The sequence below is a fragment of the Novipirellula herctigrandis genome, from assembly GCA_007859835.1.
GTDB classification, from domain to species: domain Bacteria; phylum Planctomycetota; class Planctomycetia; order Pirellulales; family Pirellulaceae; genus Novipirellula_A; species Novipirellula_A herctigrandis.
Genome location: SJPJ01000001.1, coordinates 3,798,780 through 3,856,450, shown reverse-complemented (window position 1 = coordinate 3,856,450; position 57,671 = coordinate 3,798,780). Strand labels below are relative to the sequence as shown.

The following is a 57,671-nucleotide window of genomic DNA, read 5'->3' as shown; positions in this document are numbered from 1 at the left end:
GCTGTGGATCTCTGTAATCGATTCGCGGCTGCTTCGGGAAAGCAACGTGTGATGAATCGGTAAGATGACTTCACCGCAAATTTGCATCCGTTGCCGAACGAACAACCCAAGAGTATCGACGATCCGTCCATCAGTGCTGTTTTCAATCGGTACTAAACCAGCGGTCACATCCCCGCGAGTGACCGCTTCAAAGACGGCCGCGATAGAGCCGACGGGCGAGTAATCCGCACCATCTCCGAAATACTTTAGCGAAGCCAAGTGGCTGTAGCTGTACTTTGGTCCTAGGAAGGCGACTCGCAATTCGTTGACTGACGCCAAGCAGACGCTCGCGATGTGCTTAAGTATTTTCAATCGCGACGCATCGTTGATCGTCGAGCATCGATGGGGGGCGTGTGCAATCGTTTGTTCAATCTCAGTGGTTGCCGCTGCGATTCGGCCGACTTTCACATGGTCCGGGTCCTGTTTGATCTGCTCACGAACCTTCGCAGCCCGCTGGTCGATAAGGGCGATGATTTGCGAGTCGATCGATTCAATTGCGTTGAATTCGATGGAAGATGATTTCGTCATGGAGTGTGAGTTTGGTTTTCGAGAGACGAAAGGCCGTGGGACTGTCATTTTGACACGCGAGCGTGGGGGCGCGTAGGGTCGACTTTTGGCAGCTGCCAGAAAGTCCGGTGGCAAAGCAAATGTCTTAGGCTGATTATTCGCTTTTAGCGTTAAATACGGGGCGATTTGCGACTGCCAAGAAAAAAACGGTGATCATGCAAGCCGTTCGGCACGGTCTTTGCCAAAGTCAGTATCGTCCCTTGGAAAACTGACGAATCGACAATGTGTTTTTTCGGAGGCATTTTCAACTTTCACCACGAAACCCCAACCCGCGCAAGCGTAAACCAAATTCGTTGTTCGTTCTAGCCGACAATGGATTCACCGACGCCAAGCGGAACAATGATTGAATCGAAACTTAGGAGACTCCTACTATGGCGCAAGGCGAAAAGATTATCGGGATTGACCTCGGCACGACAAACAGCGTGGTGGCGATTATGGAAGGCAGTGAGCCTAAGGTAATCCCCAACCCCGAAGGTAACCGGTTGACCCCAAGCGTGGTTGCATTCACTGATAAAGAAGACACGATCGTTGGCGAACCCGCTCGCCGCCAAGCCGTCACGAACCCCAAGCGGACTGTTTACTCGGTCAAGCGGTTTATGGGGCGTCGGCACAGCGAAGTGGAATCCGAAGAAAAGATGGTCCCGTACGGTGTGACGGGCGGAGCCGGTGAATACGTCAAAATCAAAGTAGGGGATAAGGAATACACTCCCCAAGAGATTTCGGCAAAGGTTCTGCGGAAGCTAAAGGAATCCGCCGAGTCGTACCTTGGTCACAAAGTCAACAAGGCGGTGATCACGGTTCCGGCATACTTTAACGACGCTCAACGCCAAGCAACCAAAGACGCGGGTCAAATTGCGGGTTTGGAGGTTGCTCGAATTATCAACGAACCGACCGCAGCCGCACTTGCATATGGTCTCGACAAAAAGAAGGATGAGAAGATCATCGTCTTCGACCTCGGAGGTGGTACGTTTGACGTTTCTGTCTTGGAAGTTGCCGATAGTGGCGATGAGGAGCAAGAGAGTCGCGTATTCCAAGTAATCAGTACTTCTGGGAACACTCACCTCGGTGGTGATGATTTTGACGAAGCTCTGATTCATTATGTGGCAGATGAGTTCAAGAAGGAGAGCGGCATTGATCTACGAAACGATCCGATGGCGTTGCAGCGGTTGCAGGAAGCTTGCGAAAAAGCCAAAAAGGAACTGAGCACGCTGCCAGAAACCGACATCAATTTGCCCTTCATCACCATGGACCAATCAGGTCCGAAGCACTTGACGATGAAGATCACGCGAGGCAAGTTCGAAGAGTTGATCGACTCGTTGGTGGAAAAGGTGAAGGGGCCTGTTCTGCAAGCACTTAAAGACGCGAATATGTCACCGAGCGAAATCGACGAAGTCGTCTTGGTCGGCGGTAGCACGCGAGTGCCTAAGGTTCGCGCGGTCGTCAAAGAAATCTTCGGAAAAGATCCTCACCAAGGTGTGAATCCAGACGAAGTCGTCGCCGTCGGGGCTGCGATTCAAGGTAGCGTTTTGTCTGGCGATCGTACGGATGTGTTGCTGCTGGACGTTGCACCGCTGACGCTTGGGATTGAAACCGAAGGTGGTGTGATGACCGCTTTGGTCGAACGCAATACGACGATCCCAGTCGAAAAGAAGAACGTCTTTAGTACCGCTGCGGACAATCAGTCGGCTGTGACCGTGCGAGTGTTCCAAGGGGAACGAAAGATGGCTTCGCACAACCGATTGCTCGGCGAGTTCAACCTCGAAGGCATTCCGCCACAACCTCGTGGTGTGCCTCAGATTGAAGTGAAGTTCGACATTGACCAAAACGGTATTTTGAGCGTTTCGGCCAAGGAACTAAAGACGGGCAAAGAAGCATCGGTCCAAATCAAGGAAGCAGGCGGATTGAGTGAGGACGAAATCGACCAAATGCGAAAGGACGCCGAAGTCAATGCCGATGAGGATCGTCGACAATTCGAATTGGTCGAGGCACGCAACAAGGCGAGTCAGCAAGTTTATCAACTTGAAAAGCTGATGAACGAGAATAAGGACAAGTTGACGGAGTCGGACACCGAGCCGATGAACAAAGCAATCGAGAAGGTCAAAAAGGCTGCGGAAGGCGAAGACACCGCCACGATCAAGCAAGCCACCGACGAACTCGACGCAGCGTCGCAAGCGTTCAGCAAGGTCCTTTATGAAAAGACCGAAGCGGCGCCATCCGAAGGCGGTGACGCTGCAGCCGCAGCCGGTGCAGGAGCCGGTGCTGCAAGCGAAGATGACGACGCGATTGACGCTGATTTCGAAGTCAAGGATTAGGTCATGGAAGAGTAGCGGTGGCTGTTAGCCGTCGTTCAGTTTCAATGCAGTTGCGGAGGCGAGATGTCACCGCTACGGAATGAGGGCACCGTAGTCCCGCGGCAATCGTCGTGGGACTACTTTTTTGGAGTGAACAAAAAATGGCATTTCGATTTGAAAAACTAACGACCAAAGCACAATCGCTCGTCGCGGAGGCTCAGGCACGTGCCGCATCTGCTGGCAATCCGGAAATCACACCGCTGCAATTGTTGTCAGCGATGTTGGACGAGACAGATGGGATTACACGTCCGCTGCTCGATAAGATCAACGCGGATACGGCCAAACTGAAAGGAATGGTCAGTAGCGAAGTTTCGAAACTGCCGTCGGTTTCGGGCGGTCGGCAGCCTCAGATTGCGCCGTCGCTGCAAAAAACCTTTGACGCTGCTGCCGATGCCGCGGAGTCCTTGAAAGACGAATTTGTTAGCACCGAGCATTTACTGCTAGGGCTCACTCGTGCGGATAGCAAAGCGAAAAATTTGCTGAAGTTGATCGGCGTCACCGACAACGATGTGCTCAAAGCGATGAGTGAAGTTCGTGGCTCGGCTCGCGTGACCGACCAAAACGCCGAAGACACTTACCAAGCTCTTGAAAAATACGGTATCGATCTGACTCAGCTTGCATCGCAGGGCAAACTCGATCCTGTGATCGGGCGCGACAATGAAATACGCCGTGTCATCCAAGTCCTTTCGCGACGGACGAAAAATAACCCGGTCCTGATTGGACAACCCGGTGTCGGTAAAACCGCCATCGCCGAAGGGTTGGCGCTGCGTATTTTCGAAGGAGACGTGCCGCAGAGTCTCAAGAATAAACGCGTGATCTCACTCGATATGGGGGCCTTGGTCGCAGGAGCCAAATTCCGGGGCGATTTTGAAGAGCGCTTGAAGGCCGTTTTGCGGGAGGTGAAAGATTCAGGTGGTCAAGTGGTTCTGTTTATCGATGAACTTCACTTGGTCGTCGGTGCTGGGAAAGCGGAGGGGAGTGCTGATGCGGCGAATCTGCTGAAGCCCGAACTGGCACGTGGGACGCTGCGATGTATCGGAGCGACGACGCTTGACGAGTATCGTCAAAACATCGAGAAAGATGCTGCACTCGAGCGGCGGTTCCAACCGGTGTACGTCGGTGAGCCGACCGTGGAAGACACGGTTGCAATTTTGCGAGGCTTAAAGTCACGCTATGAATCCCATCACGGTGTGCGGATCACTGACAGCGCGATCGTTGCGGCGGCGACGTTGTCCAACCGGTATATCGCCGATCGTTTCTTGCCAGACAAGGCAATCGATTTGATCGACGAAGCGGCGAGTCGTTTGGCAATGGAAAAGGAAAGTGTTCCCGAGCCAATCGATCGGTTGCAGCGGAGGTTGCGTCAATTGGAATTGGCTCATCGTCAACTTGTCGACGAGCAAGAAGAATCGGCGATCGAAAAACGCGAAGAAATCGAAGCTGAAATGGATTCGATTAATCGCGAATTGGCGAGTCTCCGCGAACAGTGGGACGCCGAGAAAATGGGACTCGATGATGTGCAATCGGTTCGCCAAGAGATCGAGCAATTGCAGCATCGGTTTGCAACGCTTGATACCGAAGCGAAACAAAAGCAACTGCGCGGCGAAAGTCCTGAAGATGTTTATCGCGAGATGCTCGATGTGCGCACCCAATTGACGAAGTTGCAAGAACGCCTTGACGATGTCGAAGAACGCGAGGCGACGGTGCAGCAGGAAGAATCGACGCGTGAAGAGAAGCGACGATTGCTTCGCCATGATGTGACCGAGGACGAAATCGCGGAAGTTGTCAGTGCCTGGACGGGCGTGCCGCTGAGTCGAATGCTTGAAACCGAGCGAGCGAAATTGTTGGTCATGGAAGAGCGGTTGCACCAACGCGTGATCGGCCAAGAGGAAGCCGTTGAGGCCGTTTCCGATGCGGTTCGTCGAAGTCGCAGTGGGCTGCAGGATCCGAATCGACCCATCGGTTCGTTCCTGTTCCTTGGGCCAACGGGTGTTGGGAAAACCGAACTCTGTAAAGCCCTGGCCGAAGTGATGTTCGACGACGAACAAGCGATGGTGCGGATCGATATGAGTGAATTCATGGAACGACATAGCGTCGCTCGGTTGATCGGTGCGCCTCCCGGATATGTTGGCTACGAAGAAGGGGGTAAGTTGACCGAAGCGGTTCGCCGGCGTCCCTATTCGGTGCTTTTGCTCGACGAAATGGAGAAGGCTCACCCGGACGTTTTTAATGTTTTGCTGCAGGTTCTCGATGATGGTCGGTTGACCGACGGTCATGGCCGAACGGTCGACTTTGCCAACACCGTGATCGTGATGACCAGTAATGCGGGCAGCCAAGCCATCCAACGGGTAACCGAGGATGGAGGCACCGAAGAGGAAATGCGAGAGGCGGTTCAAGAGTCGCTCAAGGCAAGGTTCTTGCCAGAGTTCTTGAACCGAATCGATGACATTGTGATCTTCCATCCGCTGGCTCGCAGCGAGATCCGGCAAATCGTTACGCTGCAATTAAAGTCGTTGTCACATCGGTTGGAGCAAAATGGTTTGCACTTGGAAGTTACTGAGATGGCGATTGATGAGATTGCTTCGACCGGATACGACCCGGCGTATGGCGCCAGGCCGTTGAAGCGAGTGATTCAAAACGAGATCCAAAATCGGCTGGCCACGGCGTTGTTGAAAAGTGCGTATCCGGAAGGGACGACGGTCGTGGTCGACTTCGTTGATGGCGAGTACCGCTTTGCTGCGAAGGGGTAAACGGCAGGTTCTGCGTCAACTAGGTTGTTGTTGATCCTGAATCGTTAAGGCCGCGCATTGAGCGGCCGGGGCGTGGCCTTTGTGGTATTCACAAGGCCATGTCTCCGATCGCCCTCGGTTGATGGCGCGGCGACGACGATTCCTCTATTCGTCTTCCTGTAATTTCGCAAGCACGCTTAAATCTTCGAGCGTTGATGTGTCTCCTGCGATTTCTTTTCCTGATGCAATGTCTCGCAACAGCCTGCGCATGATCTTGCCACTGCGAGTTTTCGGTAGCGTGGCAGTGAAACGCAAATCATCAGGCTGGGCGAGCGCGCCGATCTGTTTTCGGACATGCAGCAACAATTCCTTGCGAAGCTCTTCGTTGGGTTCGCGGTCACGAACCGAGACAAATGCGGCGATCGCTTGACCCTTTAATGCATCGGGACGACCGACCACGGCCGCTTCGCAAACCGCTTCGTGACTGACGAGTGCACTTTCGACTTCGATTGTGCTTAGGCGGTGCCCTGAGACGTTGATCACGTCGTCGATCCGGCCCATGATCCAGTAGTATCCGTCGCTGTCCTTTCTTGCATTGTCACCCGTCAGGTACTTACCAGGCACGGTGGACCAGTATTGCTGGACGAATCGATCGTCATCGCCCCAGATGCCTCGGAGCATTCCCGGCCAAGGTTTGGCGATGCAAAGCATTCCGCCATGTTGATCGTCCACTTCCTTGCCCGTTTCATCAACGATCGCAGGGATAACCCCGGGAAGTGGGCGAGTGCAAGAGCCGGGTTTGGTGGCCGTGATTCCAGGAAGCGGGCTCATCATGATGCCTCCCGTTTCGGTTTGCCACCAAGTGTCGACAATTGGGCATCGTTCAGCCCCGATTTTTTTGTGGTACCACATCCATGCTTCTGGGTTGATCCCTTCGCCTACAGTGCCCAGTAGTCGAAGGCTCGAAAGATCATGCTTTTCGACATGCTCGTCTCCCCATTTGATGAAGGCGCGAATGGCCGTTGGAGCGGTATAGAGAATGGTAACTTTGTGCTTTTCGACCAGCTCCCAAAACCGATCTTCGGCAGGGAAATTCGGAGCACCTTCGTACATCAAGCAAGTCGCTCCGGCCGACAATGGGCCATAGACAATGTAGCTATGTCCGGTGATCCATCCGCAATCGGCAGTACACCAATAAATGTCATCCTCGCGATGATCGAAGACCCATTGAAAGGTGCGTTTGGCCCAAAGGTTATAGCCAGCGGTCGTGTGGCGAATGCCCTTCGGCTTTCCGGTGCTGCCGGACGTGTACAGGATGAACAGCGATGCTTCGCTGTCCATCGGTTTGGCCGGTAACTCACCTGGTTGAGGGTCGACCACATCGTGCCACCAAACGTCGCGTGGTTCGACCATCGATACGTCTTCATTGCCGACGCGACGAAGGACCAAACAGTGATTCACCGTTGGGGATTTTTCGAGTGCTTCGTCGACGGTTGCTTTTAGCGGAAGTACCCTTCCACGACGATACAAACCATCCGCCGTGATGACCAATTTGGCGCCTGCATCATTGTTGCGATCAGCGATCGATTCGGCACTGAAGCCCGCGAAGATGACCGAATGGACCGCACCGATACGGGCACATGCCAACATGGCAATCGCAAGCTCGGGGGTCATCGGCATGTAAATACTGACGACATCGCCAGCGCCGATGCCAAGTTGTTTCATTCCTTCGGCGCACTTGCAGACTTCCGTGCGAAGGTCGCTATAGGTCAATGTTCGTTGGTCCCCGGGTTCGCCTTCCCAGAGAATCGCTATTCGGTCACCGAGCCCGGCTTCGATGTTTCGGTCCAAGCAGTTATAGCTGGCGTTCGTTTTGCCACCCACGAACCACTCGGCATGAGGTGGATTCCACTTGCAGACTTCCTTAAATGGCTCGAACCAATGCAAATGCTCGTTGGCTTCACCTCGCCAGAAGTTGTCGGAGTCTTCGGCCGCTTGGTTGCACATCGTTTCGTATTGTTCTTGTGTCGAGAACACTGCGGTTTTTGTGAATTCCGCAGGTGGCGGAAACAAACGATCTTCGATGAGTACGTGGTCAATTTGGCCAGAATTGGAATCAGTCATAGAAAACGTTTCCAGAGTTGAAAAGCTAGTAAGGGAATCGATCCCGGCATTGTAACGGAATTGGGGGCGTGAAACACAGTGCCGTTAATCGTTCGGAAATCAAAAAAACAAGCCGACCTCGAAAGGCCGGCTTGTTCGATACTGGATTGTTCAATCGACGGTTTGATGCTAGTTCAGCATGCCTTCTACGTCGCTCATAATGCCTGCGACATCGATGTCTTCGGCGGCGAAGGTCTTCGTCGATACGATCTTGCTGTCGTTGGCAACCACAATGGTGATCACAGCGTCTTCACGGATCTTGTAGTTGAGAGGTCCGGTCTTGGAATCTTTCGCGACGACCAAAGGAACGTTCTTTGCCGAACTTGCCTCAGCCAATTTTTCAGCATGGGCTTTCAACGAACCCGCGTCTTCACCAAGTAAGGTGACCAAGCCTTTTAGTTTTGAATCTTCGTGAGTGGCGACGGCGGAATCAATTTTGCGAAGCAATTCGGGAACTTTTCCACCGGTATCGCGAGCGAATACCATGACCATTGGTCGCGAGCCATATCGGCATCGATAGCATAGTTCTTGACCTTGATCGACTCCGTCTTCTTCTGCGCCGGCGATTTTGGTCACATAGAATGCGCCAATGGAATCGCCTTCTTTCAATCCATCGCTGCAGCAACTTTCGGTGCAAGTGCTTGGGCAGGTTCCCACTTTTTCCTCTGCGGTGGCCTCGTCGGCAATAGCAGGTGAAGCGATTAATGCGAGCGCAAAAATTGAACCATAGAATAAGCGTGACATACTGAAGTTTCTCCGATTTACTGAAAAGTAGAGTTAGGGCTTTTACAGACAAGTTTTTAGCTAAATGATCAATGGCCGATGTCGATTTCGATCCGCCGAAGATCGTGTCGCCGCTGAGCGATATTATTGCGAACCGAGTCTCTAAACAACTGGACAAAAGGGTAGGGTCTCTCTCTCGAATCCAAGTTTATTGGGTTTGTCCCTAGGCGTTGGGGTGGATTGTGGTTACACTCCCCCTGAACGCTGGCGGTCCCCTGGGGGCTGATTCCAGCAGAGGAGGTCGGAAAGAAGCGAGTAACATTTCACGAAATTCCACACGATTGGTGCGAACGAAGTGTAAATGTTTTCCGGCGAAATTGGGGGTTTCTAACAGAGTTACCTGGATCCTCTTAATCCCTAATTCAAATCGCAGTGAGTTAATTCGCTGCACCAGTTGCTGCCTACTATCGGTTGTGTTGACCGCTCTAGAAAGCCGCCACGCGTCGTCAAGGACGCAATAAGGTTCTGAGACTTTCTTGTTTGTCCAGAATCGCTGTGACGGTTCCATTGCTTGTAGTTCCGGATTTTTCGGTTTCGATGCGCTTGGGTCGTTTCAGCCTACTGAAATCAAATGCAGTCATTGAATTTACGAAGCAATCGCCGATTCCTTATGCATTGATTCTCAGTTTGGATCCAGTAAATAAATACACATACTGCCCCAGAGCATTCCCACGCTTGAACGTCGTTACGACGACACTATTGGTTTGCGACCAGGGGCGAACTATATCACAACGACAGTAGGAAACACCCTTTGAAGACTTTTGAAGAGATGGATCTGATCGAACCGATCAAACGATCCTTGAAAGAACAGAATTACACGACACCAACACCCATCCAAGCTCAAACAATTCCAGCGGCGCTCGACGAGCGAGACATTCTCGGTGTCGCACAAACCGGCACTGGCAAAACCGCTGCATTCGCATTGCCGATCCTAAACCAATTGGGCGAACGTCATCGCAAAGCATCGCCCAATCGCCCGCTTGCACTTGTCCTTGCCCCGACGCGCGAATTAGCAATCCAGATCGGTGAAAGCTTTTCGACATACGGCAAGCATTTAAGGCTTCGCCACGTTTTGGTTTATGGTGGAGTGAGCCAAGGGAATCAAGTACGAGCACTCAAACGCGGTGCGCACGTTTTGGTGGCTACACCTGGCCGGTTGCTTGACTTGATGAATCAAGGGCATATCGATTTAGATCGATTAGAGGTCTTCGTTCTCGATGAAGCCGACCGCATGCTCGACATGGGTTTTCTTCCTGATTTGAAGCGGATTATCGAGTGTTTGCCCGATGATCGGCAGTCTTTGTTTTTCTCGGCAACGATGCCTCCAAAGATCCGAGAGTTGTCCGAGCGTTTGCTAGAAGACCCTGTGGCAGTGAACGTCACGCCGAAAACGACAAGCGTGAAGCGAATCGAACAGCGAGTGGCATTCTTGGATCGGAACTCGAAAATGCCGACGCTGCAAAAATTGCTTTCTGGCAAAAATACCGATCGGGTGATCGTCTTCACACGGACCAAGCGAGGCGCAAATGTGTTAGCCGAAAAACTCTCGCGTCATTCCTTTAAAGCGGTTGCTATTCACGGAAACAAATCCCAGAACGCTCGTCAAAGAGCACTTGATGCGTTCAAACGCAACCACGTGCAAGTATTGGTCGCGACCGATGTCGCCGCACGTGGAATTGACATCGACGGAGTGACTCATGTGGTCAACTATGATATGCCCGTTGAACCGGAAAGCTACGTGCATCGAATCGGCCGAACCGGACGAGCGGGGGCCGAAGGGATTGCGATTTCGTACTGCACGCATGACGAACGAAGTGAATTGCAGGCGATTGAAAAACTGATCGGGCAAAAAATTCCGCTCGATCCGAATCATCCAAAACCTGATGCCCGCGACATGGCTAGTCCGCCACGCGATGCAAAGCCGAAGAGCGGTCGCCGACGGTTTGGATCTCAGAAATCCGGCTATAAGCCAGCTCGCAAGAACCGGTCCACCGGGACCGGTTCGACGGACCCACAAGGCCAACGCAACGGAAAGAGACCGTCGCGAAGCCGGAAGTCGAAACGCCCTCAGCGGGCTGCTCAGGCGTAAACGAATCATGCTCGGTGGGGGAAGTCGCAGTGGATTTCGCCTGCTTCGGATGGCAGAATTGAACAAGTTTTCCACAGAATTCACCGCGAGTTCTGCGGGCTGGAACTACTTTTTACTAGGCTCAAGGAGAGACGCTATCGCAAAGAATCAAAATACTTTCGCCAAACGACAACGCGAAATGGAAAAAAAATACAAAGCGGATGAAAAGCGAAAACGGCGTTTAGAGCGAAAGCTGAATGCGGAAGCAGTGCCGGAATCCGAGCAGGCAATGGGCGATGACCAGCCCGGTGCCGCAGATGACCTCGAAGTATAAATGAACCATTTGGCTACCCAATCGGTGCACCAGTTCGTATTGGGGCTCGTTTTGATAGCCTTTCGGAGCCATAGCCAGCGTTGGTTGTGGTATAGTTAGCCCATCAATGTTTCTTGTCGCTTTCACGGCAGCATGTAATATTGAGGGATATTTAGTAACGGGATTGTTTCCAGCAATCCCAAATGTCGCCAATTGTTGGGTGAACGTTTCACATGACAACGGCGCCATTCCTGTTTAGAGAGTATTGGATAGAAGAGATGGCAGAAGGCAAGATTAAGCGGATTACTGACAAGGGTTTCGGTTTTATTGAAACTGACACCGGCACCGACATGTTCTTTCATAGCTCGGCGCTTGAGGGCGTTAACTATGATGATCTACGTGAAGGTCAACTTGTTTCGTACAATGTAGGCAAAGGTCCTAAGGGACCACGCGCTGAAAACGTTCAAGTTGTCGGAGAGTAGTCAAGCGAATCGGCCCTCAAGCTGATTGATTTGATTCCTTTAAGATAAGATCGCTAAGATGATCGTAACACCGGGCCCCACTTGTGGGACTCGGTGTTTTTTATTTGCTCTAATCGGACCGCGCATGGTCGGTGCGGACGCGATTCGCATCGGCATTTTTTTACATCATTCAATGAATGACAAACGGTGCCGACCGCAACTGTCACGCAGAAGACCAAACTTGAGTTTTTCTTGGAGCCGTAGCTTGCACTTTCTTCGCATCACTGTTTCATGCGTTTTGTCAATTGTGTCCAAACACGCCAATGGTTTTCGGGTACTTACCCTTTTTCAAAGCCATCTCGTCCACAGAATGGTGATCTGGAAATGATTGTCCACCTAGGAGCTGTAACGAATGCTTTTCGATTCCTTCCTGTTGCATGCCAATAAATGTCTCTTGGTGATCGTCGCCTTCTGTGTGCCAGCGATATTTGTAGGCTCGCTGAGTGCGAACGGTCAGCCGACCGGTTTGAGGGCTGAGGGACACGATTGTCGTATCGATCTAGTTTGGGATCGTGCAAGTGATTCCGATCAAGATCGCTTCAATGTCTACCGTGCCGATCATGCCAACGGCCCTTGGATTAAGCTCAACTCGCGTCCACACGCGATTCATGTTTACAGTGACTTCATCGGAGAAAACAACAGAACGTACTATTACCGAGTTACCCAGTTAGCGGCCGAAACAAGGGCCAAGTCGAGAGGCGTGGCAAAGGACCGTTCAATCGAGTCAGCAGCATCGGAAGTGGCCATCGCGAAATCTCGCGAAATGAATGATGAAGAGTTTCTTGACTCGATGCAAAAAGCTTGCTTTCGATACTTCTGGGAATTTGGGCATCCGATCAGCGGATTGGCTCGCGAAGGGTTCACGCATCCGCGGTCGACCACAACGACCGGAGGAACGGGTTTCGGTATGATCACGATCATGGTTGGAGCCGACCGTGGTTTTGTCACCCGAGAACGGGCTGCCAAACGCCTTCTGAAAATGGTCACGTTCCTTGAAGAAAAGGCCGAGCGTTATCACGGACTATGGCCGCACCATTTGCGTGGCGACACCGGTGAGACGATTCCCTTTGCAGGACGGGAAGACAACGGTGGTGATATCGTCGAATCCGCTTTTCTTTTTGAGGGGATGCTTACGATACGAGAGTACTTTGATCGCGAGTCCCCACTTGAGAACGAACTTCGTAAACGTATTACGCGGCTATGGGAGCAGGCCGAGTGGAGTTGGTATCTTCAGCCGGGCGACAAAATGCTCACTTGGCATTGGTCCAAAGAATATGGCTTCATCAAAAATCACAAGGTCAGCGGTTTCAACGAGTGCATGATTGCATATTTGTTGGCGATGGCGTCGCCTACTTATCCAATCCCCGCGGACTGCTACTATTTAGGTTGGGTTGGCAATGCAAAGCGGTACGTCAACGGCAATACTTACTATGGCATCATGCAACCGGTGGGCAAACCGTATGGTGGGCCGTTATTCTTCACGCATTACTCCTATATTGGTCTCGATCCTCATCAACTAACGGATGCCTTCACCAATTACTACGAAAACAACCGAGCAATCTCGTTGATCCATCAACGTTATGCGATGACCCATCCAAATCAGCGTCGAGGCTACAGCAAGCTTGTTTGGGGGCTTACAGCAAGTCAGAATCCACGGGGTTACAAGGCCCACGCACCGGGATTCAAATCCGATCGGGACGACGGTACAATCGCACCGACGGCGGCGATTAGTGCTTTCCCTTACACGCCTGACGAATCGATGGCCACTTTGAAGTATTATTACTACGAGATGGCGCCACAGATTTGGGGGCCGTTCGGTTTTCATGATGCGTTCAATCGTGGCGACGATTGGGTGTCGTCAAACTATCTGGCCATCGATCAAGGACCGATGGCTCCGATGATTGAAAACCACCGCACGGGTTTACCGTGGAAGATGTTTATGAAGTCCGACGTCGCCAAAACAATCCTTGAAAAAATCGAGGAAGCCCATTTGCCGTAGTGGGTGTTAAGCGAAGCAGTTCCTTCGCGTTTCTGATCGATGGCCGAGATTGAAACGCTAGACGATGGAGTCAAGCTCGCTAGAGGGATCAGGTGTTGAGGATAAACTAGTGGTTGGAGAGTCGTCACGCGAACGGCCCACAAGCGGATTGATTTGGAAGAGAGATGGACCCACCAAAGCAAATTTTGTTGCTCGTCGAAACGTCACGCGTGTTTGGTCGTGGCATCATTCAAGGGATTTCTCGTTATGCGAAAGAACGCGCAAATTGGCTCTTTTCGTTCGAAGACCGTGGTCTACTCGAAGAACTGCCACCGTGGCTTAAGAATTGGCAAGGTGATGGCGTTATCGTGCGAAGCCCGACGCGAAACTATGCAACGGCGATCAGCCAAATGAAGTGTCCCGTCGTTGAATTGCTTGGCGACGGAAAACAGCGATCGGCCGAAGTCAGAGTTGACGAGCGGATGACGGCTGAGATGGCGGTGAACCATTTGGTGCAGCAGGGATTTGAGCATCTGGCGTTTTATTCGTTTGCCGGTTCTTGGTGGTCCGATGCTCGTCGTGATGCCTTTGAATCAATCACCAAGTCGCGAGGCCTTTCCAGTTGTATTTTTCCTGGCGCTTTCGAGGGAGATGATTCGGCCTATCCCCCGTGGAAACAAGCCTATGAAGAATCGCTGGTTCGTTGGCTTGATCATTTGCCAAAGCCGGTCGGTATTTGGGCTGTTGCCGATTCCCAAGCGATCCGAGTCCTTGAAGCGTGCCGTAAACTGAAACTCCATGTGCCGGCCGACGTTGGGATCTTGGGGACGTCCAATGAAGATATTGTTTGCAGTATGCTTTCGCCGTCTCTCTCTAGTGTGGGGTTGAATGCTCAAGAGGTTGGCTACAAGGCGGCATCGCTTTTGAATGCGAAGATGAAGCGAAGTGGTAAACCAAAAGCGAGTCGAAAACAAATTGATGAACCGGTGATGATCACGCCATCGGGAGTCGTGATTCGAAAGTCTACCGATCGTATCGCGGTCATCGACCCCGAACTCGACCAAGCGGTGAAGTTGATTGAGCAGCAAGCATTGAATGGTTTGACGGTCGAAGCATTGGCAAACGAACTAATGGTGTCACGCAGCACTTTAGAGCGACGCTTTCGAGCCTTCTTCAAATGCTCACCTGCTCAAGAAATTGATCGCATTCGTATTGAGCGTTCGAAGGCATTGCTCCGTGACACGGCGTGGCCAATCAGTATTGTTGGACAAAAGACCGGGTTTGGGTCACCGGAGAATTTTGTTCGTTTCTTTCGGCGGATCGTTGGGAAAACGCCACGTCAATATCGCAACGGATTCTATGAGGATTAGCAGGCCGTTTGGATCAGTAGTGCAAACTTTCTTTCGTGCCGGCCCTTTGCCGTTTGTCCCAAGAAGTTGAAGCTAATAGTCGGCGACCAACGCATCAGCGGTGATTAGTCCAAATAGGGCGTGCCGTCGAGCATCAGCGTTATCCGGTCTCGCGAGTCGATTATCTCCACCGCGATTTGTGTATGCCGAGTCTCATCGGAATCGATCAACGGATAGGATAAATTGGGTAACATAACAGCGACAACAACCAACAGTAAACTAGCAAATGCGATGGCTTCTTGCCGTGAGTTCCACCGTTGCGACTCGGCGAGAAGTGCATGATGGTGGAATACGGATCACCGGTTCGATTAATTCCTTTCCGTCCACCTCACGAACGGTCAAGGGCAACGAACCATGTTGGGACCGATGACACCACGACGTGTCGGATGCCCCGGTATCCGCTCGTGAACGGCAGGTTGATGAGTCCAACGGTTGCCAGGTACAGTAGCGAAACTCGCTCGACCCAATCGCCAGTGTTGTCGGTGCTGCCATCGACAATAACGATAATTTGGCGGTCATCGGTGATTTGTTTGAGTGCATTGCCGGGCTCGGTGATCGCTTTGACAATCACTTCGATTTCTTTCCATGCAGGCAGGACGAGCGAGATCGCAGGGGACCAGGCTAGCACAACTGCGGTGCTGCCGAAGAAGCCGGGAAATCCAACAACTTCAACATGCAGAGCTATTGGAATTCGTTCTGATTCTCTCGGCGAAAAGCGAAGCGGTCGCGACTCTGCAACGGGCACCCATCGATCGATGTCGATCGGTTATTGAGCGTCGTCACGTCCGCGGTGAATGAGCTCTCGTGCGCCACGGTTTGCTAAGTTTTCAGTCGCTTGGTTGGCAAGTTCCGTGGCCACTGCTTGCCAGACGCTTGGATCGAATGGTGCAGATCGTTCGTCTTCGAGACGCTCTTGCCCATCGGTCGATAGCACGATCGCACGTAACGATTGAACGCCGTTTTGGATGTGGCTGTAGGCGGCGATGGGAGCTAAGCAGCCACCGTTTAAGTTTGCTAGTAGAGTTCGTTCGGCGGTGATTGCAGCACGCGATTCAATGCTATTTAGGCATGAGGCCTTTGTGATCACGTCCGAGGCGGATGCCAGTGTTTCGATGGCTAGGGCACCTTGCCCGGGTGCCGGTAGCATTTCTTCGAGCGGCAATTCCACTCGTGGAACCGCATCCATTTTCAGTCGTGTTAGGCCTGCGCTAGCAAGCATGATTGCGTCGTATTCGCTTGAGTTTAATTTTTCGAGTCGCGTTTGCAAATTGCCACGGATCGGCTCGATTGTCAAATCGGGGCGACGGTGTTTCAATTGTGCGGCTCGGCGCCGACTGCCGGTGCCGATGCGAGCTTTTTCCGGAAGCGAATTGATCGAGTAACGATGGAGTGAAACGAGGCAATCGTTAACCGCTTCTCGCTTGGGGACTGCAACGAGTTGCAACCGGGGGTCCTGTTCAGTGGGCAGGTCTTTGAGTGAGTGGACGGCGATATCGGCTTCGTCATCAATCAGGGCTTGTTGGATTCGCTTTGTGAACACGCCAACTTGGCGAGTGGAATCGATGGGGCGCATGTCAATGTCTCCGCTACTGACAAGCGGCACGATTTCGGTTTCAAAGCCAGCCTGATTCAGCAGCATCGCGACATGTTCGGCCTGCCACATCGCTAAGGGGCTGTGCCGCGTCGCGATTCTCAGGACACGGGTTGGGGGGAAATCGGAAGTTGTCGATGAGGGGGCGGATGGCGACAAAACGGGAGTCCAGAATAAGAATCGCGGGAGTGCAAAAATAATATCGAAGCGTGTCAACAACAATGACAGTTAGAGTCGGTCGGAAAAACGAGGGGATTCACTGTGGTTATGCGACATTAAAACCGCCCTAACCGGCACTCTTTTCGGGAGGCGGAGTGACATCCGAGCTGATTTCTCAAGTCGACTCACGCAGCGACCGTCTATAATAAGTGATTGTAGACTTTTCGAAACCGTCCTTTTCTTTCTCGTTGGCCACCAAAATTGTCTGAATCCTCCTCATCCGATATGACCCCCATCGAAGATCAGCCCACCTGTGCTGGGGAGATGGTCAGCGATTCGGGAATGGACATTTTGTTCTCGGAGGGTTCCCAAGCAATCAGCCTCAAAAATGTGCATTTTGATGGCGAATCGGCAGGCGACCAAATGCCGACTCAACTCGGCGGTTACACGATCAAGCAACAAATCGGCTCTGGCGGTATGGGCCAAGTTTACCTCGCCGAGCATGTTCGGATGCAGCGAACAGTGGCGATCAAGACCTTACCGAGTCAATTGATGCAAGATCAGCGGGCGGTCGAACGATTTTACGAAGAGATTCGCAATGCATCCCGAGTCCTTCATCCCAATATTGTCGCTGCCTTTGATGCGGGCGAAGACCATGGCGTCCATTTCTTGGCGATGGAATACGTTGACGGAATGACGTTAACGCGGTTAGTCGCCCGAAGCGGTCCAATGGCCGTTGGGCAAGCAGCGTCCATGATCCGGCAAGCAGCGATGGGGCTACTGCATGCTCATCGTACGGGAATTGTGCATCGAGACGTCAAACCGGGCAATTTGATGCGTTCCATCGACGGCACGGTGAAAGTCCTCGACCTTGGGTTGGCTCGGTTTAGCACGTCAGGGTTAGCGGTTGGCCGCCAAGCGACAACTCAAACATCGGAGTCGAACAAAGACGGCCAGATTGTTTCGGGGGCCGAAGAGGGGAAGCCGAACAAAGGCCGTTTGATCGGGACCTTGTCCTTCATGGCACCGGAGCAACTTGAGGACCCCGACTCGGCCGACCCACGCAGCGACATCTATTCCCTTGGCGCGACGATGTATTTTTTGTTGACGGGCCAACCACCATTCACCGGTGAATACCTTGACTTGGTTTACGGGCATCGTCACGGCGAGATACCTGACTTGATGCAAATCCGCCGCGATGTCGATCTGCAATTTGCCAATGTTTTTCGTCGCATGATGGCCAAGACCCCCGATGAACGCTACGCATCACTGGACGAAGTGATCGAAGATTTGGCAGAGTACGCAGACCAAGCGAATGAGCCTCAGTGGTTGTCGGAATTTGCGAGCCATCAACCGGTCAATGAAGCGTCCACGTTCGCGGGCGGGTCTACGTCGGGTCAAGTGGCCAATGTGTTGGCGATTGATTTTGGGATGTTCTTTTCTGCAGCTGCCGAAGCGTCTCCGATGGGACGCGTCAATTTGCTGTCGGCCGGTGGCGACGGGGCTACTCTTTTTCGTATGGCGTTAACCACCCAGGACGGCGAATTGCTGTATGGCGAAGACGCAATGCGATTGCGGACAAGCAACTCCAAAAAGTTGCTCCACTGCATTCCCATGTACATTGGAAAACAGGTGGTAGAACGCGATATCGCAGGCCGGCATTGCCCACCCGAAGTTCTATTGGCGATGTTGATCCGAAAGTTAACGCGAAATGCTTGGGAACTTGACGGAGCCCCCGCGGCAGTGGCCTTAACAGTGCCGGCAAGTTACGATCAATTGCATCGGCGTGGCATGTTGCAAGCGGCTCAAATGGCAGGCCTCTCGTCGGTTCGGTTGGTTGACCGCAGTGTCGCCGCGGTTCAATCGCTGTTGTTTGATCCAGCATTTGATTCCCTTCACATCGATGCCTCGATTGAAACAAACGAAATTGGTGAAGCAAATGGGCCGATGGTTGAGTCGGCACCGGACCAGAAAATCCTGTTTGTAGGGCTGACGGGTCAGGGGACCGAAACGGTGTTGTTCCGTCGTGAAGGTAACCGTCTAAAGCAGGTCGCCACTGCTGGGCATTGGCATACCGGTACGTTGCCTTGGCTTCATCGATTGGTGGATTTGACCGCTGAGATTTTCATGGAAGCGTTTGATGTCGATCCGCGAAAAACGGGACAAGCGGCAGGCTTGCAGGTGGCGTGTGAGAACGCAATGAACGCCCTTTTGATTTTGCCTTCAGCGAAAGTTACGATTCCGATTCATGGAGAAAATCAATCGATCACGGTGCGTCGCGCTCAATGGCTCGATCGGTGCAAGGATCTACTCGAAGGGATCCGCAGATCTGTCAAGGTCGCGTGCAAACGTGTTTCGCTGTCACGTCGCCGGATCGATGTGGTGGTGACGCTCGGGCCACTGCTCCGGATGCATGAGGTTCGTGCCGAGCTTTTGCGAGGGTTTCGGAAAGATGTGACCATTCAAACCGTTGACCGAAGCGATGTGGCGCGAGGAGCGGCAGCTAGCTTAGCGGGCGAATTGCCCGGCCGATCGTCGATGGCGATGCCGCATCAATCGATTACGACTCAGACGATTGGTATCTTGGTCGAAGATGGACGCGGTCGCCGGCGGATTTTGCCGGTCATCCCCGCAGGAACGGTGATTCCCGCGCGAGCGAATCGTCGATTGACCGTGGGGGAAAATCGCGAAACGATGGCACTTTCTTTAGTTGAATCGTCAGGTGTTGAACGAGAAACTTGGCATTCACTGGGCCGATATGATTTCGAGATTGACGAGGGATCATACGGCAGCGAAAGTCGTGCGAGAATGATCGGATTCGAGATTAATGTGAACGGATTGCTTACCGTCCGCGTCCAAACGCCCGGCACGCCTGGTAGCGTGAGAATGGACACCTTGCCAAAGCCGAACCTCAGTGACGAGGAAGTCGTTTTATGGACTCGTTGGATTGATAAGCTCGATAAACTCGATTGACGTGATCGGCCGAATCGATGTTGTCGGATGAATTCCCACCAAGCTCGCATTTGCGTACACTACAGGAAGCCCTTTCGTACACGGACATCGTCGGGTGTGTCCTTCTTCCGCAATCGACAATGACTATCTTATGGAATCTATTCCGCCCGATCCTCGAATCACTCCGGACGGGGCCGATGCGCTGACCCCATACTCAAACCCGTATGCTTCGAGACCTGAGCATCCGGATAGGGAGCCAATCTCAGTGGAATTGGTGTCCGAACTAGAATCTTCCGAACCGATCCTGGTCGCGTCTTTGCCGAGACATCCGCGTTGGTGGACGCCTATCGCTGTGATTTGTGCTTCGTTGGCGATCTTCATTGTCGTCAGTACTGCGGTCGTGTTTCTCGCTTTTCTTTTGGTTCACGGATCGTTTGACCCCGCGATGTTCCGCGACCCAAAAGCGTTTGACGAATTGTTTCGCTCGCGAATTGGCATCGTGTTGATGATTTTGATTCCACAAATGGCGATGATCGTTCCTTCGATTGTGGCTGCGAAATTGTCGCCCGTGCAAATGCGGAAACGTTTGTCGCTCGTTCGAGGTCATTGGCCGGTTTGGGTCTGGGTCGCTGCTGCGTTCGCCACGCCGCTGGTTGGATTGATTTCGTCGGTGATCGTCGGGCTTTTTCTTGAAGACAGCGAGAATTTGAAACAGATGTCCGAGGCGTTTCGCTTTCATGGAGCGAATGGCTTTTTGATTCCGATCGCTCTGTTGATCGGAGCGACACCGGCGATTTGTGAAGAACTGCTTTTTCGCGGCTATGTGCAAACCCGATTGACGAAGTCGTGGGGTCCGTTTTTTGGGATTTTGCTGTCATCGATCCTGTTCGCTGCGTTCCACATGGACATCGTTCATGTCATCGCGGTGTTCCCTCTGGGGGTCTATTTAGGGTGGCTGTGTTGGCGAAGCGGTTCCATCTTTCCAGCGATGTTGGCACATTTTGTGAATAACGTGATTAGCGTGGTTGCGGTAACATTGGCACCGGCTGACCAATCCCAAGTTTTGGGAGCACCAGGCGTTGCGGTCACGCTTTCGATCCTCGGATTTGGTATCCTAGGAGTGACAACGGTCATCATGGCATCGATCTATTTCGGCCGGCCTGATGAATTGGGTGATGTCGCACGCGATGTCGCACCGGCGTAGTAGACGTCGCATCGGCGTAGTAAAGAAATGATTAATAGCTAGTGACAAATAGCGAATGATAAATCGGTCTGTTTTTCCATTCCCCACGCCCCGTTTCTTTTATGCTTCCCTTTCGACTCGCGTTCGATCATCCCGGCTACCTTTGGTTGCTGCTTGGTTTGCCGCTGCTTTGGTGGATCGGGTTTAAGTCTCTTGGCGCGCTTGGGCGTTTCCGTCGCGCACTCGCTTTGCTGTTTCGCACCGTCGTTTGGACGGGGGTTGTCTTAGCACTCGCTGGGGTTCAACTGGTATGGGTCAGCGACCGAGTGACGGTGATGTACCTGCTCGATCAATCCGAGAGCATTCCACGAATCAAACGTCAGGTGATGCTGGACTACGTGATTCGGAACGTTCGCCGGCATCGGGATAGCCAACGCGAAGACCGTGCCGGGATCGTTGTCTTTGGGCGTGACGCATCGATCGAAGTTCCACCGTTCGATGACGATATCCCCCCGCTACGTCGGTTGGAAAGTTTGCGTGACCGAACCGATGCGACCAACCTAGAATCGGCATTGAATTTGGCTCAAGCCTCGATGCCCGAAGACACGTCGCGGCGAATCGTGATCGTTACCGATGGGAACGAAAATATCGGCCAAGCACGAAAATTAGCTGCACGAGCCGCCGACTCAGGGATTGGCATCGACGTGGTCCCAGTGCTGCTTGATGCGAAGAGCGAGGTGTTGGTCGAGAAGATCGATTTGCCCGAAAATATTCGCAAAGGCCAGCCTTTTGAAGCTCGGGTGGTCGTCAGCAACTACTCGGATGCCGCGGTAAGCAACCCAGTCGAAGGGAAATTGCGGGTCAAGCAAAACGTCGCTGGCGAAGAGTCCTTGTTGCTTGAAGAAACAATCCGTTTGCAACCGGGTAAGAATGTTTTTCCGCTACGGCACCAAATTGAACAACCGGCTGCCTACACCTATGAAGCCGAGTTTGTCCCCAATGCCGACGATGATGACGGCATTCGTCAAAACAACAGTGCGACGGCTTACACCTACGTTCGCGGGAAAGGCCGCGTTTTGGTGATCGAAGAAAAAACGCGACTGGGTGATTTCGATTTGATGATCGAAACGCTTCGCGACAACAATATTGAAGTTGTCTCGATGCCAAACGACGAACTGTTTAGCTCCCTAGCGGAACTGCAGGCCTATGACGCGGTCCTGTTGGCCGGGGTGCCGCGTTTTTCAGACCAATCCGGGGATGTTGTCAATTCGTTTTCGGACGAACAAATCAAGATGCTCGTTCGCAATACGCAACAACTCGGTGCAGGACTGCTGATGATCGGCGGTCCCGAAGCGTTCGGTGCCGGTTACTGGGCCGGCTCGGAACTTGAAAAAGCGATGCCGGTGGATTTCAAAATCCGCAATAGCAAAGTCGAAGCGGTCGGAGCGCTGGCGTGTATTATGCACGCCAGCGAAATGGCCGAAGGAAACTATTGGCAGAAGGTGATCGCGCGTGCTGCAGTGGAGCAACTTGGTCCATCGGACTATGCCGGAGTGTTGCACTGGAGTATGAACGGCGATTCATGGCTTTGGGGTGGCAAGAACGGGCTCTTGGAAGTCGGCCCGAATCGCAAAGCCATGCTGGCGGCGATCGGACGCATGACGCCCGGTGATATGCCTCAATTTGATCCCGCAATGAAGATGGCTGTTGCCGGGTTAACACGCACCAATGCGTCGATCAAACATTGCATCATTATTAGTGACGGTGACCCAAGCGACCCGTCGCCGACGACAATCAAATCGTTCAAAGACAATAACATTACGATCAGCACCGTCGCAGTGGCGTCACACGGTTTGACCGAAAGTCGTCGACTGCAACAAATCGCTCAGGCGACGGGTGGCAAGTATTATGCCGTTCGAGATGGTCGAGCATTACCGAAGATTTTTCAACGCGAAGCCCGCCGTGTCTCGCGACCGCTCGTCTATGAACCGCCCGGCGGTGCTTTTCCCGAGGTGATTTTTCCTCATGCCTTACTTGATGGCGTGGATCGAGTCTTGCCGAAATTGACCGGGTTCGTTCTCACGCAAACCAAAGAAAGTCCACTTGCTCAGGTACTGATTCAATCACCCAAACCTGATTCAGCCGAAAACGCGACCATTTTGGCCGTTTGGACCTACGGACTCGGTCGCACCGCGATACTAACGACGGATAGCGGAAAGCGCTGGGCTGGGGATTGGGCTCAGTGGGGCGGTTATGAAAAATTCTATTCGCAATTGGTCCGATGGATCATGCGACCGACGGGCGATACAGGAAAATTTTCGGTTGCCACGCAAGTTCGCGATGGCGAAGTCCAAGTGGTTGTCAGTGCGCTTGACAAGGATGATTCGTTCTTGAATTTCTTGGACATGAATGCCTCCGTGCTTGACCCCAATCTGAAACCGGTGCCGCTACGAATGCGTCAAACCGCGCCAGGGCGATACGTTGGATCGTTTGCCTCAGACGAAGCGGGAAGCTACTTTGTGAATGTGATCCCGGGACCGGGCGCCGCACCGTTGACGACCGGCGTGACGGTGCCGTACAGTGACGAATTCCGCGTCCGCGAAACGAACCAAGCGTTGTTGCAATCGCTTGCATCCATTGGGCCACGAGGCGGTAAGCCGGGCGAAATCACCGCGCCGCTGGAAGATCAATTGAGTGAAGAATTGATCGACGCTAATGCGTTCCGTGGCGGTTTGGCATTGGCTCGGAGTTTTCGTGATGCGTGGCCATGGTTCCTGCTCGCCAGTTGCGGGCTGTTTCTTGGCGATGTGTTTGTTCGTCGTGTTTCGATTCGTTTCGATTGGGTTGGAAAGGCCATCGACAGGATTCGAGGTAAGCAGGATGATGCGAAATCGACAGCGACGGTTCGGTTGGATGCGTTGAGAAAGAGCAAAGAGTCACTGAGCGATTCAATCGAGCGACGAAGGACGAGTGTGCGGTTCGAACCATCGGCGACAGGGGACTCAAGCGAGACGGTTGACGTAATGGATGCAACGGCATCGAAGCCCGCGGCGAAGAAACCGTCAATCGAGCAAGAGCCAGATGCGGGCCCAAGTTACACGGAACGATTGCTCGAAGCGAAACGCCGAGCAAAAAATAAGGAAAAGGAATGAAAAAAGTTGATTTGTTTACTGACGGTGCATGCAGCGGAAACCCCGGGCCAGGAGGCTGGGCGTTTATTTTGCGATGTAGCAAGACCGATAAAGAACTCGAACGGAGCGATGGTGACCCAGAAACGACCAATAACAAAATGGAGTTGACTGCTGTCATTCGCGGACTCGAAGCACTCAATGAACCATGTGAAGTCACGCTGCATGCCGATAGCACTTACGTCGGCCAAGGCATCAGTTCGTGGATGAAAGGATGGAAGAGTCGCGGTTGGAAACGCAAAGAGGGTTCGAAGCTGGTACCCGTGAAGAACGAGGAACTGTGGCGAACGCTCGATAAGCTAATCCAGAAACACAAAATCATTTTTAATCATGTCAAAGGGCATGATGGCCACATTGAAAACGAACGATGCGACAAGTTAGCAGTCGAAGCTTACCAAAAATACCTGCAACGACGGGCACAGTAAGGGACTCGCTCTCATGCGAGCACATTGGTAGTCATGACTACTGAATAGAAGGTCGTCACTGCCCGCACGCGACTCACTTCGAGGCTTGCGGATCGCGAAGGATCAACAGTTGCCCTGCAAAGAAGGTTGAATTGTCCGGCAGCTCACTAATCGTAACCGTGGTTGTGTAGTTCCCTGCTTTGAGGAATGTGCGTCAAACTGATGCGAGTATCGATCCAGTTCACCGTCAGTGAGGCTCCCTCTTTGCTGCACTTGATCGAGTCACTCAAAATTTTGCCTGTGCGGAATTCATCGTTGCAATTGACAGGAGTCGTTTTCTTGTACACTGATTTCCAACCGTCGCTCGTCTAGGCAACGGGCAGGGGAATCAATGTTGCGTTTCCGAGGCGTTGTTTTCCATCGGAGGCGAGATCGATCGAGGGCGTGCCACATTGTTCGCTGTCTTTTTCTGAAGGAATGCTGCTGATTACCATTTGCAATGGTGTTGAGCACGCAACTCCCGATCGTATGAGACGTGGCTCACGGTGTCAGACCAATGTGGTGCGATTAGACGCTACCAATAGACGCCGCCATAGTAGTACGGGGTTCCGCGGTAATAGTAATACCAGTGCGGATAATACTGGTACTGGTATCGATAATACGGATATCGGTAAACCCGACGATACGGCAGTCGATAGCGATATTGGCGAGTTTCGTTGTTTTGGTTTCGGTAGCGTGAACCAGTCCAGTCGTTGCTAATGTTGGGTGGAAAACCTCGGCTGCTGTCATATTGAACCAGGATTACAGAGCCCAGTGGATTCGCTTGGCTTGGTTCAAGCTGTGAAATGTCATCGTTGGTTGCCGCCGATTTATTTAGCATAGTGGCATTTGACACGGTATCGTCACCATTTTTCGCAGGCAGCGTGCTTCGTTTCCATTGGCCCATTTCCTTCGGAAGCAAACGCATTTGCCTACACATCTCGTCCTTCGTGTCGAGTACGCAAACGTCCTGTTCCGGGCAGGCTCCCACTAAGACGCCGAGCTGCAGCGAGCTTTGATCCGTATGGAGGTCTATATCATCAACTTGTGCGGCTAAAGCCGTGACACAAACCACCGCAGAAAACAAACCAACATAGCCTGGATTAATAAGTTTCATTGGAGTTTTTCCTTATTGAGCAAGTTACCTATTTGAGTAAGGAGAGGCAGCAAATTCGGGGCCAGAACCCGCTTCGTTTCCATTGCTGAGATCCACCTTGATATTCTTGGCTACCGAAGCACATTCCAGCCCTATACCGCAGCATGTCTTTTTATTCAGCAAATGCTCAGCGAGATGGAGACGACGGAAGATGGGGCGTTTCTTCGCTTGATCAGTTTGCATTCGGTGTAAGATGTCGGCCAGCGATTGGACGGCTTCGACGATGTTTTCACCCTTATGGAGCATCACGCATTCGGCACGCGATCCCATTCCCGCATCAGTTACTTCAACGCGAGTTGGCAACCCTGATTTTGCTAGTCGCTCGAGTACTTGAGTGGCCCAGATGACGGGAACGTGTGCTGCTTCGCACATCCACAGGATTTCTTCTTGCACTTCGACCAACCGCTCGAACCCGCATTCCATTGCCAGGTCTCCGCGGGCGACCATCACTCCCGTAGCGAGGCAGTGCATGACTTCTAATAACAACAGTGGAAGGCATCTCAAAGGCCAGCCGGGATATGATGGAATTGCGTTTCCGGCGTCATGTAAGTCGTCTGTCTCGATTCGATCCAGACACATTGCGAGCAGACGTGGAAATATTCAATTGTCTGGCTCTGCCAGCAGCAACGAAATCGTGCACCAGTTGAATATCAACCGCAGCACACCGGTCCATCGTGACCATGATCGATGGACGTGTGTTGCCAACATGGCCGAGCAACGCGTTTGTGTTTTTGCGGAGCATCATGTTGCCTGTGTTGAAATTGACCGGAATGGCTGATTCCGGTAACAAGTCAGCGGTCATATCGCCAACCGCAATAAGGTTTGCTAAAGCAAACGACTCACATCGCCCGAGCGACGAGAGACCTCACGACACTCACTCTCGCTACTTTTGCTCGAATGTTCCCATCAGTTTTGCTTGCGCCAGAATATGTCCTTGCATCGCCGCAAGCAGCGATTTTTGGTCGGCCCGTTTCGCTGGCAAGTCGATTTGCTGATCGAGTGAGTAAAGTGTGAAAAAATAACGGTGCGGGCCGCTTGCTTTGGGCGGCATCGGGCCGCGGTAGCCTACGTTGTCTCTGGCGAAGTCGTTTGTGCCTTGATGAGCTCCCGCTGGATCGGCGGGTTCCGGCTTGCACGCGATACCAGCGGGCAACTGCGACTCATCAGCCGGGATGTTGTAGATCACCCAATGAATCCAAGGGCCCTGTGGCCGGGGATTGGCACGACTGGGCACATCTGGGTCATCACAGATCAATGCGAATGATTCGGTCTCGTTGGGCACTTTTGTCCAAGAAAGCGGCGGAGAAATATCTTCACCGACTCCCGTGTACTTCGCAGGAATTGGTTTGCCATTCGTAAAGGCAGTGCTGGTGATCTGCATCACTATCATTTCCTTGTATTTCGTTGGAGCGTCTTGTCGTTGACCAGAAAAATTTTCGGAGAATAGTAACGACGTCACTAGCAGGGGGAATCCCCGAATCAAGTTTGACATCTTAGGTTTCTGTTGAATTTGGTCACGAGGCAGATGTCGCCAAGACTTCTGAATCTCAAGCACAAACACATGGTCTTTGGCGAGTTCCGCAGCTGTCTCTTTAAGAAATTCGAGCAAAGCGTGTACCGAAGGTTGTGTGCTGATCTGCGCACTCTCGTTATGCACGCGTGTGCATTTGCACCTTGCCGAAATTCAGAGACTAATTGGAAGCATTGTTGTAGGACGGATTTCCAGCGGTCAGTTGTGTTCCGATGCACGCTAGGTTTCTTGGACACGTTAGGTGCGAATCTCGCCACTATCACAGTCGACACCCTCTTTTCGGTCGGTCCTTCGCAAGCTTCCACGGCACACAACTTGCAGTTTACTGAACCGTGTTTGCGAGAGTCTCCATCCGAACGCGGAATATGTTAACCCACAAACACCGAAGAAAGGTAAACGGTCAGATTCAACTTTTGTTGGGCAAATTAGTTGAGTCGCTTACAAGATGAAAGAGAGCGATTTCGGGTAGGCGTGGAGTCTGCTGATCAAAGCTAATAGAGTTTCTTGGTAAGAACGTTATTCACAATAGGCCACGGAAATGAACACACTCGACCATCGACAATTTGATCAACTTCTGCGAAGTGAAGGTGGACCACATGTGTCGATCTTTTTTGCTGCTCCCCAAGTACCACGCGATTCCGAGGATGATCGTATTCGGCTCGGCAATCGGGTTCGGGAGACACGCGAAACGCTAGTTCAAAATTGGATGCCGGCGACCGAAGCGGAGGATTTTCTTAAGCCGCTACATGACCTAATGACGTCCAGTGAATTTACGATGGATCGTCGTAGCGGAATGGCGATTTTTCTTTCTGACAGCGTGTGGAAGGTGTTCCAAATTTACGAAGACGTTTCTCCGCGACTCGTCGTCTCTCGTTCGTTTTTCCTTCGGCCACTCGTGTCGATCTTCGATACTGTTCCGCCATTTTTCGTGCTAAGAATCAGCAAAAATCACGTCACGCTATTCTCGGCTTCCGCGACCTCCATATCCGATGTCAGTGACATTTCGTTTCCCGAAAGCTTTAAACAGCAACACGCGTCGGTCACTGTGGACTCAGGATTCCAAGTGCATTCTGGTAATACACGGACGCCTGGAAAAGAGAGAGCCGTATACCACGGACAAGGCGGTGTTCCGGATACCGGAAAAGCGGAACTGACTCACTATCTGCGACAATTGGACGATGTCGTGTACAAGTATATTAGCAATAAACCCGGCATGGTGATTCTCGCCGGCGTCGACTACGAGACAGCGATCTACAAACAAATTGCTTCAAGTGATCGAGTCGCCGAGAAGACAATCACAGGGAACGTCGATCAGTTCTCGCCCGAAGAGATGTTGCAAAGAGCCTTGCCAATCGCAAAAGAATGCTTGGGAAATCAATTGCAGGAGGACGCTTCGGAAATATGCGACCGCCGTCACCACAAAGTCGCGACCGACCCCGAACAAGTTCTCATTGCAGCGCATGAAGGGCGAATCAACGTTTTGTTTTTTGATAAAGACTCCGAGTTGAACGGTAGCTTTTTCGAGGACACGCGAACATTGCAAGAAATTCGCACAAAGCCGACTGGTCAACCCGGAGACGCCAGTCGCGATTTGATCGAGATGGCGATGGTGCAAACGCTGCTTCACCGGGGGCGAGTCCACGGTGCAGCGAAAGACGAAATGCCCGTTGATAAGAGAATGGCAGCAAGTTTGCGATATTGAGCCTACGAAGCTTCCCCCTCAATAACCGCAACACGCAAACCGCTAATTTTGCTTGCTTCTGGCTTTGTCAGCATTGACTTGGCCAAAATCAAGTTGAGGGAATTGCTTGCGGAGGTGTTGGTCGAAGATTTTGATTTGCGATCATGGGTACCGGGTTTGCCTAGTGAGTAACGCAACCGAATGATCATTCACAACTCATGCAAGAACAATGAGTTGTCAAACCGGATTTGTTCTCCGTAGATTCCGTTTTCGGCACGCTTCCCAGCAGAAACGACCATGCAGATTTCTGCTTGTCTTGGCAATTCAAGCAACTTGCGGATGCGAGTTGCGTCCATTCCTTCCATCGGACAACTGTCAAAATCAAACGCTCGCAGCGACAGCATCAAGTTCTCGCATGCGAGCGCCGTTGATTTGTGCGCCCACACTCGCATGTCCGACTTGCTGGCTGGACCACGCGGCATTGGTTTTCGTAGTGCCATCAAATTCATCACCAATTTCTTCAGCGGTGCAAATAGATAGAATGGCCCATGAGCACATGCCATCGGCACGATCTTGTGATAGTAGTCCAACATTGCCTGGGGAATCTTTGCATCCGAAGCAGCCAATGTTTGTAGCATGATTTTCCGGTTCCTCCGCCAAGTATCCAGTCTGGCGACACAAACGATTAGCTCCTGTGCTGTGGCTGCCGCTGGTTGGTTTAGGCAAAACTGTACCAGTTTCTTTTTCTTATTCGGATCGCGGACCCAGTAGAATTCCCAGGGCTGCAGATTTGACGAATTTGGTGCGAGAATGGCCAATTCAAGGCACCTGCGCATGACGTGCTCGGGGATCGGATCGTCGTTATAGACTCGTACGCTGCGCCGTGATTGGATCACCTTTTCGAACTCGCCTTCGTTCATTGGGACCGCCGGTTCCGTGTAATCGAATTTGGGGATCGCTTGAATGAACTCACTTGTGCTCGACATGGTTTTCGCTCGTTTCTTAACCTTTGGCTCGACGCAGAAAAATCATTGTAACGTCGTAACAAGAGCCATGTGTATTGGATCGCACGCGGGCGGTTTTATTGTCGCTTCAGTTGTTTTTTGAGTGACGCAGACGTCTACATTGCAAACGAGATCAGAGCAACACGAACGATCATATCTCAAAAGCTGAAACGCCTCGCCAGTTTTGACGTCACAAGGCCGAGCGAGAAAATCACTGATTGAATGCGGCGCTGGAAAACTCGATCCGCATGTATTCGTCATCGGGCGACTGTAGAATGGCTTGAACTGAGGGGTCAATCAGGTTTTCTAACCAATCGCCGGGTGATACGTCGTGCGACCGTAGATCGAATTGGTCGAATGCATTGAGAAACACTTCTTCGACGATGTCGGAAACGGAAACTGGCCATTCGAATTGGGTTTGGATTTCGGGGTACTTTCCCAACCAACGAGCAATTCGCTCGCTTAACGCCGGTTCAAACAGATCGATTTTCCGTCGGAATTCCAGGTAGTCATCGTCTTTGACGGTTTTTACCAACGCACTGACATCAAGCTCTGCGATCGGCTCGACGGTCTGACGTGTTCCCTTGGCCTGCTTGATTGAGTCTTCACCTATCCGCATTTCATGTTTGTAGGCGCGGACCTTCTTCACTAACTTGCGCAGGCAGCGTTCATATGCCGGATGCACTTTGGCATGACGGTCGCCAGTGAAAATTCTTCGATCAGGAAGCGCAAGGGTGGTTCGAACGTGATAGTCACCGCCACGCGGGTGATGGACCACCGTCACGTGCAAGTCAGAAACGGGAAAGTCAGCAACTAGCTCGCGCAGCGTGTGTAGATCTTCCTCCATGTGTTCAATCTCGACCGACGACAATTCGCAATCCTTGGTGTCGAGCATGATTCGTAGTGCATGGCTTTGGTTTGAAAATTTCATCGTTCATTATCCTCTGGATTCATGGCACCGATGACCGATGGCTATTTAGCAAGTCGACGACCCGCTGGTCGGTGATGGAAAGAAAACTATCATAAAATTGTCCGACCGCCACAAAGTTGGCTGGCGCGGCGAGGCATATGACGCGGTCGCATTGCTGCTGCAATCGATGCAGCGTATGGGGTGGTGCGACCGGAACAGCAATGATCAACTCATGAGGTTGCTTTGCCTTGATAACCTCGATCGCTGCGAACATTGTCGATCCGGTTGCGATTCCATCGTCGGTCAAAACAATCGATCGGCCGGCGATGGATGCGGCTGGTTTGCCGGATCGATATAGTTTTTGACGACGCTGAATTTCATCGAGTTGTGTTTGCTGTTCTTGTTTCAGGTAGGTATCGGTCACACCGACGACTTCGCGAGCGACGTGATTTAGGTAAATACTGCCGTCTTCGCCGACGGCGCCAAACGCAAGTTCGGGTTGCAGCGGCGAACGCAATTTGTGAGCCAGCACGACGTCCAATTCAGCATGGATAGCATCAGCAATCACCGCTGCCGGGATGATGCCGCCGCGAGGAATTCCCAACACCAGTGGGTCCAGTAATTCAAACGTAGAAAGTTTATCTGCAAGTTGCTGTCCGGCGTGTTGGCGATCCGCAAACATCACTTTCACCTCTCATTCAGATTGCAAATGGACTCGGAACCAATCGCTAGCCAATTGGGCAACTTGCTCGAGCGCGTCCGGTTCGGAAAACAGATGCGTGGCACCGGGCACAATTTCTAACTTCGCCTTACCGGGAAGCCGACACAGTGCTTGTTCGTTCAGCTCGATCACGGTTCGGTCCTCACCGCCAACGATTAACAATGTTGGTGCCTTGACATGCGTAAGATTGCCAGCCAAATCGGGGCGTCCACCGCGAGAAACGACGGCTGCAACACCGCTGTCAGGCTGAGCGGCAGTCATCAGCGCCGCTGCGGCACCCGTGCTCGCGCCGAACAGTCCGGTTGATAACCCGGCGGTCTCGTTTTGTGAGGCTAGCCAACGGATCGCGTCAGTCAATCGTGTGCTTAGCAGATCAATGTCGAATACATTTTGGGGATTTTCTGACTCATCTTCCTGCAATAGATCGAACAACAACGTCGCCATCCCATTTGCTTGTAAGTGCCGAGCCACCAATTGATTTCGAGGGCTAAACCGGCTGCTGCCGCTGCCGTGTGCGAAGACGACCACTCCGATTGCGCTATCTGGCACGGTCAACGCGCCTGGCAACCGTTGCGATCCGACTTGTACAACAGAAACCGCCATCGGCGTCTTAGCGTGAATATTCATCGACGCACTCCCTTCGCTCGTGATAAACACGAACACTCCTGGTACTTTCGCTTCGCATCGAGACGCTGGGTCGAGATCAAACGCAACTTGTGTGCCAGCGTGAAACATTCCCAAGGCATTGTGGCTTGGCACTGCAATTGCATCCAAGTCATTTCCACGCGGGCATTCATCGTTGTGATGAAGTTGCCAGAAGAGACTTGGTACCGACGTGAGGAATCATCATGCCTTGTTTTGCAATCATCGAAATCGACAATGGATTTGAAGTCGTCGAATTTCTGTCAGGGCAATCGGCCGAAGATGCCGCGGCTGCGGAAGGCGGTGAGGTGGTCGATCCTGGACCCTACTACAGTTACGAGGACGCTAGCGATGCACTCGATCAACTGGAAATCTTTGAAGAACGTGAGTAGCGTTAGCGAGCAACTTGGCATCACCGCTAAAGTCGAATTCCTGCAGCGGCCGGAAAGCTATCCTGAGCCGACTAAGTTGGTCGAAGTGATTGAAACGCATCGGTCATTGATCTTCTTGACGGATCACTATGCGTACAAGCTCAAGAAACCTCTTCGCAGCAAGACGTTTGACTTCAGCACGCTCGCGGCACGACGTCAAAACTGTCATCACGAAATTCGCCTGAATCGACGGCTCGCCCAAAGCGTCTATCTGTCGATCATTTCCATTACGGTCGATCACGAAGGTCGGTTGTCTATGGATGGCGACGGAGAAGTTGTGGAATGGTTGGTGCAAATGCGCAAACTGGATCGTGACCGGATGTTGGATCACTGCATCGTGAATACGACAGTGTTACCAGACGAGATCGAGTCGGTTGGCCGATTGCTCAGTTGGTTTTATCGTCAAACACCCCCGGCAAATTGGTCGGGGGCACACTATTGCCATTGTCTTGCGGACTCGATTTCGGAGGCAAGATTGGGGCTTCTGAGACATGCCTTCGGTTTGCCGTTGACGCAAATTAATGACGTCGCGAACGCGTTGGCGGATTTTATCGAGGTCCATCGTGCGGAAATGATCCAACGTGTGCGTAACGGCCGGGTCATCGACGCGCATGGCGACTTGCGGCCCGAGCACATTTGCCTGGAATCGCCGCCCGTCATTATTGACTGTTTGGAATTCAATCAAGACCTTCGCATTTTGGATACCGCATCCGAAATGTGTTTTTTGACGCAAGAATGCGAACTCCTAAATGGGGACTTCCCAGGTGACGCGGAAATCGGACGGCAACTTTGGCGTGTTTATGTTCAGCGCACGGGCGATCGGGTCTCCGAAGAACTGCGCCTTTTCTATTGCGGCTATCATGCTTTTCTTCGGGCTTCGCTTGCTATCGCGCATCTTCGCGATGAGGTTGTCCGCCAACCGGAGAAATGGAAGCCGAAGGCACTGCGATATTTGGACGCCGCATCCATCGCACTGTCGTAGCGGAACTCGCCAAGAATTTCATGTTTCGGAAGGAGTCGCAAGTCTTGGCAACTTGTTCTATGTTTGCAACTGGATGATCGATTCACCCCAATTGATACATTGAATCGCACTCGCAAACAGCGGTGTGGTATCCACGATATCCAACTTCGACGCGATAAACTCATTGGATAGACGCCATGGCGGGACCGTATCGGTAACAACAATTCTATCAAACGCTGAAGCGGACAAAATGGATTCGGCATTCGATGAAAACATGCTGTGCGTCGCCGCAGCGTAAATCGTTTTCGCGCCGTTGGCTCGGCAAGCCGTCGCGGCGCGACAAAGTGTCGTCCCGCTGCTGATCAAATCGTCGATGATAATGACGGTTCGGTCCTTAACATCGCCGACAAACGCACCTGTCGTCACGATTCCTTCGCTGCGTTGTTTTTGCAGAAATCCCATCGTGATTTGCCGTCCGGTCTTATGCTGTAAGGCTTGACGAAACAATTCGGCGCGTTTGACGCCACCTACGTCCGGAGAAATCACAGCAAGCTCGTCGTCGGAATTTAGAGCGCTAAAATGATCGACAAACAGATGCATTGCCTCAAGGTGGTCGGTGGTCGTTGACCCAAATGCGTTCTGAAAAGCAGCTAAGTTGTGAACGTCCATCGTCAGCAAATGGTCCGTCCCCACCGCCTCGAACATCCGAGCCACATAACGTGTCGTCACTGGATCACGCGGTTTGGTCTTCCGATCCTTGCGGGCGTAGCATAGGTACGGCACAACTGCGATCACCCGTCCAGCGGATGCATCATGCAAGGCACCGATCAGGAACAACAATCGACACAACTTATCGTTGACACTCAGTTTCGCATCCGCATGCAACGAGTCGATGACAAACACGTTTTGGTTGCGGACGCTAGCCAGCGGGCGAATCTTGTGTTCACCATCCTCAAATCCGCGTTCCTCGTGCGGAATAACCTCCTCGGCAACATGCGAGGCAATTCGATTTCCGTACTCGCGGCTTGCATTCATCACGATGAGAAGCGGTTTTGAGTCGTGCATTGATTGCTCCCTGGTTCGTGTCGCTCGCGTTATGTAGCAAGCGGAGTGCCAAGAGCGAATAAAATGGATGCACGTAAACTGCAAATTCGAGTGGAGAAACTTGAGATGAAGCTTCTATGGTCTTGGTTGGTATCCACCTTGGCACAGCGGAAGTAACCGTCATCGCGGAGCGAGTGGTTTTTCCATATTGGTAATTACTTGAATGAGTTTCGATTGAGTTCGCCATTCGTGAGGCGTGTTGATCGATTGGGGAATGCCTGTTTGTGATAAGGCATAGGTCGCCAACTTTTTAGGGAAACTCCAGCCCGAAGTGGATGAACGCACAATAGGTAGCGAACGAGCAGGATTTGAGCGTGGCATTTCAGTTCCTGTCGGCCAGTCTTCACTTTTGGATGTGGCTGGTCCCAAACATGCCATGTTTTTAAATAAGACACGCGGTGCTGAGGATATGGTTCGGTCGGTGGCCATCGTTCCTGTTAGACTGGAGCGACGGGATGATCAAGTTTCTATCCCAATCAATTTGAACAATCGACTAATTCCCGCCCGCCTTGCCAATCGTTGGGGCACTGCGAGTATCAATCGACTTCTGCTCACGGGGTGTCCGGCGATGGGTCATAGGCTAGAGCCACTGCTGAAGGAAATCAGAGCTTTAGAGACACTCGTTTCTGACAAGATTCACGATGCAACGGAAGCGATGCCGTTTCACTTCGAGAACGGGAAACCTGTCTTCGGTTTAGATACGCGGCGTCATCATAGGACACTCATAAAGCGAACTTGGAAGTTCCTTCGCGAAGCACCGTTGCTTGCCATCTTGACTACGCCAGTTATCTACTCCTTGCTGATTCCTATCTCACTGCTTGACCTATTGGTCTGCGTCTTTCAGTGGATATGCTTTCCGATTTATTGCATTCCAGTTGTTCGGCGGGCTGACTATGTTGTGCTCGACCGACATCGGCTCGCCTATTTGAACGTGATTGAACGAATCAATTGTGTGTACTGCGGTTACGCTAATGGCGTGCTTGCGTTCGCACGCGAGGTTGCCTCACGCACCGAGCAGTATTGGTGTCCGATTAAACACGCTCGGCGTGTCAACGACAGCCATGACCGACAGAGTTGGTTCTGTGAATACGGGGATGGTGATACATTTCGACGCGAGTATGAAACGCTGCGACAGCAGTTTGACGATGTCAAAGCAGTCAGTGACAATTCACCAGCGGACGCAACGCGTGACCAAGAATGATCTCAATGGATTGTCAATACGTTGCATTCAAAACGAATGAGACTCTGCCTCTAATGAATCAGTTGAATATGTTGAACAAGGCCCTTCCTGTCGTCTTTAAGAAATTGAAAATGGACACTCCAAGAAAACGCATTCAAGTGGGACGGGTGCTCGTTGCCCTGTTCTTCCTTGCGCTGACTCCGCCTCCGCCTGCGAACGCAAATGATGCGGATCATCCCCACGTCCTGTTCATCGCGGTTGATGATTTGAATGACTGGGTTGGCTGCATGAAGGGGCATCCCCAGGCGTTGACACCGAATATCGATCGGCTTGCAGCTCGTGGAATGCTGTTTGCGAATGCCCATTGTGCCGCGCCCGCATGCAATCCATCTCGGGCGGCGATCTCAAGCGGCCTAATGCCGAACGTGACGAAGGTCTGGTCAAATCCCTCCGGAGCGATGAGCAAGGTTTATCCCGGAGCGAGACAACTTCCCACGGCGTTTAACGAGGCTGGCTATCACACTTTGGGAACGGGAAAACTGTTTCACAAGAAAGCTCAAGCTCAGTTCCATGAATATCAACGCTATAACCAACGCTGGAGTCCGTTTGCCGCTGACGCCGTCGAGTACACCGACAACGAATTACCCAGCAAGGGTACCAATGCCCCGCGTCATGTCTTGAAGGACAGCAAAGGCTGCCAAGTCGTCCTTCCCATCAACCGCATGCCATCGGATCGGCGGCCAAAGGAGAAGGCGGGTGAATCGTTCGACTGGGGCGGGTTTGAGCTGCCCGATACCGATTGGGGCGATACGCTTTGCACGAACTGGGCAATCGAGCAATTGAATCAACTACACGACAAGCCGCTGTTTCTTGGCGTCGGATACTACCGGCCGCATATCCCGTTGTTTGCTCCGCAAGAATACTTTGAACGGTTCAAGGATGAACGTGGACAACTGCCGCCTTATCGCACAGACGATCTCGACGACCTCAGCGACATTGGCAAGCGTTGGGCGGTCGAGGCGGATACGGCGGGATTGCACTCGACGGTGGTTGAGCACGAACAGTGGCAGGCCGCAGTCGAAGCCTACCTCGCCTGTGTCACGTATGTCGATCACGAGATCGGTCGGTTGCTCCGTGCGCTCGACCGATCCGACATCGCGGACCACACCTTCATTGTTCTGTGGTCCGACCATGGTTGGCATCTAGGTGAAAAAAACCACTGGGGGAAATGGACCGGTTGGGAACGCTCGACCAAAGTGCCGCTGATCATTGTGCCGCCCAAGAATCAGGCAGACGAATACGCTCCGCCAGGCTCCGTCTGTGATCAGCCTGTCGGGCTGATTGATTTGTTTCCGACATTTGTCGAAGTGTGTCACATTGAAGGCCCTGCCGTGTTGCACGGCGACTCATTGACGCCATTGTTGCGAAATCCTGAATCGTTATTCCGGACGTCGACTCTTACGATGTTTGATGAAGGTAACGCGTCCGTTCGCGACCGCCAATGGAGATACCTTCGGTACGCCGATGGTAGTGAAGAACTCTATAATCTGAACAATGATCCGAACGAGTGGACCAACCTTGCGGGTAACGAAACCTATCGTGAAGCCCAAGCGATAATGAAAGAACAACTTGACGGGCACCTTAGAAAATTCAAAGAAGGAGCCAATCATATTTCCGCCTCACGGCAAGCTCAAATCAAGAAAGAAAAACCGTGAGCAAACCTTCTTTGTTCCACAGCACGCTGTTGGTTCTTTTGTTCGTTTCGATAGCCAACGCACAACCAGCAACCTTCGATCTGGCGCCACATTGGGACGCAACCATTCCGTTAGATAATCCACACAAAGGCTGGTATCACCACTACTATGACAACGCCTTAACCAAATACTTGCCGCGGAGCGACGCGGATTTGCTTGAGTTTCCAGGCATGGACCACATTTATTTGCGTTTAGCCTGGAGCTACTTGGAACCCAAAGAGGGCGAATACCATTGGGAAGTGCTAGACAATGTTATCGATAAGTGGACGGCACGCGGAACGAAAGTATCGTTTCGGATAACGTGCAAAGAAACCGGTACGAAGCCGATTGAACAGCAATTTGCAACACCGCGATGGGTGATGGAAGCGGGTGCCAACGGCGAATACTACCGCAATGGGGCACAGTCAGGCGACCCAAGATGGCCTTGGGAGCCGGTTTACGACGATCCTGTCTTTTTAGAAAAACTTGAGAATTTTGTTCGTGCGTTCGCTCAGCGGTACGATGGCAAACCATGGTTGCGTTACGTCGATATCGGCAGTCTGGGCGACTGGGGCGAAGGCCACACCGGCGCCAGCAGTAGGATTCAGTACGATTGGAAGACCAAACTGAAGCATCTTGAAATCCACACTCGCTATTTCAAGAATACGCTGTTGATGATCTCCGACGACTTCGTGCGTGAAACGCCAACCAAAGAAGGTCAGGAGGAATTGAAAAAGTACATCGTCGACCACGGCATCTCCTATCGCGACGACAGTATCCTGACCGACTTCAAAGCGGTGCGATACCGATCTACATGGTCCGTTTCGAATCCCGAATATTATGAAGCGGTCTATCGCAAGACTCCCACCGTTTTGGAAATGCAACATTTGCGTTTTTACGCAGCAGACGGCAAGTGGGAAGGGGCCGAAGGCAGCGTGACTGGTAAGGTGAACGCCAATGTGCCGGATTACATGCGTAATGCTATCCGCCTGATGAAGGCAACCTATATCGGTTATCACGGGCCAGCCGATCAATGGTTGGCGTTGCCGGGCAATCCCGCACTTACTGAAGAGCTGTTGAACACATGCGGCTATTGGTTCTTCCCACATCGCGTCATGCTGCCTGCGGCCACGAGCGACGCGAATGATTCCGTCGTGATTGTCGATTGGGAGAATCGTGGCGTCGCGCCGGCATATCATCCCTACCAAATCGTCTTTCGCTTCATCGGCCCAGAAAAGATAGAGGTGACTCTTGATGCCGGGAACATGCGATGGATGCCAAGCGACGGAGAAGCAACCCACCGAGAAAGTTACCGACTGCCGCAGTTGGCGAGCATCAAAGTTGGGAAATATGATGTTGCTATGAAGCTGTATAGCCCCCAAGAAAACCGACCGGTATTACTGCCACTGCGTCCGAGCCTACGGGACGAACACGGCTTCTACAGAATTGGATCGATCGAATTACGTTAGGCAAGTGCGGTTTTCATAGGTTCCCTCATCGAACGGATCCAGATTCAACTCCGCGAATAGACAGAAACGATCGGCTTAACGGTTTTCCACCATGTCGCGTAATGCGTTTTCATATCTCTACTTTTCCACAACACTGCTGCTTGCCCGTAATCCGGAAAATCCTTGGCCGACCATTGCACGATCAGCTTGCGACCAACCAAAGATGTTTCTTTACTGGTCAAAAGACCTGCTAAGCTCGTGCCGTCAAATTTTTCCAGCGTGGTGCTATCCGCGTCAAGATTCGTTATGTCGATCAAGGTAGGAAGGGTATCCTGAACCTGAGTCAACTCATCGATATCACGCGGGTGCCCGAAGTCTCCCTTTGCCGAACCGTTAATCCATCACTTCGTTCAGCGTTCTGCGATACTCGCTGGGTGAACATCCTTTGGATCGGCGAAAGTATCGGTTGAAGTGAGATAGATTTTGAAAGCCGCTATCGAAACAGATGTCGACAATGGGCTTCTGCTCGTTCGCCAAAAGTCCACATGCGTGACCAACACGAAATTGGTTCACATATTGCGTCAGTGTTAGTCCGCTCATTCGTTTGATGTACCGGCCGAGTGAGGATGGATGCATCTGTGCAATGTTTGCCAGCTCGGCAGCCGTTATGGGTTCACGAAAGCGATCCAGAATGTATCGATTGATCTCGGACCAGCGAACCATGTCAACCGAAGCGGGAGGCGAATAGCGTTCACTGGCCATTGGGTGCTTTTCGGGCGACAAAGCAACGTCAACAAGGATCTCAAGAAGAGTCAACAATTGCCTCGCACCTCGTTGGTCAGGTAGAGCTTCCATCCGTGCCGTCGTACGTGACTTTAATTCGCCACGCAGTTGTATGCCTCGATTTGCCATCTGATACATCTTGACAACGGGATTCATCTGAGCGAGTCCTAGAAAATCTGGGGCAGGGAATCCGTCCGCAAATTGGACGGTGATTGCCTTTGCAAGATTAGTCGAATTCGATTCTTCGTTCTTCCAAACGTGAGGAAGTTGAGGCCCGATGAGCAATAGGTCACCGGCTGCGAAGCTGTCGATCGAGTCGCCGACAATGCGCGTGCCGTGACCTTCAACGATCAGCGTCAGTTCAAAGAAGTTGTGCAAGTGCCAAGGCATGGAAAACGTTGACTGCGCATAACGTTTGACCCCGAATAGAGATTGGGCATCGGGAAGCTGATCGACAAGAATCGGTTCCATTTGTCTTATTTCACCATAAAGGCACCGGAATGGCGGCTCGCTGCAGCTGCTTGGGTTGATATTGTACCATTTCGGGTTGTGAATGTCGTAGCAACTGGGGGCCGTGAATGCTTCAATATCGACAACATCACAGCGTTCATGTCCTGGTAACTTCACCGTCATGGGTGGATTGTCTAGTCGCCTTACGAAGCACTTTCTATGACACCGTTTGAGCTTAACAACAGGCTTGCCGTCATCACTGGCGGCGCGACCGGCATCGGGCTGGGTATCGCCCAGTCATTCATTGCTGCCGGTGCTCGCGTCGTGCTTTGCAGCAGGTCGGAACAGACACTCGCCAAGGCATCTCAGCAACTGGGCCCACAGGCTGCCTATCGTGTGCATGATGTGAGCGAGTCTGGAACGTCCGAATCACTCGTCAGCGAGATCGAGGAGAACATTGCGCCCATCTCGTTTCTGATCAACAATGCCGGTGTGCATCTGAAAAAGCCGTCAGTAAATGTCACACGAGAGGAAACGCAGAAGGTGTTGGACGTACATGTGCTGGGGGCTCTTGAGCTTACGACATCAGTGGGGCAACGTATGCTTGACCGTGGTGACGGATCGGTTGTGTTCATTGCGTCGATGACGTCATTGATCGGATTGCCACAAGTGGTCGCCTACTCGGCGGCGAAGTCGGCCTATCTAGGGATGACTCGTACTTTGGCGAGCGAGTGGGGGCCAAGGGGCGTTCGCGTCAACGCGATTGCGCCAGGATGGATTGACAGCCAGATGATGCGAAAGGCATTGGCTTCGGATCCCAAACGAGAAGAAAAAATCCTCCAGCGGACGCCACTGGGTGGATTCGGACAACCGGAAGACATCGGATGGGCTACCCTGTTTCTGTGTAGTCCCGCAGCAAGATTCGTCACGGGCGTGTGTTTGCCCGTTGACGGTGGCGCTTCGATCGGATTTTAAAGGAGGCTGGGTCGATGAAATTAGGGTTTGGACTCTACAACCACATGCTCAGTCGTGAGAATTATGACTTCGCGGTGCAGTGCGGCGCGACTCATGTTGTGGTTCACCTAGTGAATTACTTTCATCAGGGATCGGCTGAACACAACCATGACCAGCCGGTCGGCAATGTGGAACTTGGATGGGGCTTGGCGGGTGGTACCCCTGATGAAGCATGGTCCGTTACGAGTTTGAAGGCACTCAAGGCAGAGATCAACGATGCCGGTTTGGAACTAGAGGCGATCGAGAACTTTGATCCGGCACACTGGCATGACATCCTGCTGGATGGTCCTCAAAAGGAAGCTCAGATGGAGCGTCTCATGGGGATCATTCGCAGTGTCGGCGAGGCGGGGATTCCCGTGTTCGGCTACAACTTTTCGTTAGCGGGCGTTGCAGGGCGGCATTCATTCACCGACGCTCGTGGCGGAGCAAAGACCGTCGGCATGCGGGGCATCGACCAAATCAACAACACTCCGGTTCCCAACGGGATGGTTTGGAATATGGTCTATGACCCAAACGCGCCGGTGGGAGAACTGCCACAGATTAGTCACGATGAACTGTGGCGACGGCTTGAATGGTTCTTGAAGGAATTAGTGCCGGTCGCCGAGCAAGCCGGTGTCCGCTTAGCGGCTCATCCGGATGACCCGCCTTTGGACTATGTTCGCGGTCAACCGCGTTTGGTCTATCAGCCGGACATGTATCAGCGGTTGCTGGACATTGTTCCGAGTCATCACAATGCACTGGAGTTTTGTTTGGGCACTCTTTCTGAAATGACCGAAGGTGACATTAACGAGGTCTGCGAGCGTTATGTGAAGCAGGGCGATGTGGCCTACATCCATTTTCGTAACGTACGAGGAAAGGTTCCGCATTACACCGAAACCTTCATCGACGAAGGACAGATTGATATGCGCCGCATTATGGAGATTCTAAAGAAGAATCAGTTCGAAGGCGTGATCATTCCCGATCACACTCCACAAATGAGTTGCCACGCTCCCTGGCATGCCGGCATGGCTTTCGCCATGGGCTACATCAAGGCATTGCAGGGATGAGATTCTACAAGTTCAGCTCGCAGAATTCAGGAAATTGAAACAGTTATCATGAACAGCCTACGAAGGAAAATGAAATGAATAGAATCTTTGGCGGATTGTTTGTCCTATTGGTTGGGGCATTGGTGTGCATACCGGATCAAGCCAGCGCAGCAGATCCATCGGTAGGAACTGAAGTAGAAATCCTGGTTTCCTCGACAGCGACCTCACCCGAACAGGTCGCGGCAAACGAACTGGTGTCGTTTCTTACCAAACTCTATCCGGATTCTCGGTTTGAAATACGGTCGGACGCTTCGAACACTTCCAGTTTTACGATCAAGCTGGGTACGCCGGAGTCGGCGCCCGGTCTCGTCGAGCAAGTCGGCCGCGAGAAAGTCCAGCATCCAGAAAGCTATGTGGTGACCACCGACGGGGAAAACACTGGCATCATCTTGGGTGCTGATCCACGCGGCGTCATGTATGGCGTCTACGGGATCCTGGAAAAGCTTGGATGCGGTTTCTACCTGACAAGCGACGCTTTGCCAGAAACGTCTCTTGGTGATTTTTCCTTGCACGAATGGAGCATAGCTGATCGGCCCTTGGTGTCCAAAAGATATGTATTCAACTGGCACAACTTCCTCAGCGGTTGCACTGGTTGGAATTACGAAGATTGGGAGTCCTGGATTGTGCAATCGCAGAAGATGGGCTTCAACACGATCATGGTGCATGCGTATGGTAACAATCCCATGTTCACTTACACGTTTAATGGAATCACTAAAGAGGTCGGGTATTACGGTTCAAGTCGTAAGGGACGTGACTGGGGACGACAACACATCAATGATGTAAGGCGGATTCCCGGGGGGGATATCTTCGATGGTCCCGAATTTGGATCTGATGCGGCGCTGGTTTCTGATGAGCAACGCATCGAAGCAGCTCAGTCGATGATGAAACGTGTCTTTGAGTGTGCCGAGCGGCGCGGCATGGATATTTGCTTCGCAATCGATATCGATACAACCTCGGTGCTGTTGCAGGACATGATCGAGACGCTTCCGTCATCAGCCAAATTCAGCAATGGCAGAAAATGGCTTCCCAAACCGGACTCGACCGATGGCAGAGCCTTCTATCAAGCGCAGGTGGAATCCCTGCTAACGCTTTATCCCGAAATTGATGACGTGGCTCTGTGGCGCCGTTCGCACGCTGCGGAATGGGGGGCTTTGACGAAACGAGAGCAGTTGCCGGTGGAATGGCAGGCTGAATACAACAAGATCATCGCGAGGAAACCGGAAGCCGCGGATTATTACCAGTCGGTCTGCAGCTTTGCGATCAACAAAGTCGTGACGGCTTATCGAGAGTCCCTCGACGCAATGGGGCGAACTGATGTTCGACTTAGTACTGGCAGTTGGAACACGGAATACATCCCCGCTTTGGTGACGTTCCTTCCCGAGGACGTTACGATCATGCCGCTCGATTCGAATTGCATGCCGCGTTACCGCGCGGGGTTCTTCTTTGAGGTGCCAAAGTCCTATGCCGATTTGGAAGTCGCCAGTGGGCGCGTTATGCCGATCATTTGGGCGCATCACGACGACGGCGAATACATCGGCCGCCCGATGAAATCGCAGCAGAACTTTTGCGATACACTCGAAACGTTACAGGCTCGTGGATACGGAATTATCCACTGGATGAAACGACCATTGGATCTGCATTTTCGGAATCATGAAAAACAGGTATGGGCGACTACTCGAAACGAAAGTTGCCAGGAAACCTGCCGACGAGCAGCCCTGCATTGGTTCGGTGAAGTCAACCAAGAAACCATGTCCGCGTACCTGTACGACTGGTGGACGCAGGCTCCCATCTTTGGGCGAGTAACAGGCGACCAGTTTTTCAAAACAAGGGAGTACATTCCCGAGCCTAAAGAAGCCGTTCAAGGTTGCCGAAGGCGGTTGGACCTATTGTCGGGCGTTGATCTCTCGAAAATGCCGCCGGAAGGCCGCCACCGAGTGGAATATTTCAAGGAACTGGAAGCAACAATCATTTCTTTCTGTGAGGTGCAAGAGTTTGCCTTTCGGCCTGCCGTAAAAGCGATCGAGAAGGGCGACTACGCCACAGCACAGCGATTGCTGAAGTCCGCGGATCCACGGGAAACGATGCGTGCTTTTTCACGACTGTCACAGCTCGACGGTGGTGACCGGACCGAAGAGGCGATGGTACTTTCGTTGGGAACACGCTGGTTGACTGACTACATTGCCGCGTGCCAGAAAGTTGGACTGGAATCATTGCGTATCAATTTCGGTCCGACTCATCACGAAACGCTTGCGCAGTCGGGAGGCAAGCACACATTCTTTGTCGATCCCGATGGCGACTATTGGTCGGTGCGAGGCGAACGAGAAACCAATGGAACCATCGTCTCATGCGATCACGAAGTGGCGGGTTCAGTGCGAGACGCGGGATACGTGATCGAAAAACCTGTCACGATTCCACTGTCGGCGATCGTTCCGGTCGGCGGTCTGTTTCGCCCGGGGCAGTATGAGGCGAGTCTGTGGTTGGACGGTCCAGGCGAAGGAGAAGCGAGTTTGATCGAGTCTGGCAGTTCAACGTCACCAGTGATTTCTTTTGCACCCGTTCACGCCTCGCATTTGCGTCTGTCATGTAAAGGCAATTCGCAAAACGCGTGGAACAGCATTCACCGAGTCCGTATTGAGACCCTTTCCGACGCAGCGCCCGAGCAAGTGGTAAAGGCGAGTGCATCGGAGAGAGGCTATCCCGCCACCGCCGTGCTTGATGGCAATCCCAACACACGTTGGGCCACCGAGGGCGAGGCCTGGATTCAGTTCCGTCTGGACCGCGAAAAAGAAACGGACTCCATTGAAGTTGAATGGTATGGCGCAGAAAGCCGCAAAGCGAATTACAGCGTCGAGGTCTCCGATGACGGGAAAAACTGGCGTCACGTTGAATTGCGAGAATTGCCCATGTTGTCCCCGTCGATCGTCCCATTTGCGATCCAGGAAGGAAGCGACCGCGAGCTGAAAATACTCGGCAGTCTGAGCAAACCAGGCCAGCTTAGCTTGAGCCTGAATGTCAAGAAAGGAAAGCCGATTCTTAGTGGCGTGGTGGTCCATCGTGTGGAAGAACACTCGATTGAAGATGACCAATCCGCTAATCTACAACCCGTTCACGTAACGGAATGACGAACGACGAAATGAGCATCAAGAACAAGCTGTCTGCTCTTTTGTTCTCGCTGACGCCAGGGATATTCCTGATCGGTTACAACATCGGAACCGGCAGCCTGACAGCGATGAGTAAAGCCGGTGCGAATTTTGGAACCGACCTGCTCTGGGCAGTTGCACTCAGCTGCCTGATTACTTGGTACCTGATCAACTTCTTTAGCCGGTTCACGATGGTAACTGGCCTGACAGCAATGGAGGCCTACCATCGGCATATCCATCCTGTGTTTGCCTGGATTCTATGGAGTGCACTGGCTGTCATTATCCTATCGGCGTTAATGGCAATGATCGGCTTGCTGACAGACGTCATCCTCGTTTGTTGCAAGGAGGTCTGGTTAGTGGAGGGAAACCGCGTCGTGATTGGTATTATCTTGGCGTTGATAGTCTATGGTTTGATCCTACTTGGAAACACGAAGCGTTTCGAAGCGATGCTGAGTGTTATGGTGGCTCTGATGGGAGTCGCCTTTATCGGTTCCGCGATTTGGTTCTTTCCTGGATTCGAAACAGTAGCGAAGGGTTTTGTTCCGAAAATGCCCGCGGTTGCCCGGGGCAGCGACAACAATTCGATGGTGATCCTAGCGGGGATGATCGGAACAACCGTTTCGGTGTTTGCTTTTCTGATTCGCAGCGGCCAAGTCAAGGATCATGGTTGGACGATGGCTGACTGGGCGATTCAAAAACGCGATGCAATGGTTAGTGCCTCGATGATGTTTGTGCTCAGCGCCGCCGTGATGATCACCGCCACTGCAACCCTCCACGAGGAAGGGCTGAAGATGAATCACATTAAGGAAATGATCCCGATGCTGCTGCCCGTTTTTGGTCCTGCCGCACTTTTTGTATTCGTCATTGGGATCATGGCGGCAGGCATCTCCTCGCATCTGCCGAACATGATGGTAATTCCTTGGCTGACCGATGATTTGTCGGGGCGACCGCGAGAGACACGCACTTTGAAGAAACGCATCGTGTTTGGCATCCTAACGGCGGTCAGCATTCTCGGCGTTTTCACAGCGCGGCCGGTATTCCTGCTGCTGTTATCACAAGCGGGGATTTCGCTGGTGATGCCGATGGCATTGCTGGGCCTGATGTACCTTTCCAGCCGGAGCGATCTGCTTGGTAAGTTCCGGCCGAACAAGATCGAGTGGATCGTATTATCGTCGATCCTTTGTTTCGCGTCGTTCATGAGTGCGCAAGCTTTGCACGGACTTTATCAAGACCTAGGAGCAGTATTTGCCACGAACTAACAGCAAGCAAAAAACATTTCTGCTACTAACAGCCAGTGTTGCGAAGCAGCTGCCTTAGATGCAGGCAGATTGCAAATTGTTGCATTGAGATATTCTTTTACTAATTTTTGACGCGGTCGGCGTTTTCATTGCTGATTCTGTTGAGCTGTCGCTTGCTTAGTCCTTGGCGAAAAAAAACGTCGGGTTTATGCTTGACGCGATGCTGTTTCATTTCTGGATCGTGTTGTGCTCGGGGCCATCTTTGTACACCAGAGCGGCAACGCCTTTGCGAAACGGGAAGAGCGGCGTTTCATGCCCCGAGGTTATCACAGGATTCAACGGATGTTTTGTGAAAGGACCTAGGGGATTGTCGGCCGTGGCTAATCCCTGCATGCGTACTAGGTCAGGCTTTTCTCCAAAGTCGGATTTGTAATCGATGTAGATGCGGCCGTTGTGCACGAGTGGGTAGGGATCATGAATGGAATACTGATCCCATTCACCTTTGGCGCCATTGGGGATGACGATTTTGTTGTGGGCTGTCCAAGGACCATCGGGTGAGTCGGCAAAGGAGACCGCGGCACACGGGCGCTGCGCAAGATCGTAGGTAACCAAACCCTACGTGGATTAATCCACAAATCAGCCCTTAGCGATATTGTAGATGTCGCCCGCGCACTCTTTCAATATTTTCTCAAGTTGAGGATAAGCGTCTCCAAAACCATTGAGCAAACCAGAGTGTTGCCGACTCGCTTTCCGTGGCACCAAAATCGGAGCGTCAATCAATCCGCAATAGTGCCAGCCAACGAAGTCCGGTCGCTCGAAAGCTCGGTGAAAGAACTCGGCGGTCCATTCGGCTCGCTGCTGCAAGTTGTCGGCGACGGGACCGTACGGACGTGGCATGATGTCGGTTGTCATTGTGAACGCGGAATCACCATTGATAAACGGTTTGTCCGTTAGCTTTGACCAGCGATCCAAACCGGGTTTTTGTACCTCGTAGCGGCCATACATTTGATAGAAAATCAGATCGGTGTACTGGCTGGTGATCGGCAGAACGGTATCCAGCGAATCGGTGTTCGCATTGATCTTGTCACCAACAAACATGTGGTGCGTGTCGTAGCGGCGAATCGCGTCACGCGCTGTTTGGTAGTATTTGCCGACGCAGCGTTGCAGAAACTCGATGTTGTCGCGAGTTTCATTTGCGTTAGACAACTGCGTCTGAGGACGCCAGTGCTCAGCAGTCGCCAAGGCATCAAAGGAATCAAACGGCGTGCCATAAGTCGTATTAAAGTCGCCGATACTGTCGCGATAGAGATTCCGCATGGTTTGGACGTAGGCCTTCTTTCCCGCCGCCTTTGCTCCCATGTTCCTGAGTCGACGAGGCCAACCAACACGCGACTCTCTTCGCTTTCCTCCAATCACGTCGGGGCGTTCACGTAGGTCTTCTTCGGTAAACAGCGTACAGTCGGTCATGGTGTAACCGAGCAAAAAGGGATCATCTTTGATCGGCAGAACCATTTTTTTCGCCATGCCGTCACAGTGCGAGGCAAATTCAGGCGAAAACAGATCCATGAAGTTGCTATCTGGAATGTCGGGTTTCCAATGTGGAAGATCAACAAAACGGATCGGCTGCATGTAAGCCATTTGAGGCTGCGGCTGGTTGACAATGTTCAAGCTGGTATGCACACCCACGGTGTTAAAACCAAACCGGTCACAAATTCCCATGAACCACGACCGGAGCGCAGCGTTGAATTCCGGTCCATACAGTTTCTGTAGCCCCAGTGTTTTCTGCCAAGCCTCGCGGTTGTAGTCCTGATTCCACAGGTCAGGGTGAAGGTGATTTATCCCCCAGCTCAGAAACGCGTTGCCCTCCGGCGTAACGAGCCACCATCGATCGGCCTTCTCCACACGGAAGAAGCCCGTGGCGTCGAACTTCTTCGCGGTCCAACCACCAAATCGGTCAAGCTTTACGGTGGCGTCGGCAGCGGAAGTGGTGGCCATGCCGAATAGCCCAGCGTTTAGGGAACTTGCTGCACCTAGCCTGACGAATTCACGCCGTTTCATCGTGGTGTGGTCCTGTGTTGTTCATCACGTTTCGTTATTCGTACTCAAATGCCACCGCGCAGTGACAAGAGAATTGTGGGATGGTCACGGTTAGCTTTCCATCCTTCTTTGTGATCGGTAACTCTTTCATGGCCGGAACCAAAACCGCTTTCTTCACGTCAACAGGGAGATTCACGGTGAGCGGTACGTCGTGAAGCGTCGGAAGATCTTCGATCACTTCGCATTGTCCTCGCGTAATGGGTGGTCCGTAGAGCAAATGCGCCACGTACCGTTTTTGTTCGGCTTGGTGCAGCAGGCTGACACGGCCGGCGCTAGGAAGCTTGGTCTCGACCATCGGCCTTTTGTGCACAAGTTTCAGAGCGTTTGCAAACAGGTCGCGATGAAGACGTGCGCCGTGGATGAAGTACATCCTGTCCAACTCGTGAGCAAAGAAGATGACGTTGCCGTTTCGAATCACACCGGGATGCGGAGCGTCTTCCAACTTGTAGGGCGTGTTTTGGTGAGACGTGAACTTTTCGTAAGTTCGGCTGAAGTATGGCTCGCGAATCGAAGCGAGAACTTCGGTACCCGACGCTGGTTTGATCCGTAGCCCTGGCGTGTAACAAAGAAAAGGGCTGTTGACCAATCCGTCCTCGATCGAGTCGCCCACGACCAAATAGTCTCGGTCGTACGTTCCCGAGCCAACGAACTCAGCACCAATATCCAGCAACAGCGTTTGGCGTGACCGATCCATGGCACCTTCGCCGATGACCAGTAGAGCCCCGCCAGCTTTTGCATATTCGTTCAGTCTCGCAGCGTCAGCTTCGTTCAAACAGGGAACCCCTGGGACAACGATGACATCAAAATCTGTCAAATCTTCGTTGCCAACATTGGCAACATTAAAATTGACGTGCGATTCCAAAAGCATTTGAGTGACGCCCTCGTCATGGTCGGAGTCGAAACTGCGCCAAACTCCGACCCGTGCCGTCGGCAACCCGCCAACGCCAAAGTCTTCGATCTTTTCGACGTACTCGTACGCCACGCCGATGTTCTTGTAAGTGTCCATGTCCATTAGACCGTTGGGATGCAACTGATCCCCAAAGTTGCAATTCGCACCCCAGGAAATCATGGACGCTGCCTCGTACTTCAAAGCGTTAGGATGCTTGAACCCACCGAACTCGCCCCAAGCCTTATGGAATTTTCCACTCATCGCGGTCACAGGATAGCCAGCCTTGAGGAAATACTTTGATTGGATCGGTAGCTTGTCATAGCCACCCCACGTTGTTGGCAAGTCCTCTAGATCCTGAACCGTATTATTCTCGTACAACTTCAGGGTAAAGTTGGCAGCACCACGACTGGTTGACGTGACTCCGTTGAAGTAGATCGTGGCTTCCGGGTGACGATTGCGGATCAGTTTCGAAAGCTCTCGTTGGTGCTTCTTGAACGACTCGCCTTGAAATCGCTGAACGTCTTGCTTGTTTCCAACATTGAAGCCTTGTTCCTTCATCCGTTTTTTACAGGTCTCGCAGTAACAGAGACGATTGATTTGGTAAATATCAAACCAGAACCCATCCACGGGATACATTTCACAGAGCTCCTCGACCTGTTTCATCATGTGATCGTGGTAAGGAGTGTTGCAACACATGTTGATCCATTGGAAATTCGGCTTTGGGGTATCCGGCTTTGCATCAAAATTGTATGACGATGTCGTTATCATCGTTCCGTCTTGATTTCGCGCACACCATTCGGGATGTCGAGTGGCATCCGTATGCGACCAACCAAATGTAAAATAGAACGGACACAGTACGCCGATCTCATGGCATGCTTCGATTTGAGCACCCAGTAAGTCGAAATCGAGATTCGGATGTACGTGACCGACCTTCGTCGGATAGTAGCTCCAGCTATGATGCCCCTTTGCAAAGATGTTGATGGCGTTGACGTTGGCTACCTTCAGGGCCTCTTGAAATTGTTCCTTCGAAAAATCCGCGCCGATCTCCGGAAGGTGTTCGGAGGTATGGAAGTCGAGATGGATTTGCCGGGTACCGATCTTTTGCTGACCTTGGATTGGTGACATCCCAATCAATATGGTCCCAAGGATCAAAGCTAGGTTAGTGGTTTGCTGACCCGATTGCATTGGATAATTCTCCCGTTGAGACGTGACGCATGATTGCCTGCGCTCAACAATTTGGTGATGGAAACTGACACGTGGCGATAATCAGCACGGGGGGCTTTTTAAAACTTGTTCACCACTGGTAGAGGCATGTGTAGGTAGTGATGGTCAATAGGAACGACTTAGGCGGGAAAGGACAATTGGTTGATTCGCATCGCTGCGGATTTTCTATGGCAGGTCACTATGTTGGGCGAGCTGCGGGGACATCGGAAATCGTTTTTACGCGAGACGTGGTGGGATGAAACAGGCTGAGACCTTTCTATAACCACTTCGAGTCGCCGGTAAAAATGAGCAAGGCCTTAGGATTATACAATATGCGACTCAAGGATGTGCTTCGAGAGTGATAAAGGAAAAGAACGATGTGCGGTATTACCTTTCTAAGCCCATGGCGACTGGGTTGTCCTGTTATTCTGCTGCTGACGCCGGCGTTTGCTGTTGTTGCACAAGACCCTGTTGCACCTTCGGTATCGGAGATTGCCACGATCGAGAGTCCATTGGATGATCAGGATGTCATTTCTTTTCAGAATCCTGCTAAGGTTTTTCATCCGGAGACTTGGTTCCATTTCATCGGCGGAAATGTGGCCGAACAAGGTGTTACAGCCGATATAGAAGCGATTGCCAATGCTGAGATTGAGTGTGTCCAGTTCTTTCATGGTCAATCCGGTGGACCATGGCCAAGTGTCGATCCTCAAATCAAATGTTTGAGTGAATCTTGGGACGACGCGGTACGTCATGTTGCTCAAGAGTGTCAACGCCTCGGCTTACGTTTCACGATGCAGAACTTTCCGGGCTGAGCGATGTCTGGCGGACCCTGGTTTACTCCCGAAAAGGCAATGCGACATCTCGTGTATTGCCGCTCAGAGGTGAGTGGTGGTAGTAACGTCGCGTTGCATTTGCCATTGCCTCAACCCAGCGAAGAAGATTGGCGAGACTATCAGGATATTGCCGTCATTGCCTTTTCTACGCCTGAGGGGGATTCAGGCAAAGCATTGGTGCCGCTCTCTGTCACCAGCAACGCCGAAGATCAACCGTGGGGAAAATGCCTGAGAAAAGAACCTGGCACAACGATCCGTTTGGATCCAAGCGATGAACCGGTTTGGGTCGAGGCGACGTTCAGTGGACCCGAAATGATCCGTACGGTCGAGTTTCCATCGGTATAAGGGTTCAACCACAATGAGTGTTATGCCCCCCGGTGTCACGATTACTATTCATGCCGTCTCGTCAGATGGTATGAAAGAAGTAACGCATCATCCGATTCCGCCAAGCAATTGGCAAGGTGATAAACTCATCTTGTTAGCTTGTTCAGAAGTCGTGGCCAAGACGGATCGAATTACGATCGAAAACGAGCATACGATGACGTTTCTCTAAATCCAATTTTTCGGCTGTTCCAAAACATAGAGGGCTCAACGGAACCGCGTGTTTTCGTGCCACAAGCCAAGTTGAGTTGTGGAACCCATTTTGTTGGGGCCAGTGACTGTGCGCGTGGGACAACTGCTAAGCACGAAAAAAATCGGGACGTAGAGAGGGATTCGGATGAGTTAGTTGCTCGCATTAGAGCATCGTTGCCGGAAACGAATTCAGCAGAGCGGCATCACTAACGGATCCTCGCTGGATCGCGACGGTTCAACGTTATCGACACGGATGACAAGAGTCATGCGAATAGACAACTTGGCTCCCAATGTTTATCGAGCATTCTGTTACTGTTGGGGATTATCAAAGGCTGCGATTCGCGTTCACCGTGGTACGAAACGAGAACCAAATGTGATCGAGTTTTTAAAATCATGGGAACTGACTTACGACTCGTTTCCTCGGACCGCGGACATCACTTTCAGTGATAACTGATGTAGGCTCGATGTCTAAACTTGATCTTCTCTATCTCGCGAGCCGGTTTGCTTTTGAGACCTTACTTGGCCACTTCGTGCAGATCCGGCGCTTTGTTGTTGACCTCTCGAATCACGTCGGTCCACTCAGTGTGGGGGGTCTCAAAGGGATCCATGAAGCCGTTCTCGTTGCGGGGCGAGTCGCCTCGTTCGGCATCGTCCCACTGCTCCATGTAGCCACAATGATGCCAGCCGATGTAGTAAGGCGTCGCCATCATGCCACGCAGCATCTGTTCGTACAGACTCGCGACGTCTTTGAGCGACTTGGCGCCGGTGCGGAATCCCTTGACGCCCCACTCCTGCTGGTTTGGTCCTGCCAGACCAAAGCAGCCGTCTCCGTTGAAGATCGGTTTCCCGGTTGCTTCGTAGATCATGTCGGACAGCTTTCTGTCTTTTTCCCACGGCCCGTATGCCTGCACACAGACAACATCGACATGCTTCTTCACCGCTGGCAGCATGAAATCGTAGTACCACATGACCATATTCTTGTCGCCAAGAATCAGGTGGTTCGGGTCGTGTTTGCGAATGAGTCGTTCGTGCAGTCCGTACCACTGCTCCGCAATGATTGGCATGAATGCCAGCATGTCTTTCTTAGCGGCGGCGACGTCGGTCGCGTTTGACCAATCCATTTGCCGCGCCATTTCTCTCCATGAAATACCGTACGTCGGGCTGACAGGCATGCCCCACACCTTGGCGGCCACTTCTGCGTTTGGGTAACGCTGCTTCAGGTGTTCCAACCACCGCAGTTTCCCTGGTGACGATTCGCCCAGTGGCAGGATCGCATTGATCCAAGGATAAATCATCGTCGTATCGTTCCGCTCCATCTGGTCGGCGCGACCCATCACCCAACTGGGCACATCGGTGTACAGATACCCGATCAAGTTCCGTTGGTTTTTGTGCAAGTCGGTTACTTGACGAACTCGCGCTGCGACATGATTCTCGAAGTCGACTGAAAACACATCAGGCCTCGGCCCGCGACCGTGTTTTTCTTGCCAACCAGCAAGCGGAGCGGTGTCGAGCGATGCGATGTAGTAGACCTTTTCTTGGTAGAGCTTCGGATCAATCGCAGGGTGAGTGTGCTTGCCGAAGGTGTTAAAACCAAGCTCTCGAGTGGTCTTTACTTGGGCGTCGATCCACTTCTTGGCGGCATCACCGTGCGTGTTGAAGTGGCCGTCTGGGTTGATCATATCGCTGCCGTACTTTTTCAGCGTCGCCGATTTGTTATACGGAGCAAGCCACATATGCGGCTCGATGTGGTTCACACCAATGCTGACAAACTTCTCGCCATCCGCGTTGATAAACCACCAAGCGCCGTCGATTTGTTCAACACGAATGAACCCGGTCGCGTCTTCGGCGTGCGTGATGCAAGTTTCGACAGACAGGATGGCTGCAAGTAAGATGATGTATTTCATAGTGGGATAGGCATCCAGCCTGTCAAACGAGAACAAAGAATGAAAGAATAAATGAATGGAAATATGACGACAGGCTGGAAGCCTATCCCACCTAGCGTCCGCGGCGAATGCTGTGTTCTTTCCATTTGCCGAACAACTCTGTGTGCAACCCTTCTAGCTCCTCCGGCGATGCTGGATCGCCCGCGTGTTTGTAGACCGCCCCGTTCAGCTCCGTCACCACTTCAATCAACTTCTCTCGAGGCTTACCGTCGAGCGAGTAAAAACCATTTTGGTTGTTCTTCGCTAGAGTGTTGCCGCCCTGATCGTACATGCAGGCGCAATAGGTTACGCCCAGGACTTGTGGGTCTTTGAAGTGCCGCATCAAGTTCGCGTAATAGACCTCGCCACGTGCTTCGTGTGAAACCAGCCCCGCGTGCAGGCTGCCAGTCTTGCCGGGATAGTGGAACCCAAAGTAGTCGTCGGACATGATGATCGGCAGGTTGGTTGCATCTGCAATATCATTCACCGAAATGAATTCGTTGACGTGCTGGGGTGCGATCATGTCAACGTAGGGTGCTGTTTTCTTCCACGAATCAATTGATAACGCCCATTCCTTGATGAACGAACCGAGGATCAAGTGGTTGCCGTCCCAGCGACGAATCGACTCGTGGCCGATCCGATAAAGTGTCACGCACATGTGAGACACAATCGCTTCAAAGTCGGCAAGTTTTTGTTTGTCTAGTGTCTCGCCAACGCGGGGATAGTTGCGGCGTTCGTATTCCTTTTCATACACTAAATCAAAACTCGACTTCAATTCGGACATGTCCTTCAAAGAAGTGCCATAGGCAGCATTGAACTTTTTCACATCGGCTGCGTATCGCTTGATGAGCAAGTCAGACAACACTTCGCGGCCGGGACTTCCCTGCGGTAGCGACAAGTGATGATTGACCCACTGGTCGGATTGGTTGAACGCTCCGAATCCATAATAGTAGCCCATGCACAGCGGATCGTCTTTGTAGCGAGGGCAGACCTGGGCAGCTCGCGATCGGATCAGCTGCTCATAGTCGGGATGAAAGATATCCGGCAGCGTTTCGCCGTCCACGAATTCCCACGGGTGCTTCAGTAAGATCACGCCAACCGCGAACGGGAAGTTCGCTTCGCGAAACAGCTTTTCGGCTTTGGGAACATCAACGAAGCCGTTTAAGTTTCGTTCCGGACTGGTCGCACTACCGAGCGCACAGTTGAAGCCCATTGCGCGAGCCTTTTCGAATGAATCTTTGAGCCATTTGTCCGCATTGCCGCCGTATACATTTTGGCATGCGACATCGCTTTCGCCCGAAAGCATGTGACTGAGTGCAACGGCAAAGAATGCATTTCCTTCTGGCGTGATGAACCAACTACGTCCGTCGATCTCTTCAACGTGAAAGAATCCGGTTGCGTCGCCTTTGATGGCTGTCGTGCCGCCGTATTTGTCCAGCTCAGCAGTGGATGCTGTGCCTGCGAATAGCGGTAGCCCGATGCCAATCAGCAATACGCAGATGGCTGGAAAACGGAATGACTGCATGGAAAATCTCCGGGGGTAAATAAGTGGGATCTGCTTCCAGCCTGTCGTTTCTAGGATGACAGGCTGGAAGCCTATCTCACCTGTCACAAGGGAATGTCGCGAACATCCAAAATGTAAACCAGCGGTCTCCCGCTAACTGCTATTTACCAACGATTTTCAACAATAGCTCGTCGAGTTTCTTCACCGTATTCACGTTTTCGGGAAGCTCCGCAACGTTCTCCGTAGCGACGTCGGACTGCGAGTGATCGTGCAACTCACGAGCAACGATCTTGCCGTTTTCTCTTGCCACCGCGTGAAACGCCAATTCCCGCTGCGAATCAAATACCCCATGCCGCCGCAAGGATACTGGCTCAGTGCGGCTTGCTTTCCCGGAAGTGATGGATCGGCGAAGAGTGGCAACAGATTCGCGCCCTCGCATGACTTCGGAGTCGTCAATCCGCACCATTGGGCCAAAGTCGGGTAGATGTCGAAGTATTCGACCAACGCCGTTGATCGCTTTCCGGTTGGGATGCCCGAACCGCTGAAGATTGGTGGAACGTGCGTGTCCAATTCAAAGTTCGTGTGCTTGCACCAGTCACCGTATTCGCCAATCTATCCATGATCTGCCTCCGCGTGAATCATTCCTGCGTCGATGGGGATACCAACATCCATCAGCCCTAAGTCTCACGCGGAAAACGATTTGAGTAAATATCAATTTGTTCACAGCAGTGGGTAAAGAAGACATACCCCAGCAGTGATAAAAGGGGGGGCGCTAAGGTGTGTTGTCTTCTGCGTGTAATGATGGCCAATTCCTCTTTCCCGGCTGCGGTTGCGGGAATGTCCAAGTGCCGCCGTCAATCTTCTTGCCATTAATATTGGTAACTGAAAACGGTCGTTGTTTGCAACTTACTATGCGTCTGCAAACAGGCGATCGCATCACTCACAAGGAGTGAAAAACGAGGGCGACGGCCCAAAACGAAGAGAGTTCGACGCACAGTCAAGACGCTGCCAGGACTGCGCGAAATCGATATCGGATCCCAGACGGTTTTTGCGTGGAAAGTGTTCCACCGGTTTTGCCCAACTCTTTGCATTCCTCCGGGATAGTTGGTCCCGATCGGGATCGCAGCGATTGGCCCTAGGTTGCGGGAACGCACCTGGGGGCCAGACTAGATCTCTTCCTTGATTTCTTTCCCGATCGCTTTCTGGTCGGCCTTGATCTGCTTCTTGATGATTTTCTCGGCTGCATTCAATGTACTCTCTATGCGCGCGCCGACATCGGTTGCGGCGATCACAATCAAGCCCGCTTCGCCCATGTCGAGACCTTCACCAAGATCTTTTCGATCATTCCGGCTCATGCCGGCGACAGCATGTCCAGCGAGTGCACCGATGGCGGCACCGGCACCGGTCGTAACCGCCAATCGTCCTGTACCAATGGCCGTAGCGGGGAACAGTGCGGCTACCAATCCGGTCGTTAGCCCCCAGCCGGCACTGAGCCAAGCCCCATCACGCGTCGGTTGTTCGTGTTTATGAACGATTTTGACTTTGCCCTTTTCGTTCTTCCGAATAACCGCAGCATCAAACGTATCCATCAGATCGAGTTCATGATACAGAGCCTTGACAAGTTCGAAGTCCGACTCGGCTGCGTCCAGATTTTCGTAAGTTGCCGCAAAAAACTGTCATGTCTACAAAGTCACTCATGTATTTTTCCTTCACCTAACATGTTGAACACAAAAAATTAAAACCTGAGTAGAGCTTATTTCTCGTCAAAACCTCCTCGCAATCTGGCTTCTTGTTCGTGGGGCAAGTTCGATTTAGTCAGCGCGCCGAATTGGCCGTTTAGTTCTTGTTCGACTTTATCCAAGGTCACTTCTCCGGTCAGTATGAACAGAGTCGATGTACCTTGGGTTACCTAGTCACGAACCGAACTGATGAAGTCGTCGTCAATGCCAAAGTCGCCCAAATGACCGGACAAGACGTCCATCGCGGCGCCCACGGCCATAC

General features: G+C 52.2%; 50 protein-coding genes and 1 pseudogene (2 of these 51 cut by a window edge). 25 read left to right on the top strand and 26 right to left on the bottom strand.

Features of this window, described 5'->3' with window-relative positions; all coding sequences use genetic code 11:
* On the bottom strand, positions 1-567 hold the 5' portion of the coding sequence (gene pheA, locus CA13_RS14105; protein ID WP_146397643.1) for a prephenate dehydratase. The gene continues 510 nt to the left of window position 1, outside the view; only the first 567 of its 1,077 coding nucleotides appear in the window; the start codon lies at positions 565-567; the stop codon falls past the left edge of the window.
* A gap of 410 nt (positions 568-977) precedes the next feature.
* On the opposite strand from pheA, the gene dnaK reads away from it, so the two are divergent.
* Positions 978-2,918: a molecular chaperone DnaK gene (dnaK, locus tag CA13_RS14100; protein ID WP_146397641.1), complete on the top strand. Its 1,941-nt coding sequence runs from the start codon at positions 978-980 to the stop codon at positions 2,916-2,918.
* Positions 2,919-3,058: 140 nt separating this feature from the next.
* Positions 3,059-5,707, top strand: coding sequence for an ATP-dependent chaperone ClpB (gene clpB, locus CA13_RS14095; protein WP_146397639.1), 2,649 nt, complete (start codon positions 3,059-3,061; stop codon positions 5,705-5,707).
* A gap of 144 nt (positions 5,708-5,851) precedes the next feature.
* On the opposite strand, the gene acs is transcribed toward clpB, so the two are convergent.
* Positions 5,852-7,810 carry an acetate--CoA ligase gene (gene acs / locus CA13_RS14090; RefSeq protein ID WP_146397637.1) on the bottom strand — a complete coding sequence of 653 codons (1,959 nt, stop codon included), beginning with the start codon at positions 7,808-7,810 and terminating at the stop codon, positions 5,852-5,854.
* 168 nt (positions 7,811-7,978) lie between these two features.
* Positions 7,979-8,593: a hypothetical protein gene (locus CA13_RS14085; RefSeq protein ID WP_146397635.1), complete on the bottom strand. Its 615-nt coding sequence runs from the start codon at positions 8,591-8,593 to the stop codon at positions 7,979-7,981.
* Positions 8,594-9,383: 790 nt separating this feature from the next.
* Here CA13_RS14085 and CA13_RS14080 point away from each other — a divergent pair.
* From CA13_RS14080 to CA13_RS14060, 5 genes are all read left to right on the top strand, one after another.
* The gene (locus tag CA13_RS14080; RefSeq protein ID WP_419194337.1) at positions 9,384-10,721 is read left to right on the top strand and encodes a DEAD/DEAH box helicase; all 1,338 of its coding nucleotides are present in this window, start codon (positions 9,384-9,386) and stop codon (positions 10,719-10,721) included.
* Positions 10,722-10,899: 178 nt separating this feature from the next.
* Complete coding sequence (locus tag CA13_RS35145) at positions 10,900-11,034, top strand: hypothetical protein (RefSeq protein WP_419194336.1); 135 nt, start codon at positions 10,900-10,902, stop codon at positions 11,032-11,034.
* Between the two features lie 257 nt (positions 11,035-11,291).
* Entirely contained in the window at positions 11,292-11,495 is a 204-nt protein-coding gene (locus tag CA13_RS14070; RefSeq protein WP_146403654.1) for a cold-shock protein, read from the top strand.
* Positions 11,496-11,886: 391 nt separating this feature from the next.
* Positions 11,887-13,533, top strand: a complete 1,647-nt coding sequence (locus CA13_RS14065) for a glucoamylase family protein (RefSeq protein ID WP_419194335.1) — start codon at positions 11,887-11,889, stop codon at positions 13,531-13,533.
* Positions 13,534-13,697: 164 nt separating this feature from the next.
* A complete protein-coding gene (locus tag CA13_RS14060) occupies positions 13,698-14,882 on the top strand; it encodes an AraC family transcriptional regulator (RefSeq protein ID WP_146397631.1) in 1,185 nt (394 codons plus the stop codon).
* 104 nt (positions 14,883-14,986) lie between these two features.
* On the opposite strand, the gene CA13_RS35140 is transcribed toward CA13_RS14060, so the two are convergent.
* From CA13_RS35140 to hemC, 3 genes are all read right to left on the bottom strand, one after another.
* Positions 14,987-15,115 carry a hypothetical protein gene (locus tag CA13_RS35140; protein WP_419194334.1) on the bottom strand — a complete coding sequence of 43 codons (129 nt, stop codon included), beginning with the start codon at positions 15,113-15,115 and terminating at the stop codon, positions 14,987-14,989.
* A 134-nt stretch (positions 15,116-15,249) separates the two neighbouring features.
* A complete protein-coding gene (locus CA13_RS14055) occupies positions 15,250-15,666 on the bottom strand; it encodes a glycosyltransferase family 2 protein (protein ID WP_146397629.1) in 417 nt (138 codons plus the stop codon).
* Positions 15,667-15,687: 21 nt separating this feature from the next.
* Complete coding sequence (gene hemC / locus CA13_RS14050) at positions 15,688-16,671, bottom strand: hydroxymethylbilane synthase (protein WP_419194333.1); 984 nt, start codon at positions 16,669-16,671, stop codon at positions 15,688-15,690.
* A 261-nt stretch (positions 16,672-16,932) separates the two neighbouring features.
* Between hemC and CA13_RS14045 the strand changes: the two genes are divergently transcribed.
* From CA13_RS14045 to rnhA, 4 genes are all read left to right on the top strand, one after another.
* Entirely contained in the window at positions 16,933-19,644 is a 2,712-nt protein-coding gene (locus CA13_RS14045) for a protein kinase domain-containing protein (RefSeq protein ID WP_419194332.1), read from the top strand.
* A gap of 130 nt (positions 19,645-19,774) precedes the next feature.
* Positions 19,775-20,827: a CPBP family intramembrane glutamic endopeptidase gene (locus CA13_RS14040; RefSeq protein ID WP_146397625.1), complete on the top strand. Its 1,053-nt coding sequence runs from the start codon at positions 19,775-19,777 to the stop codon at positions 20,825-20,827.
* 101 nt (positions 20,828-20,928) lie between these two features.
* Entirely contained in the window at positions 20,929-23,958 is a 3,030-nt protein-coding gene (locus CA13_RS14035; protein ID WP_146397623.1) for a VWA domain-containing protein, read from the top strand.
* Entirely contained in the window at positions 23,955-24,419 is a 465-nt protein-coding gene (gene rnhA / locus CA13_RS14030) for a ribonuclease HI (RefSeq protein WP_146397621.1), read from the top strand. The genes CA13_RS14035 and rnhA overlap by 4 nt, the downstream gene beginning before the upstream one ends.
* Positions 24,420-24,972: 553 nt before the next feature.
* Here rnhA and CA13_RS14025 read toward each other — a convergent pair.
* The 4 genes from CA13_RS14025 to CA13_RS14015 form a co-directional block, all read right to left on the bottom strand.
* Positions 24,973-25,554, bottom strand: a complete 582-nt coding sequence (locus tag CA13_RS14025; RefSeq protein WP_146397619.1) for a hypothetical protein — start codon at positions 25,552-25,554, stop codon at positions 24,973-24,975.
* Positions 25,555-25,578: 24 nt separating this feature from the next.
* A complete protein-coding gene (locus CA13_RS35135) occupies positions 25,579-26,064 on the bottom strand; it encodes a pyruvate kinase (RefSeq protein WP_473087462.1) in 486 nt (161 codons plus the stop codon).
* A gap of 70 nt (positions 26,065-26,134) precedes the next feature.
* Entirely contained in the window at positions 26,135-26,395 is a 261-nt protein-coding gene (locus CA13_RS35130) for a hypothetical protein (RefSeq protein ID WP_419194331.1), read from the bottom strand.
* 81 nt (positions 26,396-26,476) lie between these two features.
* Complete coding sequence (locus CA13_RS14015; protein WP_419194330.1) at positions 26,477-27,202, bottom strand: YbhB/YbcL family Raf kinase inhibitor-like protein; 726 nt, start codon at positions 27,200-27,202, stop codon at positions 26,477-26,479.
* Between the two features lie 460 nt (positions 27,203-27,662).
* On the opposite strand from CA13_RS14015, the gene CA13_RS14010 reads away from it, so the two are divergent.
* On the top strand, positions 27,663-28,826 hold the full coding sequence (locus CA13_RS14010) for a baeRF7 domain-containing protein (protein ID WP_146397615.1): 1,164 nt from the start codon (positions 27,663-27,665) through the stop codon (positions 28,824-28,826).
* 188 nt (positions 28,827-29,014) lie between these two features.
* On the opposite strand, the gene CA13_RS14005 is transcribed toward CA13_RS14010, so the two are convergent.
* The 4 genes from CA13_RS14005 to CA13_RS13990 form a co-directional block, all read right to left on the bottom strand.
* Complete coding sequence (locus tag CA13_RS14005) at positions 29,015-29,791, bottom strand: nitroreductase family protein (RefSeq protein WP_146397613.1); 777 nt, start codon at positions 29,789-29,791, stop codon at positions 29,015-29,017.
* Between the two features lie 229 nt (positions 29,792-30,020).
* Complete coding sequence (locus tag CA13_RS14000) at positions 30,021-30,740, bottom strand: hypothetical protein (protein WP_146397611.1); 720 nt, start codon at positions 30,738-30,740, stop codon at positions 30,021-30,023.
* Positions 30,741-30,759: 19 nt separating this feature from the next.
* Positions 30,760-31,401, bottom strand: coding sequence for a phosphoribosyltransferase (locus tag CA13_RS13995; RefSeq protein ID WP_146397610.1), 642 nt, complete (start codon positions 31,399-31,401; stop codon positions 30,760-30,762).
* A 12-nt stretch (positions 31,402-31,413) separates the two neighbouring features.
* Entirely contained in the window at positions 31,414-32,199 is a 786-nt protein-coding gene (locus tag CA13_RS13990; protein WP_419194329.1) for a dienelactone hydrolase family protein, read from the bottom strand.
* An 89-nt stretch (positions 32,200-32,288) separates the two neighbouring features.
* Between CA13_RS13990 and CA13_RS13985 the strand changes: the two genes are divergently transcribed.
* Both CA13_RS13985 and CA13_RS13980 read left to right on the top strand, forming a co-directional pair.
* On the top strand, positions 32,289-32,474 hold the full coding sequence (locus CA13_RS13985) for a hypothetical protein (RefSeq protein ID WP_146397608.1): 186 nt from the start codon (positions 32,289-32,291) through the stop codon (positions 32,472-32,474).
* Positions 32,434-33,495, top strand: a complete 1,062-nt coding sequence (locus CA13_RS13980) for a hypothetical protein (RefSeq protein ID WP_419194328.1) — start codon at positions 32,434-32,436, stop codon at positions 33,493-33,495. The genes CA13_RS13985 and CA13_RS13980 overlap by 41 nt, the downstream gene beginning before the upstream one ends.
* Positions 33,496-33,552: 57 nt before the next feature.
* Here the strand turns inward: CA13_RS13980 and CA13_RS13975 are convergent, their stop codons facing one another.
* On the bottom strand, positions 33,553-34,539 hold the full coding sequence (locus CA13_RS13975; protein ID WP_146397604.1) for a ribose-phosphate diphosphokinase: 987 nt from the start codon (positions 34,537-34,539) through the stop codon (positions 33,553-33,555).
* A 159-nt stretch (positions 34,540-34,698) separates the two neighbouring features.
* Positions 34,699-34,899 carry a hypothetical protein gene (locus CA13_RS35125; protein ID WP_419194327.1) on the bottom strand — a complete coding sequence of 67 codons (201 nt, stop codon included), beginning with the start codon at positions 34,897-34,899 and terminating at the stop codon, positions 34,699-34,701.
* Between the two features lie 247 nt (positions 34,900-35,146).
* Between CA13_RS35125 and CA13_RS13970 the strand changes: the two genes are divergently transcribed.
* Genes CA13_RS13970 through CA13_RS13960 form a run of 3 tightly spaced genes read left to right on the top strand, consistent with a single transcriptional unit; the run spans position 35,147 to position 38,960 of the window.
* On the top strand, positions 35,147-35,779 hold the full coding sequence (locus CA13_RS13970) for a hypothetical protein (protein ID WP_146397603.1): 633 nt from the start codon (positions 35,147-35,149) through the stop codon (positions 35,777-35,779).
* Positions 35,780-35,832: 53 nt separating this feature from the next.
* The gene (locus CA13_RS13965; RefSeq protein ID WP_419194326.1) at positions 35,833-37,473 is read left to right on the top strand and encodes a sulfatase; all 1,641 of its coding nucleotides are present in this window, start codon (positions 35,833-35,835) and stop codon (positions 37,471-37,473) included.
* The gene (locus CA13_RS13960) at positions 37,470-38,960 is read left to right on the top strand and encodes a beta-galactosidase (protein ID WP_146397599.1); all 1,491 of its coding nucleotides are present in this window, start codon (positions 37,470-37,472) and stop codon (positions 38,958-38,960) included. The genes CA13_RS13965 and CA13_RS13960 overlap by 4 nt, the downstream gene beginning before the upstream one ends.
* A 44-nt stretch (positions 38,961-39,004) precedes the next feature.
* On the opposite strand, the gene CA13_RS13955 is transcribed toward CA13_RS13960, so the two are convergent.
* Both CA13_RS13955 and CA13_RS13950 read right to left on the bottom strand, forming a co-directional pair.
* On the bottom strand, positions 39,005-39,286 hold the full coding sequence (locus CA13_RS13955; protein WP_146397597.1) for an alkaline phosphatase family protein: 282 nt from the start codon (positions 39,284-39,286) through the stop codon (positions 39,005-39,007).
* A 46-nt stretch (positions 39,287-39,332) separates the two neighbouring features.
* A complete protein-coding gene (locus tag CA13_RS13950) occupies positions 39,333-40,355 on the bottom strand; it encodes an AraC family transcriptional regulator (RefSeq protein WP_146397595.1) in 1,023 nt (340 codons plus the stop codon).
* A gap of 36 nt (positions 40,356-40,391) precedes the next feature.
* Here CA13_RS13950 and CA13_RS13945 point away from each other — a divergent pair, with 36 nt between their 5' ends.
* From CA13_RS13945 to CA13_RS13930, 4 genes are all read left to right on the top strand, one after another.
* Positions 40,392-41,147: an SDR family NAD(P)-dependent oxidoreductase gene (locus CA13_RS13945; protein WP_146397593.1), complete on the top strand. Its 756-nt coding sequence runs from the start codon at positions 40,392-40,394 to the stop codon at positions 41,145-41,147.
* Between the two features lie 14 nt (positions 41,148-41,161).
* Positions 41,162-42,232 carry a mannonate dehydratase gene (locus CA13_RS13940; protein WP_146397591.1) on the top strand — a complete coding sequence of 357 codons (1,071 nt, stop codon included), beginning with the start codon at positions 41,162-41,164 and terminating at the stop codon, positions 42,230-42,232.
* A 74-nt stretch (positions 42,233-42,306) separates the two neighbouring features.
* Positions 42,307-45,393 (top strand): discoidin domain-containing protein, encoded by a 3,087-nt coding sequence (locus CA13_RS13935; protein ID WP_146397589.1) that lies wholly within the window; start codon positions 42,307-42,309, stop codon positions 45,391-45,393.
* Positions 45,394-45,404: 11 nt separating this feature from the next.
* Positions 45,405-46,670: an NRAMP family divalent metal transporter gene (locus CA13_RS13930; RefSeq protein WP_419194325.1), complete on the top strand. Its 1,266-nt coding sequence runs from the start codon at positions 45,405-45,407 to the stop codon at positions 46,668-46,670.
* Positions 46,671-46,877: 207 nt separating this feature from the next.
* Here CA13_RS13930 and CA13_RS13925 read toward each other — a convergent pair whose 3' ends face one another.
* Genes CA13_RS13925 through CA13_RS13915 form a run of 3 tightly spaced genes read right to left on the bottom strand, consistent with a single transcriptional unit; the run spans position 46,878 to position 50,820 of the window.
* On the bottom strand, positions 46,878-47,261 hold the full coding sequence (locus tag CA13_RS13925; RefSeq protein ID WP_473087461.1) for a glycoside hydrolase family protein: 384 nt from the start codon (positions 47,259-47,261) through the stop codon (positions 46,878-46,880).
* Between the two features lie 24 nt (positions 47,262-47,285).
* The gene (locus tag CA13_RS13920) at positions 47,286-48,707 is read right to left on the bottom strand and encodes a hypothetical protein (RefSeq protein ID WP_146397585.1); all 1,422 of its coding nucleotides are present in this window, start codon (positions 48,705-48,707) and stop codon (positions 47,286-47,288) included.
* Between the two features lie 34 nt (positions 48,708-48,741).
* Positions 48,742-50,820 carry an alpha-amylase family protein gene (locus CA13_RS13915; RefSeq protein WP_146397583.1) on the bottom strand — a complete coding sequence of 693 codons (2,079 nt, stop codon included), beginning with the start codon at positions 50,818-50,820 and terminating at the stop codon, positions 48,742-48,744.
* A gap of 395 nt (positions 50,821-51,215) precedes the next feature.
* Here CA13_RS13915 and CA13_RS36130 point away from each other — a divergent pair, with 395 nt between their 5' ends.
* The 4 genes from CA13_RS36130 to CA13_RS13895 all read left to right on the top strand — a co-directional run bounded on the left by CA13_RS36130 (position 51,216) and on the right by CA13_RS13895 (position 52,698).
* Positions 51,216-51,650, top strand: a complete 435-nt coding sequence (locus CA13_RS36130) for a glycosyl hydrolase (RefSeq protein ID WP_146397581.1) — start codon at positions 51,216-51,218, stop codon at positions 51,648-51,650.
* A gap of 39 nt (positions 51,651-51,689) precedes the next feature.
* The gene (locus tag CA13_RS36125) at positions 51,690-52,016 is read left to right on the top strand and encodes a hypothetical protein (RefSeq protein ID WP_473087460.1); all 327 of its coding nucleotides are present in this window, start codon (positions 51,690-51,692) and stop codon (positions 52,014-52,016) included.
* Between the two features lie 13 nt (positions 52,017-52,029).
* Complete coding sequence (locus CA13_RS13900; RefSeq protein WP_146397577.1) at positions 52,030-52,224, top strand: hypothetical protein; 195 nt, start codon at positions 52,030-52,032, stop codon at positions 52,222-52,224.
* A gap of 285 nt (positions 52,225-52,509) precedes the next feature.
* Complete coding sequence (locus CA13_RS13895; RefSeq protein WP_146397575.1) at positions 52,510-52,698, top strand: hypothetical protein; 189 nt, start codon at positions 52,510-52,512, stop codon at positions 52,696-52,698.
* Positions 52,699-52,759: 61 nt separating this feature from the next.
* Here the strand turns inward: CA13_RS13895 and CA13_RS13890 are convergent, their stop codons facing one another.
* From CA13_RS13890 to CA13_RS35115, 5 genes and pseudogenes are all read right to left on the bottom strand, one after another.
* A complete protein-coding gene (locus CA13_RS13890; protein ID WP_146397573.1) occupies positions 52,760-54,148 on the bottom strand; it encodes a beta-agarase in 1,389 nt (462 codons plus the stop codon).
* A gap of 91 nt (positions 54,149-54,239) precedes the next feature.
* A complete protein-coding gene (locus CA13_RS13885; protein WP_146397571.1) occupies positions 54,240-55,691 on the bottom strand; it encodes a hypothetical protein in 1,452 nt (483 codons plus the stop codon).
* A gap of 139 nt (positions 55,692-55,830) precedes the next feature.
* Complete coding sequence (locus CA13_RS13880) at positions 55,831-56,136, bottom strand: hypothetical protein (RefSeq protein WP_146397569.1); 306 nt, start codon at positions 56,134-56,136, stop codon at positions 55,831-55,833.
* 700 nt (positions 56,137-56,836) lie between these two features.
* A complete protein-coding gene (locus CA13_RS13875; RefSeq protein ID WP_146397567.1) occupies positions 56,837-57,259 on the bottom strand; it encodes a DUF1269 domain-containing protein in 423 nt (140 codons plus the stop codon).
* Between the two features lie 164 nt (positions 57,260-57,423).
* Positions 57,424-57,671 (bottom strand): annotated as a pseudogene (locus CA13_RS35115) (DUF1269 domain-containing protein) (it continues 37 nt past the right edge of the window).

What these genes read in the sequence shown, in the direction of transcription:
- dnaK (WP_146397641.1), top strand. Translation starts at nt 978, where the DNA reads ATGGCGCAAGGCGAAAAGATTATCGGGATTGACCTCGGCACGACAAAC.
- clpB (WP_146397639.1), top strand. Translation starts at nt 3,059, where the DNA reads ATGGCATTTCGATTTGAAAAACTAACGACCAAAGCACAATCGCTCGTC.
- acs (WP_146397637.1), bottom strand. Translation starts at nt 7,810, where the DNA reads ATGACTGATTCCAATTCTGGCCAAATTGACCACGTACTCATCGAAGAT.
- CA13_RS14085 (WP_146397635.1), bottom strand. Translation starts at nt 8,593, where the DNA reads ATGTCACGCTTATTCTATGGTTCAATTTTTGCGCTCGCATTAATCGCT.
- CA13_RS35145 (WP_419194336.1), top strand. Translation starts at nt 10,900, where the DNA reads ATGGAAAAAAAATACAAAGCGGATGAAAAGCGAAAACGGCGTTTAGAG.
- CA13_RS14070 (WP_146403654.1), top strand. Translation starts at nt 11,292, where the DNA reads ATGGCAGAAGGCAAGATTAAGCGGATTACTGACAAGGGTTTCGGTTTT.
- CA13_RS14065 (WP_419194335.1), top strand. Translation starts at nt 11,887, where the DNA reads ATGCTTTTCGATTCCTTCCTGTTGCATGCCAATAAATGTCTCTTGGTG.
- CA13_RS14060 (WP_146397631.1), top strand. Translation starts at nt 13,698, where the DNA reads ATGGACCCACCAAAGCAAATTTTGTTGCTCGTCGAAACGTCACGCGTG.
- CA13_RS35140 (WP_419194334.1), bottom strand. Translation starts at nt 15,115, where the DNA reads ATGTTACCCAATTTATCCTATCCGTTGATCGATTCCGATGAGACTCGG.
- CA13_RS14040 (WP_146397625.1), top strand. Translation starts at nt 19,775, where the DNA reads ATGGAATCTATTCCGCCCGATCCTCGAATCACTCCGGACGGGGCCGAT.
- CA13_RS14035 (WP_146397623.1), top strand. Translation starts at nt 20,929, where the DNA reads ATGCTTCCCTTTCGACTCGCGTTCGATCATCCCGGCTACCTTTGGTTG.
- rnhA (WP_146397621.1), top strand. Translation starts at nt 23,955, where the DNA reads ATGAAAAAAGTTGATTTGTTTACTGACGGTGCATGCAGCGGAAACCCC.
- CA13_RS14025 (WP_146397619.1), bottom strand. Translation starts at nt 25,554, where the DNA reads ATGAAACTTATTAATCCAGGCTATGTTGGTTTGTTTTCTGCGGTGGTT.
- CA13_RS35135 (WP_473087462.1), bottom strand. Translation starts at nt 26,064, where the DNA reads ATGCACTGCCTCGCTACGGGAGTGATGGTCGCCCGCGGAGACCTGGCA.
- CA13_RS35130 (WP_419194331.1), bottom strand. Translation starts at nt 26,395, where the DNA reads ATGACCGCTGACTTGTTACCGGAATCAGCCATTCCGGTCAATTTCAAC.
- CA13_RS14010 (WP_146397615.1), top strand. Translation starts at nt 27,663, where the DNA reads ATGAACACACTCGACCATCGACAATTTGATCAACTTCTGCGAAGTGAA.
- CA13_RS14005 (WP_146397613.1), bottom strand. Translation starts at nt 29,791, where the DNA reads ATGTCGAGCACAAGTGAGTTCATTCAAGCGATCCCCAAATTCGATTAC.
- CA13_RS14000 (WP_146397611.1), bottom strand. Translation starts at nt 30,740, where the DNA reads ATGAAATTTTCAAACCAAAGCCATGCACTACGAATCATGCTCGACACC.
- CA13_RS13995 (WP_146397610.1), bottom strand. Translation starts at nt 31,401, where the DNA reads ATGTTTGCGGATCGCCAACACGCCGGACAGCAACTTGCAGATAAACTT.
- CA13_RS13985 (WP_146397608.1), top strand. Translation starts at nt 32,289, where the DNA reads ATGCCTTGTTTTGCAATCATCGAAATCGACAATGGATTTGAAGTCGTC.
- CA13_RS13980 (WP_419194328.1), top strand. Translation starts at nt 32,434, where the DNA reads ATGCACTCGATCAACTGGAAATCTTTGAAGAACGTGAGTAGCGTTAGC.
- CA13_RS13975 (WP_146397604.1), bottom strand. Translation starts at nt 34,539, where the DNA reads ATGCACGACTCAAAACCGCTTCTCATCGTGATGAATGCAAGCCGCGAG.
- CA13_RS35125 (WP_419194327.1), bottom strand. Translation starts at nt 34,899, where the DNA reads ATGCCACGCTCAAATCCTGCTCGTTCGCTACCTATTGTGCGTTCATCC.
- CA13_RS13970 (WP_146397603.1), top strand. Translation starts at nt 35,147, where the DNA reads ATGGGTCATAGGCTAGAGCCACTGCTGAAGGAAATCAGAGCTTTAGAG.
- CA13_RS13965 (WP_419194326.1), top strand. Translation starts at nt 35,833, where the DNA reads ATGAATCAGTTGAATATGTTGAACAAGGCCCTTCCTGTCGTCTTTAAG.
- CA13_RS13950 (WP_146397595.1), bottom strand. Translation starts at nt 40,355, where the DNA reads ATGACGGTGAAGTTACCAGGACATGAACGCTGTGATGTTGTCGATATT.
- CA13_RS13945 (WP_146397593.1), top strand. Translation starts at nt 40,392, where the DNA reads ATGACACCGTTTGAGCTTAACAACAGGCTTGCCGTCATCACTGGCGGC.
- CA13_RS13940 (WP_146397591.1), top strand. Translation starts at nt 41,162, where the DNA reads ATGAAATTAGGGTTTGGACTCTACAACCACATGCTCAGTCGTGAGAAT.
- CA13_RS13935 (WP_146397589.1), top strand. Translation starts at nt 42,307, where the DNA reads ATGAATAGAATCTTTGGCGGATTGTTTGTCCTATTGGTTGGGGCATTG.
- CA13_RS13930 (WP_419194325.1), top strand. Translation starts at nt 45,405, where the DNA reads ATGAGCATCAAGAACAAGCTGTCTGCTCTTTTGTTCTCGCTGACGCCA.
- CA13_RS13920 (WP_146397585.1), bottom strand. Translation starts at nt 48,707, where the DNA reads ATGAAACGGCGTGAATTCGTCAGGCTAGGTGCAGCAAGTTCCCTAAAC.
- CA13_RS13915 (WP_146397583.1), bottom strand. Translation starts at nt 50,820, where the DNA reads ATGCAATCGGGTCAGCAAACCACTAACCTAGCTTTGATCCTTGGGACC.
- CA13_RS36130 (WP_146397581.1), top strand. Translation starts at nt 51,216, where the DNA reads ATGTGCGGTATTACCTTTCTAAGCCCATGGCGACTGGGTTGTCCTGTT.
- CA13_RS36125 (WP_473087460.1), top strand. Translation starts at nt 51,690, where the DNA reads ATGCGACATCTCGTGTATTGCCGCTCAGAGGTGAGTGGTGGTAGTAAC.
- CA13_RS13900 (WP_146397577.1), top strand. Translation starts at nt 52,030, where the DNA reads ATGAGTGTTATGCCCCCCGGTGTCACGATTACTATTCATGCCGTCTCG.
- CA13_RS13895 (WP_146397575.1), top strand. Translation starts at nt 52,510, where the DNA reads ATGCGAATAGACAACTTGGCTCCCAATGTTTATCGAGCATTCTGTTAC.
- CA13_RS13890 (WP_146397573.1), bottom strand. Translation starts at nt 54,148, where the DNA reads ATGAAATACATCATCTTACTTGCAGCCATCCTGTCTGTCGAAACTTGC.
- CA13_RS13885 (WP_146397571.1), bottom strand. Translation starts at nt 55,691, where the DNA reads ATGCAGTCATTCCGTTTTCCAGCCATCTGCGTATTGCTGATTGGCATC.
- CA13_RS13880 (WP_146397569.1), bottom strand. Translation starts at nt 56,136, where the DNA reads ATGGTGCGGATTGACGACTCCGAAGTCATGCGAGGGCGCGAATCTGTT.
- CA13_RS13875 (WP_146397567.1), bottom strand. Translation starts at nt 57,259, where the DNA reads ATGGATACGTTTGATGCTGCGGTTATTCGGAAGAACGAAAAGGGCAAA.